Origin of the sequence: Dactylosporangium sp. CA-092794 (assembly GCF_050948465.1) — a bacterium.
GTDB lineage: Bacteria > Actinomycetota > Actinomycetes > Mycobacteriales > Micromonosporaceae > Dactylosporangium.
Window position 1 is genome coordinate 2750704 of the sequence record NZ_CP192044.1, and the last position, 57671, is coordinate 2808374.

At 73.7% G+C, this 57671-nt stretch carries 44 protein-coding genes (2 of these 44 only partly in view); 32 read left to right on the forward strand and 12 right to left on the reverse strand.

What is annotated here, in order from left to right; translation table 11 throughout:
* The 6 genes from ACQPXD_RS12020 to murJ all read left to right on the forward strand — a co-directional run.
* On the forward strand, window positions 1-129 hold the final stretch of the coding sequence (locus tag ACQPXD_RS12020) for a roadblock/LC7 domain-containing protein (RefSeq protein WP_432837718.1). It extends 279 nt beyond the left edge of the window; only the last 129 of its 408 coding nucleotides appear in the window; its start codon lies off the left edge, out of view; the stop codon is at window positions 127-129.
* A 30-nt stretch (window positions 130-159) separates the two neighbouring features.
* Window positions 160-525, forward strand: a complete 366-nt coding sequence (locus tag ACQPXD_RS12025) for a DUF742 domain-containing protein (protein ID WP_432837719.1) — start codon at window positions 160-162, stop codon at window positions 523-525.
* Window positions 506-1105, forward strand: coding sequence for a GTP-binding protein (locus tag ACQPXD_RS12030; RefSeq protein WP_432837721.1), 600 nt, complete (start codon window positions 506-508; stop codon window positions 1103-1105). The genes ACQPXD_RS12025 and ACQPXD_RS12030 overlap by 20 nt, the downstream gene beginning before the upstream one ends.
* A 73-nt stretch (window positions 1106-1178) precedes the next feature.
* Complete coding sequence (locus tag ACQPXD_RS12035) at window positions 1179-1583, forward strand: roadblock/LC7 domain-containing protein (RefSeq protein ID WP_432837723.1); 405 nt, start codon at window positions 1179-1181, stop codon at window positions 1581-1583.
* Between the two features lie 45 nt (window positions 1584-1628).
* Window positions 1629-2990 (forward strand): hypothetical protein, encoded by a 1362-nt coding sequence (locus tag ACQPXD_RS12040; RefSeq protein ID WP_432837725.1) that lies wholly within the window; start codon window positions 1629-1631, stop codon window positions 2988-2990.
* Window positions 2991-3045: 55 nt separating this feature from the next.
* Complete coding sequence (gene murJ, locus ACQPXD_RS12045; protein WP_432837726.1) at window positions 3046-4620, forward strand: murein biosynthesis integral membrane protein MurJ; 1575 nt, start codon at window positions 3046-3048, stop codon at window positions 4618-4620.
* A gap of 412 nt (window positions 4621-5032) precedes the next feature.
* On the opposite strand, the gene ACQPXD_RS12050 is transcribed toward murJ, so the two are convergent.
* The 3 genes from ACQPXD_RS12050 to ACQPXD_RS12060 form a co-directional block, all read right to left on the reverse strand.
* Window positions 5033-5377, reverse strand: coding sequence for a cupin domain-containing protein (locus ACQPXD_RS12050; RefSeq protein WP_432837728.1), 345 nt, complete (start codon window positions 5375-5377; stop codon window positions 5033-5035).
* A gap of 135 nt (window positions 5378-5512) precedes the next feature.
* Window positions 5513-6118 carry a TetR family transcriptional regulator gene (locus ACQPXD_RS12055; protein WP_432837730.1) on the reverse strand — a complete coding sequence of 202 codons (606 nt, stop codon included), beginning with the start codon at window positions 6116-6118 and terminating at the stop codon, window positions 5513-5515.
* Window positions 6115-8127: an MFS transporter gene (locus tag ACQPXD_RS12060; protein ID WP_432837732.1), complete on the reverse strand. Its 2013-nt coding sequence runs from the start codon at window positions 8125-8127 to the stop codon at window positions 6115-6117. Before ACQPXD_RS12060 ends, ACQPXD_RS12055 begins: the two co-directional genes overlap by 4 nt.
* A gap of 655 nt (window positions 8128-8782) precedes the next feature.
* On the opposite strand from ACQPXD_RS12060, the gene ACQPXD_RS12065 reads away from it, so the two are divergent.
* The 21 genes from ACQPXD_RS12065 to ACQPXD_RS12165 all read left to right on the forward strand — a co-directional run bounded on the left by ACQPXD_RS12065 (window position 8783) and on the right by ACQPXD_RS12165 (window position 35619).
* Window positions 8783-9250, forward strand: coding sequence for a (2Fe-2S)-binding protein (locus tag ACQPXD_RS12065; protein WP_432837734.1), 468 nt, complete (start codon window positions 8783-8785; stop codon window positions 9248-9250).
* Complete coding sequence (locus ACQPXD_RS12070; protein WP_432837736.1) at window positions 9247-12648, forward strand: molybdopterin cofactor-binding domain-containing protein; 3402 nt, start codon at window positions 9247-9249, stop codon at window positions 12646-12648. The genes ACQPXD_RS12065 and ACQPXD_RS12070 overlap by 4 nt, the downstream gene beginning before the upstream one ends.
* Window positions 12649-12723: 75 nt before the next feature.
* A complete protein-coding gene (locus tag ACQPXD_RS12075) occupies window positions 12724-13683 on the forward strand; it encodes a PDR/VanB family oxidoreductase (protein WP_432837738.1) in 960 nt (319 codons plus the stop codon).
* A gap of 17 nt (window positions 13684-13700) precedes the next feature.
* Entirely contained in the window at window positions 13701-14897 is a 1197-nt protein-coding gene (locus ACQPXD_RS12080; RefSeq protein WP_432837740.1) for a Rieske 2Fe-2S domain-containing protein, read from the forward strand.
* Window positions 14894-15712, forward strand: a complete 819-nt coding sequence (locus tag ACQPXD_RS12085; RefSeq protein ID WP_432837742.1) for an alpha/beta fold hydrolase — start codon at window positions 14894-14896, stop codon at window positions 15710-15712. The genes ACQPXD_RS12080 and ACQPXD_RS12085 overlap by 4 nt, the downstream gene beginning before the upstream one ends.
* Window positions 15713-15724: 12 nt before the next feature.
* Window positions 15725-15868, forward strand: a complete 144-nt coding sequence (locus ACQPXD_RS12090) for a hypothetical protein (RefSeq protein ID WP_432837744.1) — start codon at window positions 15725-15727, stop codon at window positions 15866-15868.
* Window positions 15865-17193, forward strand: coding sequence for a M20 family metallopeptidase (locus ACQPXD_RS12095; protein ID WP_432837746.1), 1329 nt, complete (start codon window positions 15865-15867; stop codon window positions 17191-17193). The genes ACQPXD_RS12090 and ACQPXD_RS12095 overlap by 4 nt, the downstream gene beginning before the upstream one ends.
* On the forward strand, window positions 17190-18149 hold the full coding sequence (locus tag ACQPXD_RS12100) for a hypothetical protein (RefSeq protein ID WP_432837748.1): 960 nt from the start codon (window positions 17190-17192) through the stop codon (window positions 18147-18149). The genes ACQPXD_RS12095 and ACQPXD_RS12100 overlap by 4 nt, the downstream gene beginning before the upstream one ends.
* Window positions 18146-19003, forward strand: a complete 858-nt coding sequence (locus ACQPXD_RS12105; protein WP_432837749.1) for an alpha/beta fold hydrolase — start codon at window positions 18146-18148, stop codon at window positions 19001-19003. The genes ACQPXD_RS12100 and ACQPXD_RS12105 overlap by 4 nt, the downstream gene beginning before the upstream one ends.
* Window positions 19000-20019, forward strand: coding sequence for an LLM class flavin-dependent oxidoreductase (locus ACQPXD_RS12110; protein WP_432837751.1), 1020 nt, complete (start codon window positions 19000-19002; stop codon window positions 20017-20019). The genes ACQPXD_RS12105 and ACQPXD_RS12110 overlap by 4 nt, the downstream gene beginning before the upstream one ends.
* Window positions 20016-21362, forward strand: a complete 1347-nt coding sequence (locus tag ACQPXD_RS12115) for an MmgE/PrpD family protein (RefSeq protein WP_432837753.1) — start codon at window positions 20016-20018, stop codon at window positions 21360-21362. Before ACQPXD_RS12110 ends, ACQPXD_RS12115 begins: the two co-directional genes overlap by 4 nt.
* A gap of 48 nt (window positions 21363-21410) precedes the next feature.
* Window positions 21411-22106 (forward strand): TetR/AcrR family transcriptional regulator, encoded by a 696-nt coding sequence (locus ACQPXD_RS12120; RefSeq protein ID WP_432837755.1) that lies wholly within the window; start codon window positions 21411-21413, stop codon window positions 22104-22106.
* 235 nt (window positions 22107-22341) lie between these two features.
* Window positions 22342-23940 (forward strand): sugar ABC transporter ATP-binding protein, encoded by a 1599-nt coding sequence (locus tag ACQPXD_RS12125; RefSeq protein WP_432837757.1) that lies wholly within the window; start codon window positions 22342-22344, stop codon window positions 23938-23940.
* Window positions 23937-24971, forward strand: a complete 1035-nt coding sequence (locus tag ACQPXD_RS12130) for an ABC transporter permease (RefSeq protein WP_432837759.1) — start codon at window positions 23937-23939, stop codon at window positions 24969-24971. Before ACQPXD_RS12125 ends, ACQPXD_RS12130 begins: the two co-directional genes overlap by 4 nt.
* Window positions 24972-25000: 29 nt before the next feature.
* A complete protein-coding gene (locus ACQPXD_RS12135) occupies window positions 25001-25975 on the forward strand; it encodes a substrate-binding domain-containing protein (protein ID WP_432837761.1) in 975 nt (324 codons plus the stop codon).
* 64 nt (window positions 25976-26039) lie between these two features.
* Window positions 26040-26606, forward strand: coding sequence for a redoxin family protein (locus ACQPXD_RS12140; RefSeq protein WP_432837763.1), 567 nt, complete (start codon window positions 26040-26042; stop codon window positions 26604-26606).
* Window positions 26607-26608: 2 nt separating this feature from the next.
* Complete coding sequence (locus tag ACQPXD_RS12145; protein ID WP_432837765.1) at window positions 26609-27427, forward strand: cytochrome c biogenesis CcdA family protein; 819 nt, start codon at window positions 26609-26611, stop codon at window positions 27425-27427.
* 78 nt (window positions 27428-27505) lie between these two features.
* Window positions 27506-28309: a transglutaminase domain-containing protein gene (locus ACQPXD_RS12150; protein ID WP_432837767.1), complete on the forward strand. Its 804-nt coding sequence runs from the start codon at window positions 27506-27508 to the stop codon at window positions 28307-28309.
* Window positions 28310-28508: 199 nt separating this feature from the next.
* The gene (locus ACQPXD_RS12155; protein WP_432843812.1) at window positions 28509-28712 is read left to right on the forward strand and encodes a cold-shock protein; all 204 of its coding nucleotides are present in this window, start codon (window positions 28509-28511) and stop codon (window positions 28710-28712) included.
* A 134-nt stretch (window positions 28713-28846) separates the two neighbouring features.
* The gene (locus ACQPXD_RS12160) at window positions 28847-32368 is read left to right on the forward strand and encodes a CHAT domain-containing protein (protein ID WP_432837769.1); all 3522 of its coding nucleotides are present in this window, start codon (window positions 28847-28849) and stop codon (window positions 32366-32368) included.
* Window positions 32369-32433: 65 nt separating this feature from the next.
* Window positions 32434-35619, forward strand: coding sequence for a CHAT domain-containing protein (locus ACQPXD_RS12165; protein WP_432837771.1), 3186 nt, complete (start codon window positions 32434-32436; stop codon window positions 35617-35619).
* A 24-nt stretch (window positions 35620-35643) separates the two neighbouring features.
* Here the strand turns inward: ACQPXD_RS12165 and ACQPXD_RS12170 are convergent, their stop codons facing one another.
* Window positions 35644-36015, reverse strand: coding sequence for a hypothetical protein (locus ACQPXD_RS12170; RefSeq protein WP_432837773.1), 372 nt, complete (start codon window positions 36013-36015; stop codon window positions 35644-35646).
* Window positions 36016-36280: 265 nt separating this feature from the next.
* Here ACQPXD_RS12170 and ACQPXD_RS12175 point away from each other — a divergent pair, with 265 nt between their 5' ends.
* From ACQPXD_RS12175 to ACQPXD_RS12190, 4 genes are all read left to right on the forward strand, one after another.
* The gene (locus tag ACQPXD_RS12175) at window positions 36281-40777 is read left to right on the forward strand and encodes a hypothetical protein (protein ID WP_432843814.1); all 4497 of its coding nucleotides are present in this window, start codon (window positions 36281-36283) and stop codon (window positions 40775-40777) included.
* A gap of 139 nt (window positions 40778-40916) precedes the next feature.
* On the forward strand, window positions 40917-41798 hold the full coding sequence (locus ACQPXD_RS12180; protein WP_432837775.1) for a purine phosphorylase: 882 nt from the start codon (window positions 40917-40919) through the stop codon (window positions 41796-41798).
* A 14-nt stretch (window positions 41799-41812) separates the two neighbouring features.
* The gene (gene fxsT / locus ACQPXD_RS12185; RefSeq protein WP_432837776.1) at window positions 41813-44176 is read left to right on the forward strand and encodes an FxSxx-COOH system tetratricopeptide repeat protein; all 2364 of its coding nucleotides are present in this window, start codon (window positions 41813-41815) and stop codon (window positions 44174-44176) included.
* 64 nt (window positions 44177-44240) lie between these two features.
* Window positions 44241-44915, forward strand: coding sequence for a TetR/AcrR family transcriptional regulator (locus ACQPXD_RS12190; RefSeq protein WP_432837778.1), 675 nt, complete (start codon window positions 44241-44243; stop codon window positions 44913-44915).
* A gap of 84 nt (window positions 44916-44999) precedes the next feature.
* Here the strand turns inward: ACQPXD_RS12190 and ACQPXD_RS12195 are convergent, their stop codons facing one another.
* Window positions 45000-46136: a ricin-type beta-trefoil lectin domain protein gene (locus ACQPXD_RS12195; RefSeq protein WP_432837780.1), complete on the reverse strand. Its 1137-nt coding sequence runs from the start codon at window positions 46134-46136 to the stop codon at window positions 45000-45002.
* Between the two features lie 299 nt (window positions 46137-46435).
* Here ACQPXD_RS12195 and ACQPXD_RS12200 point away from each other — a divergent pair, with 299 nt between their 5' ends.
* Window positions 46436-48799 carry a ricin-type beta-trefoil lectin domain protein gene (locus ACQPXD_RS12200; protein WP_432837782.1) on the forward strand — a complete coding sequence of 788 codons (2364 nt, stop codon included), beginning with the start codon at window positions 46436-46438 and terminating at the stop codon, window positions 48797-48799.
* A 43-nt stretch (window positions 48800-48842) separates the two neighbouring features.
* Here the strand turns inward: ACQPXD_RS12200 and ACQPXD_RS12205 are convergent, their stop codons facing one another.
* The 7 genes in view from ACQPXD_RS12205 to ACQPXD_RS12235 are tightly spaced (at most 13 nt apart) and all read right to left on the reverse strand, a layout consistent with a single transcriptional unit that may run on beyond the window.
* A complete protein-coding gene (locus tag ACQPXD_RS12205; RefSeq protein WP_432837784.1) occupies window positions 48843-49538 on the reverse strand; it encodes an FHA domain-containing protein in 696 nt (231 codons plus the stop codon).
* 13 nt (window positions 49539-49551) lie between these two features.
* On the reverse strand, window positions 49552-50838 hold the full coding sequence (locus ACQPXD_RS12210) for a VWA domain-containing protein (protein WP_432837786.1): 1287 nt from the start codon (window positions 50836-50838) through the stop codon (window positions 49552-49554).
* Entirely contained in the window at window positions 50835-51851 is a 1017-nt protein-coding gene (locus ACQPXD_RS12215; protein WP_432837788.1) for a protein phosphatase 2C domain-containing protein, read from the reverse strand. Before ACQPXD_RS12215 ends, ACQPXD_RS12210 begins: the two co-directional genes overlap by 4 nt.
* Window positions 51851-54280 carry a tetratricopeptide repeat protein gene (locus ACQPXD_RS12220; RefSeq protein ID WP_432837790.1) on the reverse strand — a complete coding sequence of 810 codons (2430 nt, stop codon included), beginning with the start codon at window positions 54278-54280 and terminating at the stop codon, window positions 51851-51853. The genes ACQPXD_RS12215 and ACQPXD_RS12220 overlap by 1 nt, the downstream gene beginning before the upstream one ends.
* Entirely contained in the window at window positions 54277-55479 is a 1203-nt protein-coding gene (locus ACQPXD_RS12225) for a hypothetical protein (protein WP_432837792.1), read from the reverse strand. Before ACQPXD_RS12225 ends, ACQPXD_RS12220 begins: the two co-directional genes overlap by 4 nt.
* 11 nt (window positions 55480-55490) lie before the next feature.
* On the reverse strand, window positions 55491-56465 hold the full coding sequence (locus ACQPXD_RS12230) for a glutamate ABC transporter substrate-binding protein (RefSeq protein ID WP_432837793.1): 975 nt from the start codon (window positions 56463-56465) through the stop codon (window positions 55491-55493).
* Window positions 56462-57671, reverse strand: the 3' portion of a protein-coding gene (locus ACQPXD_RS12235) for a hypothetical protein (protein ID WP_432837795.1). 389 nt of this gene lie beyond the right edge of the window; 1210 of the gene's 1599 nt are visible here — the last part of the coding sequence; its start codon lies off the right edge, out of view — the gene reads right to left on this strand; the stop codon is at window positions 56462-56464. The genes ACQPXD_RS12230 and ACQPXD_RS12235 overlap by 4 nt, the downstream gene beginning before the upstream one ends.

A 57671-nucleotide genomic window follows, 5' to 3' on the forward strand; every position in this document is an offset into this window, starting at 1 on the left:
GGTTCGGCACTCGTGGTGCTGGCGGCCCGCAACACCGACGTCGGCCACGTCGGATACGAGATGACGCTGTTGGTCGACCGCGTCGGCAAGGCGCTCATGCCCGAGCCGAGGAATACCGTCGCGCGGTAGCGCGAGTCAACGTGAGGTGGTGGACAAGCCATGGCGCAGCGAGGCGACGATCCGCGTGGTGCGCTGGTGCGTCCCTACGCGGTCACACGCGGCCGGACCGAGCCAACTCGCGACATCGCGATCGAAGCGGTGATGCTGACCTCCGAGCGCGGGGTCGGTGAGTCGCCGTACTCGGGACGGGATCGCCACCGCATCGCCGTCTTGTGCGGCAACCGCCCCCATTCCCTGGCTGAGATCGCCGCGCATATGCGACTGCCGCTCGGGGTGGCGCGCGTGCTCGTGGCCGACATGGTCACCGACGGGCTGCTGGAGCTCCACGAACCGGTGGACGCAACGGACACGGATGAGCGCATCAATGTGCTGGAAAGGGTACTCATTGGACTTCGCGCGCTCTAAGGGCAAGAACGTCACGTCCGCGAAGATCGTCATCGCCGGCGGCTTCGGCGTCGGCAAGACCACGTTCGTCGGCGCGATCTCGGAAATCACGCCGCTCACGACCGAGGCCATGATGACGGCGGCCGGTGTCGGCGTCGACGACGCGTCCAAAGTCCCGGGCAAGGAAACGACGACCGTCGCCATGGACTTCGGCCGGATCACCATCGCCGACGACCTCATCCTGTACCTCTTCGGCACACCGGGGCAGACGCGCTTCTGGTTCATGTGGGACGAGTTGATGCGCGGAGCGCTCGCCGCCGTCGTCATCGTGGACACCCGGCGAGTCCAGGACGCCTTCGCCGCACTCGACTTCTTCGAGAACCGCAACGTGCCCTACCTGGTGGCGGTGAACTGCTTCGACGGTGCACCGAACTACGACATCGACGAGATCCGCGATGCGCTCACGATCGCCGAGGAGGTGCCGATCGTGCTGACCGACGCGCGGCAACGCGAGTTGGTGAAGGGGACGCTCATTTCGGTCGTGGAGTACACGCTGACCCAGCTCCGTGCCGTTCGTTCCGAGGCACGTGCGGGCGCATGAACGACCTGGCGCCGCGGGACGCGACGAGATTCCGGCGCACCAACAACTCGCAGGTTGGCAAGGAGCAGGAGGCATGACATCTATGCAGGATCTCGGTTGGCTGCTGGCCAACTTCGCGGACCGGGTGCCGGGGGTCGCCCACGCGGTCGCCGTGTCGGCGGACGGTCTGCTGTTGGCTGCTTCTCGTGACCTGCCCCGCGACCGCGGCGACCAGCTCGCCGCCATCGCCTCCGGACTGGTGAGCCTGACCCAGGGCGCGTCCCGTTGCTTCGAGGGCGGGGCCGTGCTGCAGACCGTGATCGAGATGGACCACGGCTTCCTGTTCCTCATGTCGATCTCCGACGGCTCGTCCTTCGCGGTCCTCGCCGCGCGCGCGTGCGACGTCGGCCAGGTCGGCTACGAGATGGCGCTGCTGGTCGACCGGGTGGGCGACGCACTGACCCCGCAGTCACGATCGGCCGCTACGATGCTTGGCTGAAGCCGTACCGTTTCGGGCCGCTGCTGGCCGTCGGCTGGATGCGAGATGAGATCTGTGCGTGAGGATCTTCGGCGGCGCGGGAAGACCATCGCCGTAGTCGTCGCGGCGCTGTTGTGCGCGACCGCTGCCGCCGCGCCCGGCGTGCATGCCGAGCCCCAGCCGGCCCAGGGCGGGCCGGTCATTCCCCGGAGCGTCGAGTTGCCGTATCTCTGGCAGGCGACGGTCGATATGGCGCCGCCCGGCCCGGCCACGGTGCTGTTCGGCGGCGACAGTTGGGGGCTGGGCAGCGATCCCTTCGAGGAGGATGGCGGCAAGCTCGCCGTTGCCGGCCGCAACGGCGCCTACCGCATGCTCCGCTATCCGGACGAGGGGATTCGCGCCGGGCAGGATGTGCGGCTGTCGCCGGATGGCAACCTCGTCGCGCAGAGCGTGCTGACCGGCGGCCCGGCTGGGTGGCTGGTGGTCACCGACCTGCGCACCGGCCGCGGCCGGGGCTATGGCGTCGGGCCGTCGGCCTGCTGCTTTGAGGTCGCGGCGTGGCGGCCGGACAGCGGCGCTGTCCTGGTGTTGCACCGTACCGGCAGCGTCGTGCTGGGAGGTGTCGGCCAGACCGAGGGCCCGCCGGCGCAGTACGTCCTGGTCGACCTGGCCGGCGGCGCGCTGGTGCCGGTCGACGACGTCTTCGTGCGAGACCCCGTCGCCTCGGCGTGGGTGGCGGCGTTCGCGCCGGACGGTCGCGGGTTCGTCGCGACGCGGCCGGCTGCCGGCGGCGGCACCGAGCTGCGCGGCTACGACGCCGCCGGTCAGCGGCTGTGGAGCCGCGACCTCGGCGACCGGCGGCGGCTGGCCGGCGCGGGCGCCTACACGCCGGACGGTTCGGCCGTGGCGCTGCTGAGCGTCGACGGCTGCGCCGACACGAAGGAGTGCGACCACGACCAGCTCGCCGCCCGGCGATGGCAGGTCTCCTACGTGGACGCCGCCACCGGCGCGGACCGTGAAGGGCCGGCGCTGCCGGCGGTGACCGGTCCAGCGGTACGAGCGCTCGGCTGGCACGGCGACACCCTCGTCGTCGTGCAGTACGAGCTCGAGGACGACATCCGGCAGGAGCCGGACGACACGGGCTGGGCGGAGACCCGGCACGTCCGTGTGCTGGCGCTGCGGCCGGACGGCACCGCGGGCGTCGTGCTGGACCCGCCGGCCGGCGTCAGCTCCATCGACATCGCGCAGGACCTGCTCGGCGACGGCCGGTTCGGCGGCCCGGTACCAGCGCCCGCGGCGCTGCCCGCCCGCTGGTCGGTGGTCGCCCAGGGGGCGCTGTTCCTGCTGGTGCCGGTGCTGCTGGCGACCGCCGCCGCCGTCGTGATCCTGCGGGCGATCCGCCGGCGCCGCACCGCCACCCGGGCATAGTTGAGAAAGGGGCGACGTGGCAGGCGAATCTTCCGTGGGGCGCGTCGGTTGGCGCATGGCCATCGCGACGCTTGCGTCACGTGCGGCTGGGTTCCTCCGCGTCGTGGTGCTGGCCGCCGCACTCGGGCTGGGCACCCGGTTGCTGGACACCTACAACGTGGCGAACACGCTGCCGAACGCGGTCTACGAGTTGGTGGTCGGCGGAGCCATGGCCAGCGTGGTGGTGCCCCTGTTGACGCGGGCGGCGCTGACCCAACCGGACAACGGGGTGGTGTACGCGCAGCGGCTGCTGTCGCTGATGGTCTACGGGCTGGGCGTGGTCACCGTCGTCGCGCTGGTGGCGGCGCCGTGGCTGGTCGATCTGTACGCGCCCAGCTTCACCGCCGAGCAGCGGGACCTGGCGGTCGTGTTCAGCCGGTACTTCCTGCCGCAGATCCTGTTCTACGGCGTCAGCGCCACCGCCGGCGCGGTGCTCAACATCCGCGGCCGGTTCACCGCACCGATGTGGGCGCCGCTGTGCAACAGCTTGGTAGTGATCGGGGTCGGGTTCATCTACATCGCCATCGGTGGCAGTACCGGCATCGCCGGCCTGACGGCTGGGCGGCTGACGCTGCTGGCTGCCGGTACCAGCGCGGGTGTCTTCGCGCAGATGGTGCTCGTGGTGTGGGCCCTGGCCCGTAGCGGCTTCCCGGTGCGGCTGCACCTGGATCCGCGGGGAATCGCGATCCGCCGGATCGGTCGCCTCGGCGGGTGGGTCCTGCTGTCGGTCCTGGCGGCTCAGGCGTTGCTCGCGGCGGCTACCCGGTCAGCGTCGTTGAGCGGGCCGGGCGGCGTCACCGCGTATCAGAACGCCTATGCGGTATTTCAGGTGCCGTTCGCGGTCATCGCCGTCACGGTGATGACCGCCACGTTGCCACGGCTGAGCCGTAGCGCGGCCCGCCTGGACCATGAGCGGATCATCGGTGACCTGTCCCTGGCCGTACGGGTCGCGATCGTGGCCATGGCCCCGATCGCGGTGGCCATGACGGTGCTCGGCAAGCAGATCGCCGCACTGCTGTTCGGCCATGGTCACAGCGTGGCATCGACGGTGCACCTGTTGGGCCTCGTCGTGGCGGCGTTCGGGTTGGCACTGGTGCCGTTCACCGGCTACATGGTGTTGCAGCGAGGGTTCTACGCCCTGCAGGACACCAAGACTCCAGCATTGATCACCGCCGGTGTCAGCGCTATGGGGGTCGCCGGTTGTGTGGCGGCCGGATGGCTGCTGCCCTCCGCCTACATCGTGATCGGCATCCCGATCGCCTATGCCGCCGCTTACACCGTCGGTCTTGTCGCCACGGCTGTGGTACTGCGCCGTCGCCTGGGTCGGATCGACGGACGCCGGCTCATGCGTACCCACCTCCGCGTTCTCGTCGCGGCGGCCGTCGGCGCCGCTGGTGCGGCGTTGGCGGTCCGGACGCTGGCACCGATCGTCGCCCCCGGTTGGACCGGGTCAATGATCACGGTTTCGGTGGGCGGCTTGGCCGGCGCGGCCGGTTACCTCGCCGCCGGGCGGCTCCTGCACCTCGCGGAACTGCGGCACCTCGTCACCACGGCGATGGCCGGCCTCCGCCGGCCGGGCCTCAAATGGTGAGGGATCTCGGTCGCGGCAGCCAGAATCTGCTCGCGCCGGTCTACCGGTCGCGCTCTTCGCTGGATGCTCGGCGTCACTCCATCCCCTGCGTCCCGTAACGGCGGCCCACCGGCCCATCCTCTCAGGACCGATCGGCGCGACGGACACGCGCCTGAGCCTCCGACTGCGCGGCCGTATGTCTCCGTGATCATGATGCCCGTGGTGCCCGCGTTACGGGTTTTCCATGATCCCGGAACCTTTCGGTACACGGGGGTACATCACCACTCCACGATCATGAAAAACCCTTGGTGTCGACGCCCGGGTTCGCATGATCACGGAGACTTCCGGTCGCTGCGCCGAAGATGGCCAGTATCGTCCGGCGGGTGGTGAGGATCCAGGCCACCGCGATGCGGCGCGGTCACGATTCCTCGGCTCACTCTTGCCGGACAATGTCGACCGAGATCTCCACGGCCGGGATCGTTCCCCGGTTCTCGAGCCAGTGATACGTGTTGCGATCCTCGGGCCAGCCCAATCCGGGCCCATACTCCGTGGCGACGCCGTCTCGATGGTCCGTGATCGTTCCCTGCAGGACGTAGACGGTGCCCGGCCGGCCCTTGTGGTCGTGGATCGGGCCGAAGACGCCGCCCGGCGCGATGGTCACCATGCGCATGCGAAGCTGGCGCCCTTCCATGCCCTCGATCTCGCCGGTGAGGTCGACCGTTGCCAGGAGCTCCACCGTGACACCGCTGGCCGCAGGGGCCGCCTGTTCGTCGCTCATCGCCCTCTCCTTTGCGCACGTCAAAGCCCCTCGAGGCAGAGGATAAGCCAGCCCCTTTCCATCCCGAGGGATCTCGCTGCCGAAGGTCCGGGGTGGCGCGGTGAGAAGAGCTCCCGATGAGGCCGGCCTGACGCGTCACCGGTCGATGAGGTCCTGGATGATCGTGCCGAATCGGCGGATGACCTCGTCCGGCGCCGCGGCGGCCGCGGGGGTGTTGAAGATCCGGGTGGTGGCGGCGAGCCCGGTCAGTGCCGCGACGACCAGCTCCGCTCGGAGCCGGGCGTCGGTGTCGCCGCCGAGGCGTTCGGTGAGGGGGTCGAGATAGCCGGCGGTGAATTGCTGGCGCACGCTGTCCGGGTCGGGTGCGGAGAGCCGGAGATTCAGTGCGCGGGCGAGCGGTTCGATGGCGCCGCGGCGTGACCGGATGAGGAGTTCCTCGACCAGGCGCGCGCCAAGTTCGGATCGCGGTACGTCGGGCAGCGGCGGCGGTGCGATCTTCGCGGACAGGAGGAACAGTTCGCGCTTGCTCCCGCCGCACTTCATGACCATCGCGGGGGACAGGTCGGCGCGCACGGCGATGTCGCGGATGGTGACCTGGTCGTAGCCGTGCTCTGCGAACAGCTCCGCGGCGGCGGCGAGAATGGCCTGCCGGGACCTGCCGGGCGCCGGCTCGTCGGCGGCCGCCGGGCGGGTGGCCGGCGCGAGCGTCGCCGCTGCCTGCGTTTTGTGCCTGCCGGTCATGCCGCCTCGGTGGCCTTCCGTCGTGCCGGTGCGGGGTGGGCGGATCCGTGGTCGCGGCCGGTCCGCAGTCGCACGTCTACGACGCGCTCGGCACCCCAGACCGTGACGGCTCGTGCCTCGGTGGTCGCCCATGGTGTTACCACGGTGAGCACATATCGTCCGCTCGACGGTAGCGGCATCTCATACCGCCCGTCCACGACCGTTTGGGCCGCCTTCACGAGTTCCCCGGTCAGCCGGGTCAGCGCCACGGTGGCGCCCGCGATCGGGCCTTGCGTATCACTGATCTCGCCGGCCAGCGTGAGCCGGCCGCTCAGGATGATCGGCTCGATGTCTTGGCCGGCGTGCAGCGTGGCAAGCCGTGACTGCGGCGCCCAGCCTTCGGCGGCCGTGACGACGAGGTAACGGCCCGCGCCCGGGATCGCGAGCGAGAAGAACCCGGCCGAGTCGGCCTGGCTCCAGTCGACCTGCTGGCCCGACGTCGTGAGCAAGGTGACCACCGCGTTGCGGATGGCGTGCCCGTCGCAGGTGAGCACCTGGCCGCGCACGACGGCTTCGGGCCCGCGCTCCGAGGCGGCCGGCCGTTCGAGGGTTTGCTCCCGCATCCGGAACAGCGGCACTGTGAGTAGTCCGCCGGCCAGCGACGCCCCGGCCGCGATCCAGAACATCGTGGTGAAAGCGCCGAAGCTGGGGAACACGTCGCCCCCGACCCGGATCACCACGGTGGTGGTGATGGCGGCCAGGGCGGCGCTCGAGGTCGATGTGCCGACGGAGCGCAGCAGCGTGTTGAGTCCGTTCGCGGACGCGGTCTCGGTCGCCGGGACGGAGCGCATGATCAGGCTCGGCATCGCGGCGAAGGTCATCGACGTGCCGACCGCGACCAGCATCGAGCCGACGACGATCTGCCAGATCTCATGGCTCAGAAAGACGCGGGCAGCATAGGCGGCGGCCATGGCCGACGCGCCGGTCAGCAGGGTCGCCTGCGGGCCGAAACGCCGGGTGACCGACGCCGACGCGGGCGCCATCGCGCCGAAGACGAGCGAGCTCGGTGCCATCCACAGCCCGGTGTGCAGGATGTCCAGGCCCAGACCGTATCCGGTCTTCGCCGGCTGCTGCAGCAGCTGGGTCGTGCCGAGCATGTTGGCGAACATCGCGAATCCGGTCAGCACGGAGGCGATGTTGACCAGGAGCACCGCCGGTCGCGCGGCGACCCGCAGGTCGACGAGCGGGCTGCGCACGCGCAGTTCGAGGGGCAGCCAGGCCGCCAGCAGCATCAGGCCCACCGCGACCAGCACGATGGTCCGGTAGGACAGCCAGCCCCAGTGCGCGCCCTTGGAGAGGACGAGCAGCAGGGCCGTCACCGCGGCCGAGAGCAGCACGGCCCCCAGATAGTCGAATGATCCGGGGGTACGCACCGGTGACTCCGAGACGATCAGCGCCACCGCCACAAACAGCGCCGTGCCGGCGGCGGCGCTGACCCAGAACACCGCGTGCCAGTCGAGGTGCTCGACGATCAGGCCGGCCAGCGGCAGCCCGGCTCCGGCGCCGATGGCGAGGGTCGCGCTCATCAGGGACACGCCGAATGCCAGCCGCTCCGGCGGGAGTTCGTCGCGCATGATGGCGATCCCGATCGGGATGAGCGCGACGCCGACGCCCTGCAGCGCGCGGCCGGCGATGATGAGCGGCAGGGTCTGGCTGAACGCGCCGAGCACGGAACCGGCGGTCAGGACGGCCAGCGCCACCAGCATCATGCGCTTCTTGCCGAACATGTCGGCGAGCCGCGACAGCGTCGGCGTGGCGACCGCCCCGGCCACCAGCGTCGCGGTCACCAACCAGGAGGCGTTGTCGGCGGTCGTGTGCAGCAGCCGCGGGAAGTCCGGCAGCACCGGCAGCACGAGCGTCTGCTGCAGCGACACGACGGTGCCGCACGTCGCCAGGGTGGCGACGACGACCGCGCCGCGGGACTTTTCGGCCGTGCCGCTGCCCGAAATGATGGGGATGGGCCGATCCACGCAGCGCTCCTCATGGCGCGATCTTGGTGAACAGGTGTTCACCGCAAGATGAGTCAACCATTGACGCCCGCTGCTGACCACCCTTTCCCGGCGCGAGGTCCGCCACACACGGGGTGCGGTGACCGCGTCGGCCGCTGCACCCCGTGGTTGCCCGGAGTCAGTAGCCGACCGTGAAGCGGGTGCGGCGGTGGGCCGGCTTCTCGATCTCGTCGACAAGGTGATCGCGAAATCCGCGCCGCCGGAGCAGAGGCCGACCCGCAGCCGCCGCGCTCCGCACGCACCCCGGCACCGGCCAGCGACCGGAAGTCTCCGTGATCATGCGTAACCCGGCGTCGACACCAAGGGTTTTTCATGATCACGGAGTGCTGATGTACCCCCGTGTACCACAAGTCTCCGGGATCATGGCACACCCGGTGTGCGGTCACCGCGGGCATCATGATCACGGAGACATACGTCCGGCCCGGCCGGGCGGATCGGAGTTTGTGCCCGGCGGGTGCGACATCCGCACCGTCGCCCAGCCGGGCCGCCCCGGCGCGCCTAGTCCGGCGGTGAAACCGCAGGTGAAGCGGGGTTCCGGTCGATTCTCGTACGATGTACTGTACAGGGTGCTTTCTTGCGTCGAAGGCGGCGGCGGAGTGAAAGGCGAGGTGCCCCGGTGCAACTGTCGGTGAACGGTGAGGCGCGGGAGGTCGACTGCGGTCCGGCCGATTCGCTGCTGGGCGTCCTGCGCGACGGCCTGGGTCTGACCGCGGCGAAACTGGCCTGCGGCCGCGGCGAGTGCGGTGCCTGCACCGTGTTGATCGACGGCCGGCCGCGGATGAGCTGTATCACGCCCGTGGGCGTCGCCGGTGCGGTGACGACGCTGGAGGGCCTGGTGGAGGAGAGCGCGGATCTGCGCGCGGAGTTCGCCGAGCGCGGAGCCTTCCAGTGCGGGTTCTGCACGCCGGGTCACGTGGTGCACGCGACGGCGCTGCTGCGCGGCGAACTTCCGGCGGACGAGCAAGGGCGGCGTGCCGTGGTGCGGCACAGCCTCAACGGCAACGTGTGCCGCTGCACCGGCTACCAGGCGATCGTCGAAGCCGTCTGCGCGATCGCGGTGCGGCGCGCCGAGGCGCGCGCATGAGCGTGGGGCGGCCGGTCCGCGCGATCGACTGGGACGATCGCAGCGCGGGCCGGGTGCGCTACACCGGCGACCTGCGCGCGCCCGAGCACCTGTTCGGGGCGATCCTGCGCTCCCCGCACCCGCACGCGCGGATCCTGGCGGTCGACACCAGCCGGGCCGAGCGGATGCCCGGCGTCCGGGCGGTGATCACCATGGCCGACTTCCCGGCGGGCATCCGGTACGTCCACCGCGGCGGCGCGCTGTCCGACCGCCCGCCGCTGGCCGACGGGGTGGTCCGCTACGTCGGGCAGGAGGTGGCCGCGGTCGCCGCCGACACCCTCGCCCAGGCGCAGGCGGCCTGCCGGGCCATCCGGGTCCGCTACCGGGTGCTGGGCGCCCCGCTGACACCGGCCGAGGCGGTCGCCGCGCGGGCGGTGGCGCTGCACGAGCGCGCCTCCGGCGAACGCAACGTCTCGATGCGCTGGAACTCGTCCTGGGGGAACGTGGCCGCCGGGCTGGCCGCCGCCACGGTGTCGGTGACGGGCCGGTTCGTGTATCCGAGCGTGGCGCACGTCTGCATGGAACCGAACACCACGCTGGCGGCGTGGGACGAGGGGAGCCGGCGGGTCGAGCTGTGGACCTCGACGCAGGCGCCGTGGTTCATCGCCAAGGAGGTCTCGCACCTGCTCGGCATCCCGCACGACGACGTGGTGTGCCGCGAGGTCGCCGTCGGCGGCGGGTTCGGGTCGAAGTCGAAGGCCTCGGAGCACGAGATCGTCGCCGCCGCGCTGTCGCGCAAGGCCCGCCGGCCCGTGCTGGTGACGCTGAGCCGGGCCGAGGAGTTCGGGGCGAACAAGCCCCGGCACCGGTTCGAGACCACACTGACCACGCACGCCGACGCCACCGGCCGGCTGACCCTGTTCGACGCGCGGATCCTGGTCGACAACGGTGCCTATAACCATATGGGTACGTCGGTCATGCGGGTCGGCGTGATCACGCTGGGATCGCTGTACCGCCCGGACGGAGCGCGCTTCGACGCGCGTCTGGTCGACACCGCCACGCAGCCCGGTGGCCAGTTCCGCGGCTACGGCACCCCGCAGGTGTCGCTGGCCGCCGAGAGCCAGGTCGACGAGATCGCCGAGAAGCTCGGCATGGACCCGATCGACCTGCGGCTGCGCAACGTGGCCGATCCGTACACGACCACCTTGTGCGGGTACCAGATCACCACCTCGAGGCTGGCGGACTGCCTGATCGCGGTCCGGGACGGGCTGGACTGGCCGACCCGCGAGCAGCGCCGGCTCCCCGGCCGCGGCTGGGGTGTGGCGGCCGGCGTGCACGGCAGCGGTGCGTACGCCTACGAACAGGCCACCCGCAGCGACGCCGGCATTGACGTCTTCGAGGACGGGCGCGTGCGGGTCCGGTTCGGCGGCGCGGACGCCGGCACCGGGCAGCGCACCATCCTGGCGCAGATCGCCGCCGGCGAGCTCGGCGTCGGCCTCGACCGGGTCGAGGTGCAGTCGATGGACAGCGACGAGACACCGTTCGAGCTGGGTGCGTGGTCCTCGCGCGGTACCCATATGACCGGCATGTCGGTCGGTCAGGCGGCGCGCGAGATGGCCGGCATCCTCAAGGGCCTGGCCGCCGCCAAGCTCGGGCACGCCGAGGTCAGCCTCGCGCGGGGCGCCGCGCACGCCGGCGGGGAGTCGATCGGGCTCGGGGACCTGGTCCGGCTCGGCGACGCGGCCGCCGGCGGGATGCTCAGCCACGAGACCACCTACCTGCTGGAGGGCACCGAGCCGATCACGCCCGGCGTCGACACGGCGAACCTGTCACCCACCTACGCGTTCGCCGCCCACGGCGCACAGGTCGACGTGGACGTGCGCACCGGCAAGGTGACGGTCAGCGACTACGTCGCCGCCCACGATGTCGGCCGGGCGATCAACCCCATGATGGTCGAGGGCCAGATCGTGGGCGGCGCGGCGATGGGCCTGGGTGCCGCGCTGGGGGAGGAGCTGATCCGCGAGGGCGGACGGGCGGTCAACCCGGCCTATGTCAACTACGCGCTGCCCCGGGCGGCGGATCTGCCCTCGGTGCGGGCGGTCATCGTCGAGGGGTACGACGGAGCCGGACCCTACGGCGCGAAGAGCGTCGGCGAAATGTCGATCATCCCGCCGGGCGCCGCGGTGGCCAACGCCGTCTACGACGCCGTGGGCGTGCGCATCCGTGAACTGCCCATCACCCCGGACAAGGTCCTGATCGCACTGGCCGCCCAGAGCGGCCGGCGGCGCCGGTACCGCCTGTGGCGACGCCCCTCGACCTGGTGGATCACCGCGATCCGGATGCTCTACCCGGCCGGGCTGCACTGGACGCTGCACCGCCTCGGCACCCGCCTCGGCCGGCCGGCCGGACCCGGCCCCGAGGTCTCCGCCGCCCCGGCACTGCACACGCCGGGCACGGTGGCCGAGGCGAGCCGGCTGGCCCGCGAAGGCGCGCTGCTCATGGGCGGGGCCACCGACGTGCTGACCGAGGCCCGCCTGCATCCGCGGCCACCGGCCGCGATCGTGGCCGTCGGCGGCATCGCCGGGGTGCGCGACATCGTCGAGGAGCCCGGCGGGGCGTTGCGCATCGGGGCCGCGGTGACCCTCAGCGAGCTCGCCGAGGCCCTGACCGGGCGGGACGAGCTGCGGGCGGTGGTGCAGGCCATCGACAGCATCGCGTCACCGCAGATCCGTAACGCCGCCACGGTGGCCGGCAACCTCGTGCAGGCCAAACGCTGCTGGTTCTTCCGCAACGACTTCGCCTGCTACAAGCGCAGCGGCCCGGCCAACCCCTGCTACGCCGTGCTCGGCGACCATCGGTTCCAGCACGCCGCCGTCGGCGGGCACCGCTGCCAGGCCGTGACGCCGTCCGATCTCGGCACCGTGCTGCACGCCTTCGACGCCACCGTGCTCATCGCCCGCGCCGACACCCGGCGCGAGGTCGCGATCGGCGAGTTCTACCGCGGCCCGGGGGAGACCGTGCTGCGCCCGGGCGACGTGGTCACGGCGATCCGGATACCCGCCGACGCCCGCCGGCGCATCGGGGTGTTCGAGAAGCTCGCGCTGACCGGCGGCGACTTCGCCATCGTCTCGGCCACGGTGTCGGCGCTGCCGGCCGGCCCCGGCGACGCGGACGCGGGCGGACCGGCCCGGACCGCGTGGCGTGACGTGCGGCTCGTCCTCGGCGCGCTCGCTCCCCGCCCGTTGCGGCTGGCGCGCGTCGAGGCCGCGCTGCGGCCGGATCTCGACGCCGACGGGGTACGCGCCCTGCTCGACGCGGAGCTGGACCGGATCGCGCACCCGCTGCCGCGCAACGAGTGGAAGCTCGACGCCGCCGTGGGCCTCGTGCAGACCGCGTGCGAGCGGCTGGCCCGGCAGTAGCGCGGGCCGCGCACCGGAGGCGTTGACTTCTTACATCGCACCGTACATAGTACGAGTATTGCGATGGGAGGTGCGATGGCCGGCGATGAAGCTGACGGGGTACTCGATCTCATGGTCGAGCAGTTGCGTGTCGAGTCCGACGGCGTGCTGTCGGTGGTGCTCGTCGATCCCGCCGGCGGCCTGCTGCCGGTGTGGGCGCCCGGGGCGCACATCGATCTCGGTGTGCCGCACGGTGATCCGGGCATGATCGTGCGGCAGTACTCGCTGTGCGGCGATCCCGCCGACCGGTTCCGCTACACCGTCGCGGTGCTGCGCGAGCCCGCCTCGCGCGGCGGTTCCGGCTATGTGCACGAGGTCCTGCGCCCCGGCGACCTGGTCGAGGTGGGCGGCCCCCGCAACCACTTCACGCTCGCGCCCGCCGGGCGCTACCGGTTCATCGCGGGCGGCATCGGCATCACCCCGATCCTGCCGATGCTCGCCGAGGCCGAGGCGCGCGGCGTGCCGTGGACGCTCACCTACGGCGGCCGCCGCCGGGCCTCGATGGCCTTCCTCGACCGGCTCACCGCCTACGGCGACCGGATCAGCGTCGTGCCGCAGGACGAGCGGGGCCACCCCGACCTGGCCGCGCTGCTCGGGACGCCCGAGCCGGGCACCGCCGTCTACTGCTGCGGCCCGGCCGGCCTGCTCGACGCCGTGCAGGCCGCCTGCGGCGCGTGGCCGGCCGGCGCGGTCCACCTCGAGCGGTTCATGCCCAAGTCGGTCGACACCGGCCCCGACCGGGCCTTCGACGTGGTCTGCGCGCGCAGCGGCGGCCAGTTCACCGTCGCACCCGGACAGTCCATTCTCGACCGCCTGGAGACGCTCGGCGTGGACGTGCCCAACGCCTGCCGTACGGGAGTGTGCGGCAGCTGCGAGACCAAGATCCTCGACGGCGCGCCGGAGCACCGCGACTCGGTGCTCGCCCCCGACGCCGACGCGACGCTCATGGTGTGCGTGTCGCGATCGGCCACCGACCGTCTGGTGCTGGACCTGTGACTGGAGGAGCCGAACCCGTGACCGCTCAACCGATGCCCGCGGAGGCCCGGCGCCGCCCGGCCACCCGCCGCGACCCCCAGCCCCCGGCCGCCGCGCAGGCCGGCAACGACTGGTCGTCCTGGCCCGTCTACGAGGCGGCCGAGCTGGGTTTCCGCAACTACTGGTATCCGGTGCAGTGGGCCGACCGGATCGGCACCAAGCCGGTGCCCGTGACGCTGTGCGGCGAGCGCCTCGTGCTGATCCGTGACGGGGAGGAGATCCACGCCCTGCACGACCGCTGCCCGCACCGCGGTGTGCCGCTGTCGCTCGGCCGCCGGCAGTACCCCGGAACCATCAGCTGTCCCTACCACGGCTGGACCTATCGCCTCGACAGCGGCCAGATGTGCGCCGCGCTCACCGACGGCCCCGGCTCGCCGATCAACAACCGGGTCTCCGTGCGCACCTATCCGGTGCGGCAGCGCTTCGGGCTCGTCTTCGTCTACCTCGGCGACGGCGACCCGCACCCGCTCGAGCAGGATCTGCCCGACGAACTGGTGAACAACGCGTTCGTCATGGGCGGCCGCAGCGACATCCGGTCCGGCAACTGGCGCTTCGCCGCCGAGAACGGCTTCGACGAGGGGCACGCCAAGTACCTGCACAACACCGCCCTGTGGCGGATGTTCAAGGTCATGCCGGCCTGGAACGTGACCCGCATCGTCGAGGACGGCCCGTGGCTCATCCGGGTGCAGGACGAGGTGCACTGGGAGGCCGACTTCCCCGGCGTCGGCACGTGGACCAACAAACGCTGGTGGCGGCGGTTGCCGCTGCCCGACGCGCCCGGCAACACCGGCGACGCCAACCCGGTCATCGCGGCGATGGACCTGCCCGGCTTCGTGTCCATCCGCCTGCCCGGCCTGCTGCGGGTCGCCTACCCGCACTTCATCCACTACGAATGGTACGTCCCCGTGGACGCCGATTCGGTCCGCTACGTGCAGCTCATGGTCCGGTTCGAAGAGGGCGTCAAGGCGACCTGGTTCAAGGCGAAGTACCTCGCCGCCATCCGCTGGCTCTTCCACGGCCAGTTCACCGCCCAGGACGCCTGGATGGTCGACGTCATGGACGCGCCGCCGGAGAAGCTGTACCGGCCGGACCTGTCGCTCACCGCGTGGCGGCGCCTGGTCGAACGGGTCGCGCCGGCCGTGCAGCGCAACCCGCCCAGCAAGGACGGCCGGTGACCGTCCGGCCCGAACTGGCCACTGTGGACGGTGTGCCGATCGCCTACCGGGTGCTCGGCAGCGGCCCGCCGGCCGTGCTGCTGCACGGCGGCGGTCCCGGCTGCACCGCCGCGCTGGACTTCGGCCCCGTCCTCGACCGGCTCGCCGCGCACCGGCGGCTGATCCTCGTCGACCTGCCGCAGTACGGCGACTCCGGCGCGCCGGCCGCGGACGGTCCGGCGTTCGGCTTCCACGCCCGCTACGTGCGCGGCCTGCTGCGGCAGCTCGGCGTGGAGCACGCCGACTTCGTCTGCCAGTCGCTCGGGGGCAGCGTCGCGATGCGCCTGGCCGCCGACCGTCCGGGACTCGTGCGGCGGCTCGTCGTCACCGGCAGCCAGCCGACGGCGGACCCGGCCGGGGGAGATCCCGCTCTCGGCCGGAGCGTCCGGCAGCGGTACTACGGTGCGGGCGGCCCGAGCCGGGACAAGATGCGCCGGCTCCTGGCCGAGCTGGAATGGTTCGACCCGGACTTGCTGCCGGAGTCCACCGTGGACGGTCGCTATGCCGCCAGCACCACCGCGCACGGCCTCGCCCTCGGCCTCGACTTCGCCGCCCGCGGATTGCCCGAGGACCTGGGTCCGGCACTGGCCACAGTGGATGCCCCGGTACTGCTGGTGTGGGGTGCGGCCGACCCGTTCGCCGGGCCCGCGTATGCCCTCGCCCTCGCCGACCGGCTGCCGCGCGCCGACGTCGCCGTCCTCACCCGCGCCTCCCACCACCCGCAGGAGGAGCGGCCCGCCGACTACGCCCGCCTCGCGCTGGCGTTCCTGCACTGACCGGAGATTCTCATGTCCAAGAAATGGGCCGTCGCCGCGCTCGTCGCCGGCGCCGTGCTGGCCGCCCCGCTGGTGCCCGCGGTGCGCCGCGGCTTCAACGCGTTGCTGCTGCGCACCACCGGCACCGTCGTGCGCACCGAGCGACCGCGCCGATGACCGGCACCGACCCGTCCGGCGAGCAGCGCCGGGAGTGGATCGAGCGGGCCTGGGCGCAGCTCGACGACGCGCGCCTCATCGAGCTGGTCGCCGGCATGGTCGGCATCCCGAGCCCCACCGGCGAGGAGGGCGACCTCGCGCGGTGGCTGGCCGAGCGGCTGCGCGAGGCCGGTCTCGAGGGCCGCTACCAGCCGATCGACGCCACCCAGGGCAACGCCGCCGGCCGGCTGCGCGGCGACGGCAGCGGCGCCGACCTGCTGCTGTACGCGCCCATCGACACGCTCACGGTCGGCACCGCCGAGGAGGACGTGCCGTGGATCGGCGACGCGCTGCGTCCCGACATGCGCCCCGAGGCGATCGTGGACGGCGACTACGTGCTCGGCCTGGGCGCCAGCAACCCCAAGGGCCACGGCGCCTGCGTCATCGCCGCCGCCGAGGCGATCCGCAAGGCCGCCGTCCCGCTGCGGGGCGAGCTGTTCGTCGGGCTCGGCGCCGGCGGCATGCCGACCAACAAACGCACCGTGCCGCGGGCGCAGCGGTACAACGCCGGCCAGGGCAACGGCGTGTCGTTCCTGCTCGAACAGGGGCTGCACCCACACTTCGCGCTCATCGCCAAACCCGGTTGGGCGGTCAGCCACGACGAGGTCGGCCTGTGCTGGTTCGAGGTCCGTGTGCGCGGCACCTTCAGCTATGTCGGCAGCCGGCACCGCATGAGCTACCGCAACCCGATCGTGCACGCCGCCACCGTCGTGCAGGCCCTGGAGCGCTGGTTTCCGCAGTACACCGCCCGGCACACCGAGGAGACCGTCGCGCCGCAGGGCAACATCGGCGCCATCGAGGGCGGCTGGCCGCGCATGCCGTCGGTGTCGCCCGCGCTCTGCCGGCTGCGTGTCGACCTGCGCACCCGCCCGGCGGTGACGCCGGCGCAGGTGCGCGCCGAGTTCCGCGCCGCCATCGAGGCCATCGCCGCCGAGCACCCCGAGCTCGACCTCGACTGGGACATGGTGCTGTCGATTCCCGGCACCGCCACCCCGGCCGACAGCTGGATCGTCCGGGCCGCCGTGGAGGCGTGGCAGGCCATCGAGGACCGGCCGCACGTGCCGATCGCGCACAACAGCGGCGCCACCGACGCCAACATCCTGCGCGGGCGCGGCGTGCCCACGGCCCGCATCGGCATGGACCGCATCGGCCCCGGCGCGCCGCTGCCGCTGGACTTCCCGTCCGGCATGAACGTCGTCGACGTGCGCGAGATGCGCCGGCTCGCCCGCCACCTCATCCACACCGCGGTCAACACCTGCACCCGAACGAGGGAGGAGCTGGCGTGAGCGACATCGTGCTCGGCATCGGCGCGTCGCACAGCACCCTGATGAACACCCACTGGGCCGAGGTCGACGACCAGCCCGGCGCGCACCGCTTCCGCGACGGGCTGCACGCCGCCCGTGACGCGCTCGCCGCCGCCCGGCCCGACGCGGTCGTGGTCATCGGCTCCAACCATTTCCGCGGCTTCTTCCTCGACCTCATGCCGGCCTTCACGATCGGTGTCGGCGAGGTCGTCGGCGCGGGGGAGAGCGGCACCCCCGGCGGGCGCCTGCCGGTCGACACGGCGCTGGCCCGCCGCATCGTCGACCAGCTCGTGGACGACGGCTTCGACCCGGCGTTCTCCCTGCGGCTGACCGTCGACCACGGCATCACGCACAGCCTGCAGCACCTGCTGCCCGCCCTGGACGTGCCGATCGTGCCGGTGGTGGTGAACATGTTCGCGCCACCCCTGCCGACGCTGCGCCGCTGCGACGCCCTCGGCACCGCGATCGGCGCCGCCATCCGCGGCGACGGCCGGGGCAAGCGGGTCGCCGTCATCGCCTCCGGCGGGCTGTCCCACCGGCTGCCGTGGCCCAAGTGGTTCGACGCGCTCAGCGACGACGACCGCTTCCTCGTCGAGGCATGGCTCAACGGCCGGGACTCGTGGGCGCAGTACGAGGTGCGCCGCCGGCAGATCATCCGGGCCGCCGAAGCGGACATCAACCCCGGCTTCGACGAAGAGCTGCTCGGCCGGCTGGCCGCGGGCGACCTCGGCGACCTGCTCGACCGCACCAGCGCCGAGATCGACGCCGTGGCCGGCAACGGCGCCCAGGAGATCCGCGCGTGGATCGCCATGGCCGCCGCGCTGCGCCCGTTCACCGGCCGCACCCTCGCCTACGCCGCGGTCCCGCAGTGGCTCACCGGCATGGGCGTCGCCCTCGCCGAACCCGCCGTACCCGTGAAGCCCAAGGAGCAGCCATGAGCATCTGGACCGACCTGACCCTGCGCACCGGGCTGGATTTCCGGCACACGTTCGTCGACGCCGGCGGGGTGCGCACCCGGGCCGTGCAGTGCGGGCGGGGCGAGGCCGTCGTCTTCCTGCACGGCACCAGCGGCCACCTGGAGGCGTTCAGCCGGAACCTGCCCGCGTTCGCGCCGTACTTCGCCTGCCACGCCGTGGACATGCTCGGTCACGGCTACACCGACGGTATCGACGCGCCCTACCGCATCCCCCGCTACGTCGAGCACCTGCTCGACTACCTGGACGCGAGCGGCATCGAGCGGGCCCACTTCGTCGGCGAGTCGCTCGGCGGATGGGTCGCGGGGCGGCTCGCCGCCGACCACCCCGACCGCGTCGGCCGGCTCGTCCTGGTCGCGCCCGGCGGCACCGTCGCCAATCCCGCCGTGATGGAGCGCATCAGGACCAGCACCCGCCGCGCCGTGGAGACCGACGACATCACGTTCACCCGGGAACGCCTGGAGCTGCTCATGTACGACCGGGCCAACGTCAGCGACGAGCTGGTCCAGGTCCGTCACGCCATCTACCACCGCCCGGAGTTCGTCAAGGCGCTGCCGCACCTGCTCTGCCTGCAGGAGCTGGACAACCGCACCGAGGACCTGCTGACGCCCGAGCAGATGGCCCGCATCGCCGCGCCGGCCCTCATCGTGTGGGGCGCGCAGAACCCGTTCGGCGACGTCCCCGAGGCGCGGCGCATGCACGAGAGCATCCCCGGCTCACGCCTGGAGATCTACGGCGAGTGCGGGCACTGGCCGCAGCACGAGCACGCGGAGCAGTTCAACCGGATGAGCCTGGACTTCCTCGGCGCCGCCGCGTGAGCCTGAAGGTCGGCATCCGTATCCCGCCCTGCGAGCCGCTGAGCGCGCTGGCCGCCGCCGCCCGCCGGGCCGAGGACCTCGGCTTCGACCACGTCTGGTTCCCCGACTCGCAGGTGCTGTGGCGCGACGTGTTCGGCACGCTCGCCGCGGCCGCGCTGCGCACCGACCGGATCGGGCTCGGCACCGCGGTGACCAACCTGGTCACCCGCCACCCCACGGTCGTGGCCTCCGCCGCGCGCACCATCGCCGAGCTGGCACCCGGCCGGTTCCGCCTCGGCGTCGGGGTCGGCAACAGCTCCGTGCAGCCGGTCGGGCTCGCCCCGAGCACCCAGGCCGAGCTGCGCGAACGGCTCGGCACAGTGCGCACGCTGCTGGCCGGGGAGGAGGCCGGCTTCGGCACCGCCCGCTCCCGGCTGCGCGACCCGGGCGACGGCATACCGATCCACCTGGCCGCCAGCGGCCCGCGGAACCTGCGGCTGGCCGGCGAGCTCGCCGACGGGGTGATGCTGCTCAGCGGCGTCGCGCCGGTGACCCTGGCGAGCAGCCTCGCCGCGGTGCGCGAGGGCGCCGAGCGGGCCGGCCGGGATCCGGCCGCCCTCGAGCTGACCGTCGCGGCGCACGCCCACGTCACCGACGACGTCGAGCGTGACGCCCGCCGGCTCAAACCGATCTGCGCCGGTATCGCCCAGCACGGCGGTCGCCCGTTCCTCGCCCTCGCCGGCATCGAGATCGAGGTGCCGGCGCGCGTGCCGCAGGTCTACCCCGACCTCGTGCACGCCGAGGACTGGGACCGCGCCGTGGCCGTCTGCGACGCGTGGGTGAGCGACGCCGACGCCGTCCGGTTCGCCGAGACGTTCTGCCTCTTCGGCAGCGCCGAGCACATCCTCGGCCGTCTCGCGCAGGCCCGCGCGGCCGGCGCCACCGCCGTCTTCCTGCAGCACGTCGGCTCCTACGACCTGCCGTACGAGCTGATGGAGGCCATCGCCGGCGACGTCCTGCCGAAGCTGCCGGCATGACGGTGCTCGACGCGCTGACCGAGCGCGGGCTGCGGGCCGCGGCCGGCGACCGCCACGCCCGCGACACGGCGGCCTTGCACCTGCTGGACACGGTCGGCTGCATCGCGGGGGCGGCCGGCCACCCGACTGCCACCAGGCTGGGCGGCCTGCCACCCGCGGCCGGCCCGCACCGTACCCTCGGCGGCCACCACAGCCTCGGCCGCGCCGTGCTGGTCGAGGCCACGCTCGCCCACCTCGACGAGTTCGACGCCCTGCACCCGGCGGCCGCGGTCGCCCCGGCCGCCGTCGTCGTGCCCACGGCGCTGCTCGTCGCGGCCGACGTGGACGCGCCCGGCGAACGGCTGCTGGCCGCCGTCCTGGCCGGCTACGAGACCGTCGTCGAGGCCGCGCTGCGCTTCGGCGGCGCCGCGCTCTACGCCAGCGGCTGGTGGCCGACGGCCGTGTTCGGACCGCTCGGCGCCGCCGCCGCCACGGCGGTGCTGCTCGACCTGTCACCGGCCCGGCACCGCGAGGCCCTGTCGCTGGCCGCCGCCGGGCTCGGCGGGTTGCTCTCCGCCGACCGGCTCGGCGACGCCCACTACCTGCTCACCGGCCAGGCCGCGGCCCGTGGTGCCGAGGCCGCCTACCTGGCCCGGGCCGGCGCCGGCGGCAGCCCGGCGCTGCTCGACGCGCCGGCCGCCGCCGCCCTGGGCCGCGCGCCGGCCGCCCCGTCCCCGGCCGGCCCGTCCCCGGCCGGCCCGTCCCCGGCCGCCCCGTCCCCGGCCGCCCCGTCCCCGGCCGGCCCGCACCTGCTCGGCACGGCCCTCAAGGCCTACCCGTGCGCGAGACCGCTCCACGCGGCGCTCGACGCCCTGCGGCAGCTCGCCGGGGACGGCGTCGACCTGGCCGCGGCCCGGGAGGTCCGCGTCGCGCTGCCGCCCCCGCTGCTGCGGTTCGTCACCGCCGACCCGGCGCCGCCGGGCCCGGCCGAGGCCGCCGCGAGCGCCGCGGTCGCCGTGGCGGCGCTGCTGCGCGGGAGGGCCGATGATCCGGCCGCCTACCGCGACGGCGGCCCGCCCACCGGGCCGCCGGTGAGCCTCGCCGGCGACGAGACGCTCCTGACGGCGTTTCCCGCGCACTGGGGCGCCGAGGTCACCGTGTCCACGGTGGACGGTGCGGTGCTGCGCCGGCGGGTGCTGGACGCCCCGGGCGATCCGGCCCGGCCGCTGGACGCCACGGCGGTGCGGGCGAAGTTCGACCGGCAGGTCCCCCGCGCCGCCCGGCTCGCCGAGGCCTGTCTCGGCATCGCCGCCGCGGCCTCGGTCCGTCCGCTGCGCCGCCTGCTGGCCGGGGTGCTCCGGTGACCGGCCGGGATGGTCGTACGTAGTACGACTAATGGTACGGTGGGGTCCGTGGTCAACGGCAAGGCGCGCAAGGGCGGACGGGGTCTGAAGGCGATCGATCCACAGGACATCGTCGCGGCGGCCCTGCGCATCTGTGACGAGCAGGGCCTGGATCACCTCACCGTGCGGGGCCTGGCCACCGAGCTCGGCATCGGCACGATGACGCTCTACAGCTACTTCCGCGGCAAGGACGAGATCCTCGACGCGATCGCCGACCACGTGCTGGGCGAGATGGTCGTGCCGCCGGCCGACCCGGCCGACCCGGCCGCGGTGCTGCGCACCGTCGGCTACGCCTTCCTCGACCTCATGCAGGCCCACCCGAGCGTCGTGCAGCTCTTCGGCACCCGGGTCACCACCTCCCAGCACTCGCTCAAGGGCGGCATGGAGGCGGTGCTCACCCGCCTCGTCGACGCCGGCATCCGCGACGACCTCGCCGTGCGCTGCTACGGGTTCCTGATCACCTACGCCCTCGGCTTCGCCCACTACCAGTACCCGCGCACGTGGGGCCGCGGGGACAGCGACGAGGCGGCCGAACTGCGCCGCCAGCGCCGGCACTTCTACGCCTCGATGCCGGCCGGGGAGTTCCCCACGATGGTCGAGCTGTCGGAGCGGCTGGTCAGCCTGCCCAGCGACGAGCAGTTCGAGTTCGGGCTGTCCATGTTCGTCAACAGCGTGCTGGCGGAGCTCAAGCTGCCGCAGCGGTAGGCCGGCCCCGGGTCGCGGCCGTCCGCCCAGATCGACCGGAATGCCGTTGGGCATGCCGGGATCATGCGCGCCTCTTGACATCGTTCGTTGCACGATACAAAGTACGAGTTAATTAACCGCTGCGTCATGCCGCCTCGGCAAACGGGCGTACGCGCAGGTCATCCCATGTTCGCGGAGATCGGCCACGGCCGGCTGCCCGCACCTTCTCGCACCGCGAAACACGAAGGAGTCCGCGATGCAGCAGTCCAGCCCTGAAGCGGCGCCGCCGGAGCCGGCGGCCGAGGCGATCGTGCGGCTGGACGCGGTCGGCAAGACGTTCGGCGCCTTCCAGGCCCTGCGCGCCGTCGACCTGGCCCTCTATCCGGGCGAGGTGCACGGCCTCATCGGCGCCAACGGTGCCGGCAAGTCCACCATCAACAAGATCGTCAGCGGCATTCACACCCCGACCACCGGCACCGTCGTGGTCGACGGCCGGCCCGTCACGCTCACCGACCCCAGACATGCCGGCCGCCTCGGCATCGGCATCGCGCACCAGGAGATCGAGCTGTGGCCGGCGCTCAGCGTCGCCGACAACATCACGGCCGGGCGGATCCCCGGCCGCGGCCTGCCCGGTCTGCGCATCCGCGACCGCCACGCGGCGCACCGCACCGCCCGTGAGGTCCTTGCCCGCCTCGGCGCCGACCTCGACCCGGGCCTGCCGGCGGGTGGCCTCGACCTCGCCGAGAAGAAGCTGCTGCAGATCGGCCGCGCCCTGCTCGGCGACCCCCGGCTGCTCATCCTCGACGAGCCCACCGCCGCCCTGGAACTGCGCCAGTCCCAGCGGGTCGTCGCCCTCATCGAGCGGCTCGCCGCGCAGGGCCTCGCGGTGCTGTTCGTCAGCCACAAACTCGACGAGGTCGTGACGACCGCACACCGCGTCACCGCCCTGCGCGACGGCACCGTGGTGGCCCGTATCGAGCGCGGGCAGCCGCAGCTCAACGTGCACCACCTCGCCGAGCTCGTCGCCGGACGGGTCATCGAGGGCGTCGGGCGCTCCGCCGGGCGGCGGCCTTCGGACGAGGTCGTGGTCCGGGCCGACGCGGTCGCCGCGCCCGGCGTCGAACCCACCGACGCCGCCCTGCGCCGCGGCGAACTGGTCACCTTCGCCGGCGTCCTCGGCTCCGGTGCCGCCTCGTTCGCCCGGGCGCTCGCCCGCACCACCACCGGCGGCGGCGGCCGGATCACCGTCACCGCGGAAGGCCGCCGGGCCCGCACCGCCGTGCTGCGCGGTGGCCGGGCCGCCGCCGCGGCGCTCGGCATCGGCTTCGTGCCCGAGGAACGCAAGCGCGACGGCATCCTGCCGCTGCTGACCATCGAGCAGAACATCGCGGTCGCCTCCATCGGCGCCCTGTCCCGCTTCGGCCGGCTGGACCGGCGCAAGATGCGCGCGACCGCGGAGTACTACATCCAGCGCCTCGACATCCGCCCCGCCGACCCGCGCTACCTCGCCGGGCAGCTCTCCGGAGGCAACCAGCAGAAGATCCTGCTCGCCCGCTGGCTCGCCGCCGGCGCCCAGGTGCTCGTCGTGGAGGAACCCACCCACGGCATCGACGCCGGCGCCAAGGTCCAGATCAGCCGCGAGCTGCGCCGGTTCGCCGACGAACGCGGCTGCGTGGCCATCGTCGCGCTGGAGAGCGAGGAGTTCGCCCAGATCACGGACCGCTACCTGGTCTTCCGCCGCCACCGCATCGTCGCCGACCTACCCGCACCCGTCGAACACGCCGAAGTGTGGGCGGCCAGCCTGGGCGACCAGGTGCCGGCCGCCGTCTCCCACGACGAAGGAGCCCAGCGATGACCGTGGAACAGGCCGGCCCGGCCACCCTCGCACCGGGGGAGCCGGCCCAGCCGCCGCCCGGCGGCACCATACCGAAGCGCCGGCGCTTCCGGTTCGGCCCCGAGGAACTGTTCGTCCCGGGGGTGCTCGTCGCCCTGGTGATCCTGCTGTCGGTGAACACCGACGTCTTCCTCACCCGCAACAACCTGCTCAACGTCGCCACCTCGATGGCGCTGCTGGCGATCGTCACCTTCGGGCAGACCTACGTCGTCGGCGCCGGCGGCTTCGACCTGTCCATCGGCTCGCAGGTCGCCCTGCACGGCGCGGTCGCCGCCATCGTCATGGCCGGCACCGGCAGCATCCTCGCCGGCATCCTCGCCGGCCTCGCCGCCGGCCTCGTCTTCGGGCTGGTCAACGGGTTGCTCGTGATCACCCTCAAGGCGCACCCGTTCATGATCACGCTCGGCACGCTGGTCATCGGCAAGGGCCTCGCGCTCATCATCACCCACGCCGAGTCCGTCGGCGGCCTGCCGGCCTCCATCGCCGGCTTCGGCCTGAACCGCCCCCTCGGCCTGCCCTGGATGGTCTGGCTCATGATCGGCTGTTTCGTCGTGGCCGCCTTCGGTCTCGCCGTGTCGCCGTTCGGTCTGCGGGTCCTCGCCACCGGCGGCAACCGCGAGGCGGCCCGCCTCGCCGGCATCCGGGTCGACCGCGTCGTGGTCAGCGTCTTTGTCATCTCCGCGCTGTTCGCCGCGGTCGCCGGCATCGCCACGACCGCCCGGCTGCAGTCGGCCCAGCCCACCGTCGGCGCCCAGTTGGAGCTGTTCTCCGTCGCCGCGGTCGTGCTCGGCGGCAGTGCCCTGCACGGCGGCGACGCCTCCATGGCCCGCAGCCTCATGGGCGTCGCACTCATCGCCGTCATCCAGAACGGGCTCAACCTGCTCAGCGTCGGCGACGCCTGGCAGCAGGTGGCCATCGGCGTCGTCTTCATCGTCGCCATGTCGGCCGCGCTGCTGCGCGGTGTGTCGCTGCCGCGTCGCCGGCGCGCCTGACCTCCCCCAAAATCACCGAGGAGTTCCGTATGCATCGTTCCCGCGTCCGGCTCGCCGCCGGCGTCGCCGGTCTCGTAGTCGTCGCCTTATCGCTTGCCGCCTGTGGCAGCAGCGGCGACACCGGCGGCGGCTCCGGCCACAAACGCAAGATCGGCGTCAGCTTCGCGGCACCGACCATCGCCCTCTACGCCTCCATGCAGAAGGGCATCAAGGCCGAGGCCGACGCCCGCGGCATCGACGTCATCTTCACCGATGCCGGCGGCGACGCGGTCAAGCAGGCCAACGACATCAACGACCTCATCGCCAAGAACGTCGACGGCATCCTCGTCTCGCCCATCGACGGCAAGGCCGTCGTCGCGCCGCTGCAGCAGGCCAAGGCGGCCGGCATCCCGGTGATGACCGTCGCCCGTGACGTCTCCGACACCAGCCTGCGCCGCGCGTTCGTCGGCAACGACTGGGGCAGTTCCGGCAAGCAGATCGCCGAGTGGACCTGCAAGAACGTGGGTACCGGCAAGATCGCCATGATCAAGGGGCCGTCCTCCGCGCCGTACGTCAAGGAGATGGCCGACGCCTACAAGGCGGTCGTCGGCTCGGCCTCCTGCCCGAACATGTCCGTCGCCCACGAGGTCAACGTCACCCAGCTCACCGCCGAGGAAGGTCTGCGGGCCACCAAGGACGCGCTGTCCGCGGTACCGGACGTGAAGGTCGTCTACGTCAACCTCGACGACTTCCTCAACGGCACACTGCAGGCCATCAACGAGGCCGGCAAGAAGGGGCAGATCACCGTCACCGGCTTCGACGGCATCCCGGCCACGCTCGACCTGGTCAAGTCCGGTCAGGTCGGTTTCGAGATCGCCCTGCGGCCCACCAACTGGGGCAAGACCGCGCTCACCTCGATGCTCGACGCGCTGGACGGGAAGACCGTGCCGAGCATGGTGACGATCGAGACGACCCCGTTCGACAAGACCAGTACCGACAAGATCACCACGGACTTCCTCGCCTGACGGCTGAACCCTGCGACGGCCGCGGCCCGTACCGGTGGGCGGATGCTCATCGAGGAGGGCACGCATGCGCGTCAGACCGGTCGTGTTTCCACTCCTCGCCGCCGTGGCCGTGCTGCTGGCCGGCTGCGGCGGCGGGGCCGTTGCGGGCGTCCCCCCGGTGGCGGCCGGGTCCGCCGCCGCACCGTCGACGCCCGCCGCCGCACCCTTGACGCCCGTGGTCGTCCCCGACGCCCTGAAGTTCACCGGCACCACCCTCGACGGCAAGCCCTTCGACGCGACGAAGCTCGCCGGCCGCCCGGTCGTCCTGTGGTTCTGGGCGCCGTGGTGCGCCGTCTGCTTCGGCCAGGCATCGACCGTCGGTGACCTGGCCCGGCAGTACGACGGCAAGGTCGCCATGGTCGGCATCGCCGGGCTGGATCAGAGCACCGGCGCCATGAACGAGTTCGTCGCGGAGGGCGAGGTCGGCAACGTCACGCACCTCGACGACAAGGCCGGCGTCGTCTGGCGAAAGTTCGGGATCAAGGAGCAGAGCGTGTTCGTGATGATCGACCGGACCGGCAAGGTGATGCAGAACGGCTACCAGGACACGGTCACGCTCGGCAAGTGGGTCGCCTACCTCGACGAGCACTGAGCATGGTGCTCCTGGCGCTCGCGGCCGGCGTCCTGGCCGCCGTGAACCCGTGCGGCTTCGCGCTGCTGCCGGCGTACCTCTCGTTGCTCGTCCTGGATGAGGGCGTGTCCCGGCGCCGTGCGGTCGGCCGGGCGCTGCTGCTGACCCTCGCGATGACGGCCGGGTTCGTCGGCGTGTTCGGGCTCGTCGGCATCGTCCTGACCCCCGCGGTGAGCTGGCTGCCGGCCCGGCTGCCCTGGTTCACCATCGGCTTCGGGCTGCTGCTCGTGGCGCTCGGCGGCTGGCTGGCGGCCGGCCGGCACCTGCCCGCCCTGCCGTGGCGCCCGGCCCGCGCCCCGGCCCTGACCCGCTCGCTGCCGTCGATGGTGCTGTTCGGCGCCGCCTACGCGCTCGCGTCGCTGAGCTGCACCATCGGCCCGTTCCTGGCCATCGTGGCGTCGAGCCTGGAGTCCTCGGCGATCACGCTGTTCCTCGCGTACGCCGCCGGAATGGGCCTGGTCGTCGGCGCCGCCGCCCTGGCCGTGGCCCTGCTGCGCGCCTCGCTGCTCACCCGGGTGCGCCGGGCCGGCCCGGCACTCTCCCGCACCGCCGGCGCCCTGGTGCTCCTCGCCGGCGCGTACGTGGCCTACTACGGCTGGTACGAGGTACGGCTGGCGGCGGACGGGCCACGCGCGTTGCGGGATCCGGTGGTACGTGCGGCCGGCACCGTCCAGCAGTGGCTGGCCGGCGGCCTGGACACCGCGGGCGTGGCGGCGGTGTCGGTCGTGTTCGCCGCGCTGCTCGTGGCCGGCCTCGCGGTGGGCCGCCGCCGCGCCGGCTGACCGCGGCCGCACGGTGCACGGCGCGGAGATTGTGGGACGGCGTATCGATCGGAAACGTCGCGCGGCGACAATGGCCGCATGTGGGCACCGGGCGTGGCGGCGACGCTGGTCTACGACATCGCTGCTCCGGCGGTGATCGCGCTGCAGATCGCGGCGGCGGGGCGGCCCGACGGCGAAGTGCTGGCGGCGACGCTCGACGACAAGGCGATCGGCATCGCCGAGGTGGCCGGCTCCGGCGGGCCGCTGGGCGGGCGGACGCACATGGTGACGTGCGGCAGTGGGCGGCTGGTCGTCACGTACACCAGGAATGGCCCGAGCCCCGCGACGCGGGCCGCCCGGCCGACGGAATTCGACCGGATCGTGGCGATGCGCCCCAGCCGGTACTGCCCGTCGGACCGGCTCGGCGGCTATGCCGCCCGCTACCGCGACGCCGATGACCTGGCGACCGTGCGGGCCATCGTCGGTGACGTCCACCGGTCGCTGGTGTACGACGCGACAGCGACGAGCCCGACGACCGACGCGGTCGACACCCTGCTGTCCGGGCGTGGGGTCTGCCGCGACTACGCCCACCTCACCGCGGCCCTGTGCCGTGCCGTTGACATACCGGCACGCGTCGCCGCCGTGTATGCGCCCGGCCTCGACCCGATGGACTTTCACCTGGTCGTGGAGACCGCGCTGGCTGACGAATGGCTCGTGTGGGATGCCACCCGGCTCGCACCGCGCCAGTCCTTGGTCCGGGTGGCGACCGGTCGCGACGCGGCGGACGTGGCGTTCGGCACAGTGCTGTCGGGAACGGCGGAACTGGTCGACCTGGCCATCACCGCGGTCGCCGACGGCGACCTGCCGACGGATCGCCACGAAGCACCGGTCGGGCTCGCATAGGTCGCGGCACCGTCTGGCTTCACGACAAGTGACCGATCGCATTCATTCTGTGATCGTCGTGGTCGAGTGGCAGATCGTCGGAGGGTGGAGGAACACCTTCGGTAGCGAGGTTCGTGCCCGGAGCAGGTATGGTTCGCCGGAACGGAAGTTCATCGCCGACGATTGGCGAGGGACTGGCTTCCGCTATCAGGAGGAAAGTGTGGCCAGCGGTACTGTCAAGTGGTTCAACTCTGAAAAGGGCTTCGGCTTCATCCAGCAGGATGACGGCGGCGCCGACGTCTTCGTCCACTACTCCGCCATCGCCAGCACTGGTTACCGCGAGCTCGCGGAAGGCCAGAAGGTGGAGTACGAGGTGACCCAGGGCCAGAAGGGTCCTCAGGCGGAGAACGTCCGCGGTCGCTGACTCGGTCCTGACCAGGCCCGAGTGCCGTCGGAGCGCCGCATGCCCAGCGTGCGGCGCTCCATGGCCTGTGTTGTGGGCCAGGGCGATCGCTTCGCCCCTGGCTCAGGCCGACCGCGTGTGGTGAGATCGGGCGGATGGGTGCCGCCGACGACCTGCTGCGCGAGCTGACGCGGCGCACAGATGACGCCCTGCTCGACGACGACACCGTCCGGCTCTGTGCACAACTGCAGGCGGAGCTCGACGGCGCCGCGATCGCCCGCGACGGCTCGCTCCGCGACGACCGGGAGGCGCTGCGGGCGGTCGCGCTCACCTGGTGGCACCGCCTGCGCAACAACGCCGCGGCGCCGGAGACCGGGCTGATCGTCGGGCTGCTGGCGGCGTCGTCGAGCGCCGAGGACCCGGCGTTGCCGGCGACCGCCCGCGCGATCCTCGGGCAGTACGCCGACCGTCCCGAGGTCGCGTTCGCCGCGCCGATCCGCCACGCCCGCCTCGCCGTCGAGCTGCTGGCGCGGGCGCTCGACGCTGACGACCGCCCGATGCTCGACACCGCCGTCGAGGCGCTGCGCCAGGCCGTGGCGGACCTCCCGGCCGGCCACTACCGGGCGAGCGCGGAAGGCAACCTGGGCACGGCGTTGCGCGAGCGGTACGCCCGCGATCACGACGACCGGGACTTCGATGCGGCCCTCGCGGCCCACCACAACGCCATCGAGGCGACGCCCGAGGACGACCCGGCGCTGCCCGGCCGGATGACGATGCTCGGCCACGCGTGGCAGGAGCGCTACGAGTGGCTCGGTGACCTCGCCGCCCTCGACCGCGCCGTCGCCACCAATCGCGCCGCGCTGACGCTGGCCGCCGGTGCACACCCGAACGGCCGGGCGATCATCCTGGCCTACGCGAGCACCCTGCGCGAGCGCGCGACGGTCGCCGGTGACGCCGACCGGCTCGAGGAGGCCATCGACCTCCTCGAGCGCGTCGCCGGTGGCGCCGGCCCGGACGCCGAGACCGCCGCGATCCTGTCCTCCGTCGCCAGCGCCGCGATCAGCCGCTACCAGCTGACCGGGTCCCTCGGCGACGTGACCAAGGCGGTCGGCGCGCTCCGCCGGGCCGTCGCGTTGGCCGGCGGCTCCCCGGCGGCGGCGGTCTACCACGGCAACCTCGGCTCCGCGCTGCTGACCCGATACGTCGCCGCCGGCGACCCGGACGATCTCGACGCCGCCGAGCGGCACCTCGTCACCGCCATCGCCGGGCAGCCGCCCGATCCGGAGGTCGAGCTGCGGCGCGGGACGCTCGCGCTCGTCGGGCTCCGCCGGTTCGAGCGGACCGGCGACGCGGCGTTGCTCGCCGACGCGATCACCACGGTCCGCGAGGTGTTCGACCGCCTGCCCGAGACGCACCCGGACCGGGCCGGCGTGCTCGCCAACCTCGCGATCCTGCTGTACACCCGGTTCGAGCGGCTCGGCGAGCCGGCCGACCTCGACGCCGCCGTCGAGCAGGCGGACCGGGCCGTGCGGACGACGCCGGAAGGGCATCCGCACCGGCCCGGGCGGGTCGCGAACCTCGCATCGATCCTGCGGGCCCGGTTCTTCGATCGGGGCACCGGTGCGGACCTGGACGAAGCGGTGCGCATCCTGCGGCCGATCGCCGAAGGCCGCGGGGCGGAAGCGGCCGCGTGCGGCGCCTCCCTCGGCACCTCGCTGCTGCTGCGCTTCGACTTCAGCGACGACACCGCCGACCTCGACGAGGCCGTCCGCATCCTGGCCGGAGTCGTCGACGGCGGGTCGGTCGAGCGGCCCGACTGGGCCGGCTACGCCTCGGAGTACGGCCGGGCGCTCATCGCCCGCCACCGCGCCGGCGCCGACCCGGACGGCGGCGATCTGGCCCTGGCCGCCACGCTGCTGGAGCGGGCGGCGGCGCAGCTGCCGGGCGGCCATCCGCTGCGGGCGCCGTGCCTGGTCAACCTCGCGCTGGCCCACCGCACCGCCTACCGGGAGACCCACGAGGACGCCGCCGTCGAGCGGGCCCTGGCCAGCTATGCGCTGGCCGGTGCCGAGCCCGGCGGCGCGGCCCGGGTGCGCTACCAGGCCGCGGTGAGCGGCGGACAGCTGGCGATGGAAGCCGGCCGCGGGCAGGACGCCCTGGCGGCGTACGAGCATGCCGTCGCACTGCTGCCCCGCATGGCCTGGCAGGGTCTCCAGCGCGGCCAGCAGGAGCGCATCCTGGCGGCCGAGGCCGGGGTGACCGCGGACGCCGCGGCGGTCGCGATCCGGCTCGGCCGCCTCGACCGGGCCCTGGAGCTGCTGGAGCAGGGCCGCGGGGTCCTGTGGGGCCAGCAGGCGCCCGCCCACGACGACCTCGCGAAGCTGCGCGCCGCGTCCCCCGATCGCGCCGAGGCGCTCCTGCGGGTGCTGGCCGCCCTCGACACGGCGAGCGCCGGCCTGCGCGACACGACGCGTCCCGGACCCGTGGCACCGGCGCGCGAGCAGGCCGCCGACCATCGGGTGCGCCTCAACGCCGAGCTCGACCGGCTGCTGGGGGAGATCCGCGCGGACCCTCGCTTCGCCCGGTTCTGGCTCGCCCCGGCCGCGGACCGCCTGCGTTCGGCGGCCGCCGAGGGGCCGGTCGTCGTGCCGCTGGTCAGCCAGTACGGCGCCCACGCGCTCGTCCTGCGCGGGTCCGAGCCGATCCGGCGGGTCGACCTGCCCGCCGTGGAGACCGAAGCGCTGCTCAGCCACTCCCTGCGCTACGCGCGGGTCCTGCTGGCCATGCGAACCGGCGACCCGGCGGCGGCCGGCACCGCGACGCGGCACCTCGACCGGATCCTGGCCTGGCTCTGGCGAACCATCGCCGAGCCGGTGCTGCGGGCGCTCGAGCTGCGGCCGGTCGCGCGGCAGACGGTGCGGCTGTGGTGGTGCCCGAGCGGCCTGCTCGCCTTGCTGCCCCTGCACGCGGCCCAGCGGTTCGACGATGCGACGCTGGCCGACGTCGGCGTCGCCGACCACGTGATCAGCTCCTACACGCCGACCCTGCGCGCGCTCATCGCCACCCGCACGACCGCGCCCCGGCCCGTCACCGCCGCGGTGCTGGTGGCACTGCGGCGTACCCCGAACCAGCCGGACCTGCCGCACGTCACGGCCGAGATCGACGCGGTCCGGGCGGCGCTGCCCGTGCCGGTCGAGGTCATCGACGACGAACGCGCGACGCTGGAGCGGGTGCGCGAGCGGATGCCGGCGTCGCAGTGGCTGCACTTCGCCGGCCACAGCCGCCAGGATCTCGACGCGCCCGGCGACACGTGCCTGCACCTGGCCGACGGCCCGCTGACGGTCGCCGGCATCGGCGCGCTCGACCTGCCCGAGGCGCAGCTGGCGTTCCTCGCCTCGTGCGAGAGCAGTGTCGGCAGCCCGTCGCTGCCGGACGAGGCGCTGCACCTGGCCGGTGCGTTGCTCGTGGCCGGGTTCGGGCACGTGATCAGCACCCGGTGGGCCGTGCCGGACGCGATCGCCGCGCGGCTCACCGGCGCGGTGTACGAGTCCCTGTGCTCGGGTGACGGTCCGCTCGACGTCGGCGTCGCCGCGCAGGCGCTGCACGAAGCGGTCCGGTCGCTGCGCCACGGCCAGCCGTCGGTGGTCTGGGCTCCCTACTGCCACACCGGCCGGTAGCCGTGCGCGGAACGCCATGGACTTCGCGTACCCATCGCCACCGCGCCCGGCGCGCGGCGCCCGCGGTGTCGTTCGAGACGGCTGTGCGGCGCGGCGACACCGCGGCGATCCGCGCATCGGCCCGAGTCGTGCGGCGCGAGCTGGCGACGGTCGCGGGCCGGCGGGATCCGCTGTACCGCGCCGAAGTGCTCCGCAGCCTCGGCGCCATCGACCTGGCGTGGTACGACAACGGGGGAGGCCCCGCGGCCGTCATCCGGGCCTTCGGGCTGCGCACCCGCGCGCTGGACCTGCTGACCGGTGTCGCCCCGGCGATGCGCGGCGACCCGGAGGGCGCCGCGTTCGACCTCGCGCTCGGCGAATGCGAAGCCGACCTCGCGCAGGCGCTGATCTACCGGTACGAGATCGACGATCGCCTGGAGTGGCTCGACCGGGCGGTCACGCTGCTGGAGGCGGCCCGGGACCGCTCGCCCGACCCCGAGCTGCACGACGCCGTCGACGGAAGCCTGGCGGTGTGCCTGGAGAGCCGCAGCCGCCGGACGTCCAGCGTCGCCGATGCGCGGCGGGCCGAGGGCCTCCACCGGAGGGTGCGGGACCGCTCGGGCGCCGACCGCGTCGAGCGGGCGCTGCTCACCTCGAACCTGGCCAACAGCCTGGCCACCGTGTACGAGCTGTCCGGTGATCCGGCGGCCGCCGTTGCCGCCGCGACCGAGGCCCGGGCCGCGGCGGTGGCGATGCCCCGGACCGACCAGCGGACGGCGTCGCTGTGGTCCGCCTACGCCAACATTCTGGGGCTGCGGCTGAGCCAGGACAGCGATCCCGCACTGATCGGCGAGGCCGTCCGGGCCGGCCGGCAGGGCGTGCGGCTGGCCCACGACGGTGACCCGGGCCTCGGCGGCTATCTGCTGAACCTGGTCAATTTGCTGCTCCTGGAGCACGACGCGACCGGAGACCCGGACCCGCTGCACGAGGCCGTCGAGCAGGCCCGGCAGGCGGTGCGGGTCACGCCGCCGGGCTCGCCGGGCGGGGCGCCCGTCCGGTCCGCGCTGGCGAGCGCGCTGCGGACCCGCTACGACAGCGACGGGGACCATGCGACGCTGCGCGAGGCACTGCGGTTCGACCGGCAGGCGGTCGCGGACTCGGCACCCGGTGACGCGGGCCGGCCGTCGTACCTGAACAACCTGGCGATCACGCTGTTCACACTCTACGAGCACGAGCGGGATCCGGGGCTGCTGGAGGAGGCGGAACGCGCGGCCGAGGCGGCCGTCACCGCGGCCGGGGACTCGGGCGCCGACCGGCATCTGCTGCTGCAGACCCTCGCGCGGGTGCTCTTCATCCGGCATCAGCACACCGGGGCGATCGCACCGCTGCATCGGGCGGCGGACCTGGACCGCCGGGCGCTGCGCCTGATCGGTCCCGGCAGCGCCGGCTGGACCGAGACGGCCGGCAACCTCGCCGCCGATCTGATCGCCGTCCATCAGGCGGCCTCGAACGTCGCCGCGTTGACCGAGGCGGCCGGCCTGCTGGAGCGGGCCGTCGCCCACACCGGGCCGGGCACCGCCGGGCCGGCCGGACCGAGCCGCCCCGATCTGGCCCGCAATCTGTTCAACCTGGGCGTTGCCCTGGCCGGGCTCGCGGCGGCGGGGGAGGGCCCGGCAACCGAGGACCGCGTGGCCGCGGTCGCGGCGCTGCGGGCCGCCGCCGCGCTCGCGAGCGCCCCGGCGACGCTGCGCGCCGAGGCCGCCATGGAGTGGGGCCAGGTCGCCGCCGCGGCCGGTGACTGGGCGACCGCGTCCGAGGGCTTCGCCCTGGCGATCGAGCTGCTGCCGCTGGTGTCGCCGCGCCGGCTCAACCGCCGCGACCAGGAGCTGCGTATCGGTGTCTTCGACGGCCTGGCCCGCGACGCCGCCGCGAGTGTCCTCGCCGCGGAGCATCCCGATCCCGCCCGCGCGGTCGAGCTCCTGGACCGAGGGCGCGGCGTGCTGCTCGCCCCGATCCTCGAGGAGACGGACGATCTCGCCCGGGTCCGGTCGGTCGATCCGTCGCTGGCGGAACGGTTCGTCCGGCTGCGGGCCGCGCTGGATGCCGATCCCGTCGGCGTCGGTGGCGGGCGCGCCCGCGAACGGCTCGCCGCGGACCTGGCCGGTGTCATCGCCGAGATCCGGGCCCGGCCGGGCCTGTCCGGCTTCCTCGTGGCACCGGGGATCGACAGCCTGCGGGCCGCCGCGGCGGACGGGCCGGTCGTGCTGCTCAACATCAGCGAGTACCGGTCCGACGCGCTGCTGGTCACCGCCGACACGGTCCGGTCCGTGCCCCTGCCGCTGGTCACACCGGCCCGGACCGCCGAGGTCGTCCGGGCCTACCTCGCCGGCCTCGCGCGTCCGGGCCCGGTGGGGGACTCCCGGCTGCGGGCCGTCTGCGGCTGGCTGTGGGACGCCGTCGCCGAGCCGGTGCTGCGGGCCCTCGACTTCGGCGCCCGCGACGGTGGGTGGCCGCGGCTCTGGTGGTGCCCGGCGGGCGCGCTCGGCATGCTGCCGCTGCATGCCGCGGGGCGGTGGGATCCCCTCGGCGGTGAGGACGACGGTGTGCTGGATCGCGTCGTCTCCTCCTATACCGCGACCGTGCGCACGCTGGCGGCGGTCCGGTCGCGGGCGAGCGGCGATCCCGGGCGTCCACTGCTCGTGGCGTTGTCCAGTGGTACCCCGGGCGCGCCGGACCTGCCGCACGTCGAGCGGGAGATCGAGGCGGTACGACGGGCCGCCCCGACACCACCGGCGATGTTCCTCGGTCCGCAGGCCCGCCGGGCCGCCGTGCTGGCGGCGCTCGGGCGCCACGCCTGGCTGCACTTCGCCGGGCACAGCAGCCGCGACGCCGACGATCCCGGCCGGGGCCGGCTGCGGCTGTCCGACGGCGACCTGACCGCGACCGAGATCGCGGCGCTGCGGCTGACCGGCGCCCAGTTCGCCTACGTCTCCTCGTGCGACGGAGCCGCGGCCGGGCCCAGCCTGCCCGACGAACCGCTGCATCTGGCGCTGGCGCTGCAACTGTCCGGCTTCCGGCACGTCGTGGCGGCGTCCCGGCCGGTCGGCGACCGCAGCGCCGCGGACATCGCCGCCGCCTTCTACCGGGGACTCACGGCCGGTGAACGCTTCGAACCGGCCGGAGCGGCGGAGGCGTTGCACGACGCCGTCCGGGCGCTGCGACGCACCCACCCTCCGGCGGTGTGGGCTCCGTACCTGCATGCGGGGCCCTGACGCGCCGGCCGGAGCGCCGCCGGGTCAGGCCGCGGACATGTCGAGCCCGAGCAGGTCGCAGTGCGGCTGGTCACCGAACGGGTTGCGTTCGACCCGTCCGCAAAGCTTCTGCGGACATCTGAATTCGCGGTCGCGCGCGGGCTCGTCCCAGTCGTCGTCGGCAGCGGCCTGGCCGTCGCCGCCGCGGAGGGTCATGTCGTCCTCGGCCTCGGCGCGCTGCTCGACGTCGGCCCAGAGATCGTTCCAGGCGGCCAGGTCGGGAGATCCGCCGCGGCTCTGCTGGGCCAGCCCGCGCCACCGGCGCTCGAAGCCGTGCCGGTTGGATGCCAGCCGCAGCGTGTGGAACCCCAGACACAGCCGATCCCACGATCCCGGGTCGCCGAATCCGTCCGCCACCGGCCCTCCTCCGCGGACCGGCGCCGGACGCACCGTTCCGACCCACTACTCTAGGTCATCGCCGAACCACCGCTCATCCTGTGAGGGGCGCATGGAGGTCGTGTTCCGCACCGCAGACGTCACGCCCGGCGAGGAACCGGCGATCGAGGCCACACTGCGCCGGATCGACATCGGCCAGGGCCTCGGACAGTGGCAGACCCCCGTCGACGCGATCGAGATAACCCGGCGGCTTTCCGGCGCCGGTGGCGCGGTGGTCCTGGAGGCGATGCTGCGCCGGGGCCGGGAACGGGTCGCGCGGGTCGTCAAGATCGGGCCGGCCCACCCGATGCACGTCGAATGGCAGGCGTACGTCAGGCACATCGCACCACGCCTGACGGAACTGCTCGCCGGCATCGAGGCCACCACGCCCGGCGCCCGCGATCCAGGCCAGGCGCTCCCCGGCGAAAGTGACGCGGTGGTCTACAACCACGTCCGGCAGCATGCCGCCGCCGAGCACGTCGTCACCCTCGAGGATGTCGTCGCGCGGGCCTGCACCGCCGAGAGCGACACCGCGGCCGATCGGGCCGCCGACCTGATCGGCACGCTGTTCGACAAGGCGCGGCCCGTCTTCTACGACAGCGCGCGCCCGTCGGACGATGCCACGTCGCTGGACAGCCTCACCCCGGCGCTCGGCCCCGATCTGGTGGTGGAGATCGATCGCGCCGGAGCCGGGTCCGCGAGCCTCGGCCCGCCCGCGGGCGCCGCCGGAGTCCGGTTTCCCCGGCAGCTCGTGGACGCGGGATTACGGGCGGATCCGCCGGCCGGGTTCGCACCCGGCACCGTCATCGTCGTCAACAACCTCGCACCACGCCCGGGCGATCCGCTGGGCGGGCAGCGCGACGGCGCGCGCGTCGCGATCCGGGTCCGCGCCGGCAGCGAGCAGTACGTCGACCTCGCCGCACTGGCCGGCGGACGCGAGTTCACCGTCAGCGGCCCGATCGTCGGCCTGCGGGCCGCCGAGGCCCGGCGCCGCATCGCCGCCGCGCTCGGCCCCGACGCGACGGAGCCGTTGCTGTCCGGACTGTTCGGCCTCCTGCCGCAGGTGGTCCGCGAGCAGCTGCCCGGCCGCGTGTACTCGCTCGTCCACGGCGACCTCAACGGCGGCAACGTGCTGGTCGCGAACGGACGGCCGTACCTCATCGACTACGCGATGACCGAGCCGGACCGGCCGCTGCTGACCGACTTCGCCTGGCTGGAGATCAACCTGTTGCGCCGTGCGATCGGCGCCCGGCTCACCATGGCCGAGCTGCTGACGCTGCAGCGGACGCTCGCGCTGGCGACGCTGTGCCTGGACTCGGCCGGCGACGCCGACGCGACCGTCGCCCGGCTCGGCCCGTCTTCGCCGCGGCTTCGGCCGGCCTTTCGCATCCTGGCCCGGCTGCGGCGCGAGGCACTGCGATCCTGGCCGCCCGGTGCCACGCCGTTCGCGCCGGAATACCACCGGTTTCTGCTGCTCGCCGCGCACCGGACGTTCAAGTGGCCCGACGCGATGCAGACGGCGGCGTCCTGGCGCGCCTCGGTGGCCGCCGGAGCGGTCGCGGCCGAGTGGCTCGGCGACCGGCCGCTGGAGCCCTGGGACCGTGAGCAGGCCGGCGAAACCTTGTCGGCCGCGCTGCGACTCATCACCGCCCCGGAGCGGTCCGCGCCGCTCGTGGCGCTGGCCGCGATGGAAGCCGGGCGCCCGGCCGACGCGCTCGGGCCGGCGACCGCGGCCCTGGCCGGTGCGCTCCTGGCCAGGTTTCCGCCGGTGCGGCCCCCGGACGGCCCGCTCATCCGGCTCGGCGGCCGGGCGGCGGCGCCGGAGGAGCCGGTACCCGACGCGGTCACCTTCCTCGCGGACCGTCCGGCGGTACTGCTCGTCGGCGAGTCCGGTTCGGGCAAGTCGACGACGCTTCGGGCCCTCTGCGGTCACCTGGCCGCCACCGGCCGGCGCATTCCGGTGCTCCTGAACGCCGCCGCGATGATCGGCCCGGCCCCGCGATCGCCGGCCGACGTCATCGCGGACCACACCGGCGTTTCCTTCTCCGGGACGCTGCTGACCGCCGGTGCGGTACACCTCGCGGTGGACGGCTGGCACGAGCTCGGCGCCGCCGATCGCCGGTCGGCCGGGGCGTGGCTCGCCGAGCTGCGCCGTCGCCACCCGCGAACCGCTGTCGTCGTCGGCCTGCGCCCGTCCGACCTGCCCGGGCCGGCCGGGTTCGAGACGTTGATGCTGGCCGAACCCCGGCTGGAGCAGGCGGTCGCCTACCTCGTGACGGCCGCCGCCCAGCGGGAGACGACCGTGGAACGCGCCGCCCAGCTGGCGCGCGAACTGGTCGACGGCCCCGGCGACCGGCCGGTTCGCGACCTCGTTCGCACGCCGCTGTTCCTGTCGCTGCTCGGCCGCCGCCTTCCCGCCGCTGCCGTGCCCGCCAACGTCGCCGACCTCCTGCGCGACCACTTCGCCGCGATCGGGCTCGACCCCGACGAGGAGCGCTATGCCGTCGCGGTCGCCGCGGCGAGCGTCGACGCGGTGGACCCCGGCTCCTACCTGCCCGCCGAGCTGGCGGCCCGCGATGCCGCGCTGCGCACGCGCCTCGCCGATGCCGCGGTGCTCACACCGGAGCTCGCTTTCACGTTCCCGGTGTACCGGGACTACTTCGCCGCCCTGAGCCTCGCCGACGGTACCGTCCCGCCGGCGGACCGCGCGATCCAGGTGCGCTGGCAGGAGCCGCTGCGGCTGTACGCCTCGATGGCCGCGAACGGTGAACCGGCCGTCGCCGCGCTGGACGGCCTGGACCCCGTCGCCGTCGCCCGCGTCCTGGCCACGGCCCGCGACGCCGACCGGCGCCGCGATGCGTTCGTGGCGGAGATGGAGGCCACGCTGCGCTCGGCGGCCGCCGGCGCGGTCGAGCAGGCCCGGGCGGTCGATGCCCTGTCGGCGCTGGGCGGGCCCGGATCGCGCGCGCTGGCCGCCGTCGCGGCGGACCCGCTGGCCGGCGCGAGTGCGCGGATAGCTTGCCTGATCGCGCCGAGGCGGCTGGACCACCTCGGCCGATCCGGGCGGGCCCGGTGGATCGCCGCGCTGCACCGGGCGTTGACCGGCGACGGCACGCCGGCCGAAGTACGGGCGGCGGCGCTGCTCGCCGCGGCAGGCGCCGCCGAGCTGGTGCTGCTCGCCGCCGCGGCGCTGACCGGCGACACCGACTGGCGGGTGGTCGCCGCCGCGCACCGCACCCTGACCCGGGGCCGGGCCCTGCTGACCGCGGAGCAACAGCGGGCGTACACCGACGCCGTCGCGCGCCGGCTGACGGCGGTCGAGTCGGAGCTGACCACGACCGCGGTGGCGCGCGCCGCCGAGGGGCTCCAGGCCGAGCGGCTGGACCTGCTCGCCCGCCTCCCCGCGCCGCAGCTGCTCGGAGCCCTGCTGGAACGCCGCTTCGCGGTGGACATCGACGACGTCGTGCGCGGCCGCCTTGACGAGCTGCGCGGCAGCGCACCTCCGGCGGAACCGGCGCTGCGGGCGGCCTGGCAGGCGCTGACCGGGCCCGATCCGGTCTCGCCGGACGTCGTCACCGGCGATGACCGGCTCCTCGCGGCCGCCGCCGCGCACCGCCTGCTGGACGGTGCACCGCAGGACGTCGCCCGGCTGCTCGCCGCGCTGCCGGCCGTGGGCGACCGGGATCTGCCGCTGTTCGGCGCCACGCTGCGGCGGGTCGCCGAGATCCGGCCCGAGGCCTGGCCGGGCGGCGCGATCCGGTACGCCGCGGCCCGGGCGGAGGCCATGGATCTCGCCGAACGGCTCGCCGTCGCCGCCGAGGCGGTCAGGCCTCGCGAGGGCGTCGCCGCGCTGACCCGGGCCGTGAGCGCCGCGGATCCGCTCCGCGGACTGCGGCTCGCCGAGCGCCTGCACCGATCGCTGATCGACCTCGGTGACGAAAGCCGGTTCGCCTGGCCGTGGTCGACCACGATGGCCTGGTCGCGCGCCGCCGTCCCCGACTGGCTGCCCTTGCTCGGCGGTACCGCGGCAGACCGGTCGCTGGCCGTCACCTACCTCGCCTCGGCCGGGTTCCACCTCAGCGGCGCCCGCCCGCGCGACCTGCCCTGGATCACCAACGAGGTGCGGTCCCGGCTCCTCGAGCTCGGCCCGGAGCCCGGCATCACCTGGCCGTACGCCGACTTCATCCGGGCCGCCGCCACCGCCTGCCTCTGGGACGTGCTGCCCACCGTCGTCGGCCTGCTGGGACCGGTCACGACCGGCGAAGCGGCGCGGCCGGGCACGTCCGGCGGGAGCGGCCGGCACGAGACGACCGCGCGGGCCGAGATGCTCACCGCCGCGGGGTACCTCGCCCGCCGCTACGCCGACACGCACGGGCGTGCCCCGATCGTCGAGGCGGTCCATCGCACGATCCGGGACTTCCGGCCGGACCACCCGAGCGAGCTCCGGGCCCGGCTGATCGGGCTGGCCTACCTGGGCTCCTACGGGGAACTGCTCGACGGCCTCGCGTCGGATCCGCTGCTGCTGCCCGCCGCCCGGAACGCTCTGTGCTCCTGGCCGGCCGGCCCGTACACCCCGCCCGAGCTGGCCGGCCAACCGGCCGTGGCGGCCCGGATCACCGCGCGGCTCGCGTCTCCCGGTCTGCCGGCCGAGGCCAGGTCGGCCCTGCTGGAGCTCCAATTCGCCCTCGCGGCCGCCGCCGGTGTGCTCGCCCGGGTGCGCGATCCCAGGGCCGCGCCGGGGTGAGCCGGGCTCGGCCCGATCGGCGTCGCACCGGCGGAGCCCGGCGGCGGCGTACCCTGGACAGCGGCGTTGCTGGGTGCGCGACTGGGACGGGGCATTCCGGATGACGAGACCGGCCGGGGCTGTCCGGCGACTGCTGATCATGACGGCGATCGACATCGAGTACACCGCGGTGCGCCGGCATCTCATCGACCCGGAGCCGCACCGGCACGCCAGCGGGACCGTCTTCGAGACCGGCCTGCTGACCGGCTCGCCGTGGCAGGTTTCGATCGGACTCACCGGCCCGGGCAACATCGGCGCCGGTGTGCTCACGGAGCGGGCCATCGCGATGTTCTCCCCGTCGGCGGTGCTGTTCGTCGGTATCGCGGGTGCGCTGCAGAGCTGGGTCGCGCTGGGCGACGTCGTCGTCGGCACCAGGGTGTTCGCCTACCACGGCGGCCGCGACGACCGCGACGGGTTCCAGCCGCGGCCACGCAGCTGGGAGGCCGCCCACGGGCTGGAACAGCTGGCCCGCCACGTGGCCCGCGGCGAGGTGCGGCCGGACGGCGACACCCGGCCGCCGCCCGCGGTGCACTTCCAGCCGATCGCGGCCGGCGAGGTCCTGCTCAACTCGCCGTCCTCGCCGCTGACCCGGCAGCTGCGCGGCCAGTACAACGACGCGGTGGCCATCGAGATGGAGAGCGCCGGCGCCTCTTCGGCCGCGCACCTCAACGGCGGCCTGCCAATGCTGACCGTCCGGGGCATCAGCGACTCGATCCACGGCGTGAAGGAGGACGCGGTCGCCGCCGGCTGGTCGGTCGTCGCCGCCGAACGGGCCGCGTCCTTCGCGGCCCATCTCGTCCGGCGGCTCGAGCCCGGCGACGTCGACGACCGCGCGCCGGTCCGCCCGTCCGGCACAGACCGCCCGGAGCCTGGCGCGACGACCGCCGGGCCGGCGCAGATTCAGGTCAACTCCGCCAGCGGCGGTACCGTCTTCGCGGTGCAGGGCGGCGACCAGACCGTCCACGGCGGTCCGCGACAGTAGCGCGGGACATGTCGGTGGAGCCCACCGCTGGCGGGTCGTCCGAGCAGCGCAACGTGGCCGAGCAGCGCGGCCGGGTGCACGCGGTGCAGCACGGCGACCAGGTGAACGTCGAGCATGTGCACCTCACCCTGGCGGCGGAACGCGCACAGCGACCCGTCTCGGTCGTGCCGCCGCTGGGCCGCCGCGATCCACGCCGGCCGGTGCGGGGCCGCGACGGGCTGGTCGCGTCGTTGTCGTCGGCGCTGCGAGGTCCCGGCGGGGCCGGCCGCGTGCGGGTGTTGCACGGGCTGGCGGGCAGCGGCAAGACCACGATCGCGCTGGAGCTCGCGCATCGGGCCGTCGGCGACGGTCTCGATGTCTGGTGGGTCGACGGCACCGCCGAGCACAGCATCGCGGGCGGCATGCTCGCGATCGCCCGGCAGATCGGTGTGCCGTCGGCGGCCCTGCGCCACGGCGATGCCGCCGACCGGCTGTGGCGTGCTCTGCGCGAGCGGACCGCGCCCTGGCTGCTGGTGCTCGACAACGTCGACCGGCCCGAACTGCTGGCCGGTGGCGGCGATCTCGCCGACGGCACCGGATGGCTGCGGCCGGTGCCGGACGGCCCCGGCATGGTGCTCGTGACCAGCCGCGACGGTGACCCGCAGGCCTGGGGCTCCTGGTGCGCGCTCGAACCGGTCGGCATGCTGCCGGCGGCCGCCGCGGCGCGAGTGCTGAGCGACTACGCCGGAGACGCCGGCTCGCCCGGCGCCGCATCGGCGCTCGCCGGCCGGCTCGGCCGGCTGCCGCTCGCGTTGCGCATGGCCGGGGCATATCTGGCCGACACCGCCGCCGTACCGTGGCCGGAGCCGGACGCGATCACCACCTTCGACGGCTACCTGAGCGCGTTCGACGCCGATCCGGCCGGCGCCACGCCGGGGACGGCCGCCGACGCGCACCGGCAGATCATCGGCCGGGCCTGGGAGCTGTCACTGGATCTGCTCGCCGAGCGGGGGCTGCCCCAGGCCCGGCCATTGTTGCGGGTGCTGTCGTACTTCGCCGACGCCCCGGTGCCGTACGCGCTGCTGCTGGACCCGGCCGCGCTGGCTCGTGCCTCGATGTTCGAAGGCCTGAGCGCCTCGTCGCTCTGGGGACTGCTGCGCAGCCTGGCCGCGCTGAGCCTGGTCGAGCTGTCCGCCCGCCGAGACGGTGACGACCGCCCCGATCCGATGCTCGCCGCCGCGCGGGTCCATCCGCTGGTCCGTCACACCAGCCGGCAGCACGATGGGCCGGATTCGGCCGACGCCGGCCCGATCGCGGTCGCCCTCGTCGCCCGGGCCGTCCGCAGCGGCGTGCTGAGCGCCCCGCACGACCCGGCGGCATGGCCGCGCTGGGAAGCGGTCACCGTGCACACGCTGCACCTGGCGTCGGCGCTGCCGGGCGGCGCGGCCGGCCCGGACGCCGAGGCCGTGCTGGAGGGCGCGATCGGCGCGGTGCGACACCTGCGCGCCCGCGGCCGGTTCGAGGCGGCGGAGCACGAGTACCGGCGGCTGGACGGTATCGCGGCTCGCGTGCTGCCGGACGGGCATCCGCAGCTGGCCCAGATCCGCCACGAGCTGGCGTTCACGCTGTACTACCGCGGCTCGTTCGCCGAGGCGGAACAGCAGTTCCAGGCCGCACTGGCCATGCGCCGCGACGGCCTCGGCCCGGACCACCCCGACACGCTGCTGACCCGGCAGGCGCTCGGCCGGGTCGCGCGGAGCCTGGGCCGCTACCCCGAGGCCGAGTCGCGGCTGCGTTCGGTGTACGAGACGCAGCGCGCCCTGCTGGGTGCGGACCACCCGGACACGCTGACCTCGCAGCACCAGCTCGCCCGGGCACTGCTCAGCCGCGGCGAGATCGCCCGATCGAGGGCGGAGTTCCAGCGGGTGCTGTGGCGGCGGCGCCGAGTGCTGGGGCCGTCGCACCCGGACACCCTGATGACGCGCCATCAGCTGGCCAAGGTCGCATACCGCGAGGGCCGGTACGACGCCGCCGAACGGATGGACCGGACCGTCGGCCGGCTCCGACTGCAGATCCTGGGTGAGCATCATCCGGACACCCTGCACTCCCGCCACGGCCGCGCCCTCGCGCTCGCGGCGCAGGGCCGGCCCGAGGCGGCGGAAGCCGAGCTGCGGGACATTCTCGAGCTGCGGCGGCAGGTGTTCGGCGCTCGGCACCCGGAGACGCTGACCACCCAGCATCATCTCGCCGGCGTGCTGGCAACGCTCGGCCGGGCGGCGCCGGCCGTCGCCGAATATCGGCAGGTCCTGCGGGCCCGGCAGGACCTGCTCGGCGACGACCACCCGGACACGCTGCGCACCGCCGCGCTGCTGCACGATCTGGAGGACCGAGGGGCGTGACCCGTGTGTCGAATCCGGAGCGGGTCGTTACTACGGGTCCAGCCGGCCGTGCCAGGATCGGTCAATGGCCGAGAAACGATCCCGCACGCGGGCCACCTATCACCACGGAGACCTGCGAGCAGCCCTGGTCGCGGCCGGAGTCACCCTTGCCCGCGACGGCGGCCCGCAAGCGGTGGTCCTGCGGGAGGTGGCCAGGGTCGTCGGCGTCGCGCCCAACTCCGCCTACGGGCACTTCACGACCCTGACCGCGCTGAAGCGGGCGGTGGCACAGCGGGCACGCGGCGACATGGCCGAAGCCATGAGCGCCCACCTCGACGCCGTGGCCCCGGCCACACCGGAGGATCCGCAGGAGGGGGCGAGGACGTACCTCCGCGAAGTCGGCCGGGCCTACGTTCGCTATGCGCTGACCGAGCCGGGCCTGTTCCGCACCGCGATGGGCGGTGACCCGGTCGGGATCCGGGTGCCGGGGGTGCCCGACGACACGCCGGAACTGGACGGCGACGATCGACCGAAGCCGAGCGCGCTCTTGTTGCGCGCGCTCGACCGGATGGTCGAAGCGGGTTGCCTGCGTCCGGAGGACACGGGCAGAGCGGTGATGGCGAGCTGGGCGACCGTGCACGGGTTGTCGATCATGTTGCTCGACCTGCTGCCGCAGTTGACCGCCGAACAGCAGGACGCGGCCATCGGCGACGCCCTCGACGTCCTCGTCGCGGGCTTGACCGCGCCGAACCTGACCTGACGGTAGCCGCGCTGTTCTCGCCCTCCCCGACGGCACGCCAGGTCGCAAACCCCGACGTGCCGTGAGGCGGGTTGTCCGGAGCGGTCAGCCGGTGCGCGTCCACCGCTGGTTCCCGCCGCCGTTGCAGGTCCACAGCGTCAGCGCGGTGCCGTTGGCGGTGCCGTGGCCGAAGGCGTCGAGGCACTTGCCGGACTGGACGCCGACGATCGTGCCGTCGGACCGCAGGGTCCACTGCTGGTTGTCCCCGCCGTTGCAGTCGTAGATCTGCACCGTGGTCCCGTCGGCGGTGCCCCGTGCATAGGCGTCGAGGCACTTGCTGCCGTACACCTTCAGCTCCTTGGCCGGCGTCGGGGTCCAGCTCTGGTTGCTCCCGCCGTTGCAGTCCCACAGGGTCACGGCCGTCTCGTTGGCCTGGCTGAGCCTCGGCACGTCGACGCAGCGGCCGGACTCCTGGCCCCGGACCGGGTTCGGCCCGACGGTCACCGGGGCGGCGACCCAGCCCGCGGCGAGGACCGACTGGATGCCGGCGGCGAAGTTCGCCGCCATCTTGCGGTAGCCGTTGTCGTTGGGGTGGATGCCGTCGCCGTCGAGGTCGGCGGTGGACACGTTGCCCATGTCGACGAAGGCGACGTGCTTGCCCGCGTTGCGCCGCGCCTGCACCAGGCCCGGGATCTGGCTGTTGTAGTTGGCGATCTGCGCCTGGATGCCGGAGTTGGCGTTGGGCACGATCGAGGCGACCAGGACCGTGGTCTCCGGGGCGGCCGCCAGGATCTGGTCGACGAGCGACGCCAGCCGGGCGGGCGCGGACGGGAACTGGTAACCCTGCAGCACGTCGTTGGTGCCCAGGTGCAGGGTCACCACATTGGGGCGGTACGTGGTGAGCCGTTCGGTCGCGATGGCCGCGATCTGGTCGATCCGCCAGCCCCGGTGGCCCTCGTTGTCCGGGTCGGGCAGCGTGCCGGAGTCCTCGCCGCCGACGAAGTCCAGGCTGTACCCGGCGCCGGTGAGCGAGTTCCAGAGATCGCCGCGGAACCCGGAACCGGTGGAGCTCTTCTCGCCCCAGGTGATCGAGTCGCCCAACGGCAGGACCCGCAGCGGTGGGGCGGCGGCCGCCTGGGCGCGGAGGGCTCCGGCCGGCGCGGCATCGGCCGGCGTGCCGGCGGCAACGGGGCCGGCGACCCCGGCCAGCAGGGCGACGAGCGTGGTAACTGTTCGTTTCACGGCGAGCTCCTCCGAGGTGGCGGCCTGCGGTGTCGCTCTCGATGACATTGAAACATTTCAATCAAGAGTTGTTTCACGCTAGCACCGTCGATGCCCGCGGAGCCAGCGTTCGGTCCATACGAACATCGCGGGATGCCGCGCGAAGCGCGCGGCCGCCCGCGGGCACCCGCCGGGCCCCGGGACATCGACCGGCATGTCAGGTCTTGACAGAACCTCGGCGCAGCCGGGAAGCTGCGAGGCAATCGCCGCAGTGTCGCCAGGCCCCACCTTGGTCCGCCAACCTAAGGAGTGGCACCCGCATGCGCGTCGTGTCCATGGCCCTCGCCCTCACCGCCGCCACCGCCGGCGTGCTGACCGCCTCGGCGCCCGCCGCCGCCGCGACGACGAACGTCGCCATCGACGGCGGCATCGCCGGGCGCACGTTCGACGGCGTCGGCGCGATCAGCGGTGGCGGCGGCAACTCCCGCCTGCTGATCGACTACCCGGAGCCGCAGCGCTCGCAGATCCTCGACTACCTGTTCAAGCCGGGCTATGGCGCCGCGGTGCAGTTGCTGAAGCTCGAGATCGGCGGCGACGCCAACTCCACCGACGGCTCCGAGCCCAGCCACCAGCACGCGCGCGGAGACGTCAACTGCGCCGCGGGCTACGAGTTCTGGCTCGGCGAGCAGGCCGTGGCCCGCAACCCGAACATCCGCGTCGTCGCCCTGCCGTGGGCCGCGCCCGGCTGGATCGGCGGCGGGAACTTCTGGTCGCCGGACATGATCGACTACGACATCTCGTGGCTCAACTGCGCCAAGGGGCACGGCATCACCGTGCACTACCTCGGCGGCTGGAACGAGCGCGGGCACGACAGCGGCTGGTACAAGAACCTGCGCACGGCCCTGAACAACGCCGGCTACGGCGCCGTGCAGATCGTCGGCGACGACAGCGGCTGGGGCATGGCCGACGAGTTCGCCGGGGACCCGGCGCTCAAGAGCGCGGTCGGGGTCCTGGGGAACCACTACGTGTGCGGCTACCTGTCGCCGGCGGACTCGTGCGGTACCACCGCCAACGCCCGAAGCAGCGGAAAGCCTTTGTGGGCCGCGGAGTTCGGCTCCCAGGACGACATGACCGGCGTGGTGCCCTTCATCCGCACGCTCAACCGCGGCTACCTCGACGCCGAGATCTCCGGCTACCTGAACTGGCCGCTCGTCGCCGCGATCACGCCGAACCTGCCCTACGCCACCGTCGGCCTCATGGACGCCGGCTCGCCGTGGTCCGGCGCCTACCGCGTCGGCAAGAACCTCTGGGCCACCGCGCACTACACGCAGTTCACCCAGCCGGGCTGGAAATACCTCAACGGCTCGGCCGGCGGCTACCTCGGCGGCAACCGGGCCAACGGCAGCTACGTGACGCTCAAATCGCCGAACAACACCGACTACACCACCGTCTACGAGACCAGCGGTACCACGTCGACCCAGACCGTGAACGTGACCGTCTCGGGTGGACTCGGCACCGGCACCGTCCGCGTCTGGGCGACCGACATGGGCTCCGACAACCCCGCCGACTGGTTCGTGCGCCAGGCCGACATCAACCCCTCCGGCGGCGGCTACAGCCTCACCATGCAGCCGAACCGGATCTACACCGTGACCACCACCAGCGGGCAGGCCAAGGGTACCGCCGCGAGCCCCGCGACGCACGGCCTCGCGCTGCCGTACTCCGACACCTTCGACGGCTACGCGGTGCGCGGGCAGCCCCGCTACACCGAGGACATGCAGGGCTCGTTCGAGACCCGGCCCTGCGCCGCCGGCCACAGTGGACAGTGCCTGCAGCAGGTCGCCCCGCAGCGGCCGATCAACTGGCAGGACGACTCCGACGCGTACACGCTCATCGGCGACCCGGCGTGGACCAACTACACCGTCAGCCTCGACGTGAACATGCAGCAGGCCGGCACCGTGACCCTGCTCGGACGGGCCGGCCTCCAGCTGCGCCCGCAGAACCGGCAGCCCGCGTACCAGCTGCGGGTGGCGAACACCGGCGCCTGGTCGATCGTCAAGCACACCAGCGCCAACGCCGACACGACCCTCGCCACCGGCACCCGCCCGGCGCCCGGCCTCAACAGCTGGCACAACCTGCGGCTCGGCTTCTCCGGCGCCCAGATCACCGCCACGCTGGACGGCACGACGCTGGCCACGGTCACCGACTACTCCTACGGCAGCGGCCAGGCCGGCGTCGGTGTGCAGGGCTACCAGACCGACCAGTTCGACAACCTGTCCGTCACCGCCAACGCCGGCCCGGTGCTCAGCGTGCTGCGCGGCGCCGAGTCCGGCCGCTGCGCCGACGTCCCCGCGCTGTCCCAGACCAACGGCACCCAGCTCGCGCTGTGGGATTGCAACGGCGGCGCCAACCAGTCCTTCACCCTGACGGCGTCGAAGCAGCTGCAGGTGTACGGCACCAAGTGCCTCGACGTCAACGGCGCCGCCACCACCGACGGGGCCGTCGTGCAGATCTGGGACTGCAACGGCGGGACGAACCAGCAGTGGAACGTCAACGCCGACGGCACCGTGGTCGGTGTCGGCTCCGGCAAGTGCCTCGACGCCACCGCGCACGGCACCGCCAACGGCACCCTGCTGGAGATCTGGACCTGCAACGGCGGCGACAACCAGAAGTGGTCCCGCTCGTGAACGGACCGTCCGTAGACGGTCCTCGGTGGACCGCCGGCCGAGGCTAGGGGGTGATCGTCAACGTGGTCCAGGCGCCGACGTGGATCTGGTCGCCCTCCTTGACCGGGGCCGGCGTGTTGGGCTTGATCGGGTCGGTGCCGTCGTTGAGGTAGGTGCCGTTGGCCGAGCCGAGGTCGACGACGGTCCACGCACCCTCGGACGTAGACATCAGCACCGCGTGCGCGTGCGAGACGCCGACGTCCTCGGGCGGGCCGGTGAGGTCGATGTCCGGCTCGATGCCCCGTGAGCGGCTGCGACGGCCGATGAGCAGGTGCTGGCCGTCGGCGAGGGCGAAGCGGCGCTCCGGGCAGAAGACCGGGAAGGCGACGCGGTCCGCGTCGGGAGCGTCGATGGCGGCCATCCGGTCGTGGTACGCCCGGTCCGCTGACACGACGACGCGCAGCGTGCCGCCCGGTGGGGGCGCCGGCACCGGCGCCGGCTGGTGCGCCGGCGGGCTCTGGGCCGGGGGAGTCTGCGCCTCGAAGTCGAAGCCGTCGACCTCGCAGAAGCGGCCGCTGCGCGGCGTCCCGCAGTCCGGGCACACCTCGCCCGTGGCCGCTGCCGCGGGCGCCGGTGGTGCGCCGCCCGGTGCCGGGACCGCCGCGGCGGGCGCCGGCAGCACGGGGGCGTTGATCGGCGCGCCGCACTCGTCGCAGTAGTCGGTTGCGACGGAACTGTGGCCCCGTGGACAGGTTGCCATCGTGTGCGCCTCCTCAGGTGCCCTTGACGCGGATGGTCTTCACCGACCGGACGTTGGCCAGCTCGGCATCGACGCCGGCCACCTTCTGCTTGAGCCGGACCGTGCCGCTGGGCGCGTCGATGACCTCGACCACCTTGCCGAGCAGCTTGGCGGTGTCGCTGTGGCCGGACTCCTCGGCGAGCTGCACCGCGCGGCCCAGCTTCGCGGTGGCGGTCTCGACGTCACCGGCGTCGCGGGCGGCGAGGCCCTGCTGGATCGCGTCGGCGAGCTCGGCCTGGCCGGTGTAGTGCGCGACCCGGCCGTTGATCTGGGTCGACAGGGCCGTCTCGTCGGTCCAGTTGGCCAGGACCAGGGACTGGCTGAGCAGCTGGTCGCCGGTGACCAGGCTGACCCGGCCGGCGAGCATCTCCTCGCCGACGGCGTTGGCCGGCACCTCGATGGACACGTGGTACTCGCGGTGCTCCGCGCCCCACGAACCGGTCGGGTAGTCCCCGATCCGGGCGCTCACGTCGGTGCGGCGACCGGTCAGGTCCTCCACGTGCGGGAAGACCTGCTTGACGAACCGGACCGTCGCGCCGGCCGGCGTCCACAGCCGAAGCGTGGCCTCGGCGACGGACTTGCCCATCGCCGCCTCGGTCATCGCCCGGAAGTCGGCGACCAGCTCGCCGGGGTCGGGCAGGCCGTCGGCGCTGCCGAGCAGCGCGGAGGCGACGGTGCGCAGCTCCGAGCCGCTCCAGTCGGCGCCGACGCCGCGGGTGTCGCAGACGAACCGGCCCTGGCAGGCGCGCAGCACCATGGCGAGCTGCTCGGCCGTCTCGTGCTGGTTCTGCCCGTCGGTCAGCATGATCGCGTGCTTGACCTCGGCCGTACTCGGCGCGAAGAGGTGGTTGGCCATGGTGAGCCAGGTGCCGATCGCGGTGCCACCGCTGGCCTGGAGCCGGTGCACCGCGTTCTTGGCCTGCCCGCGGGTCTGCCGGTCGGCCGGCACCAGCCTGAGCGTCGACGGGTAGACCATGTCCGCGTTGCCGCGGCCGGCCACGATCGCGAACGCGACGCCGTCGCGCAGCGCGTCGATCGCCGCCGCGGTGGCCTTCTTGGCCTCCTGCATCTTCGTGGCCGGGCTGTTCATCGACCCCGAGCAGTCGATCATGATGACCTGCGCGGCGCTGGGCGGTCTGCCGGCCGCGGCCAGGCCGGTGCCGGCGGCGGTCACATCGAGTACCGCGTCGACGACGGTGCCGCCGGCGGGCAGGTAGCGGTTCTGGTGGACCTCGACGGTGAATGCGGGTTGGTCGGTCATGATTTCGATCCTCCGGTGACGGGATACGGCGCCAGCGCCACGGTGACGTTGTCCTGGCCGCCCTCGTCGAGCGCGAGCCGCGTCAGGTACTGCGCGCCGGCCAGCGGCGGTCCCTTGGCGGCGGCGACGGCGGCAGCCAGGTCGGTGACGACGGGGCGGTACCGGAACAGCCCGTCGCTGCAGACCAGCACCCGTCCGGGCGCCTCGGGAGCGATCGTGCGCAGGTGTGGATCCGTGTCGGTGGCGTCGGAGCCGAGCCAGCGCACGAGCGATGCGGCGTGCGGGTTTCCGTCGATCGCCTCACCGCTGACGCCCCGGGCGGCGAGGGAGTTTCGCAGCGAGTCGTCGACGGTCAGCAGGAGCGGTTCGCCCTCGCCGTCGGGCAGCCAGTAGGCGCGGCTGTCGCCGACCCAGCCGATGGTGATCGCGTCGGCGGTGACCACCGCGCTGACGAAGGTGCAGCTGGGCGGGTTGGGCCCCGGATGAGGTCCGGCCACCACCGTCGCGGCGGCCTGGGCGGCGCGGGTCGCCGCGATGATCGAGGCGTCGCGGTCGTCGCCGTCGGCGAGGCCGTCGAGCAGCGCCGCCATCGCGGCGTCGGCGGCCGCATGGGAGGCGGTGTCGGGCCGGCTGGACGACGAGACGCCGTCGCACACCACGACGGCGACCGCGCCGTCGAGGACACCGATCGCGACGGCGTCCTCGTTTCGGTGGTGGCGGCTGCCGATGTCGGTGACGGCGGCGACCACGCCGAGGTCGAGCTCGGTGTGGTCGCGCGCGGTCGGCCGGCGCTGCCCGCACTCCTCGCAGAAGCCGTCGGAGCCGAAGGTGCGGCCCTGGCAGGCGGGGCAGGCGGCGGCGATCTCGGTCGCGGTCAGCCACCGGACCGAGGCGTCGCGCGGCCTGTCCCGCGCCGCGGACGCGGGCGCGCCCAGGTCGTGGCCGCACGCCTCGCAGAAGTGATCGCCCGGCCGTACCGGCTCGCCGCACTCCGGGCAGCGGGTCGGCGCCATCAGAACGCCGTCCGGGGGCGTACCGCGTTGGCCTGGTCGACGAGGGCGTAGCGGGCGATCGGGTCCGACTCGTCCGCGGCGAGGGACCGGTAGGCCTGTTCGAGGCCGAACCGTACCTCCCGTTCGGTGAAGGCCTGGCCGAGCAGCCGGCCGGTGGCGGCGACGGCCGGCGCGGGGCGCGCCGCGGCGCCCGGACTCTTGTCGACGCCGAGCCAGTCCAGCGCCGCGTGGAACATCTCGACGGCGAGCTTCGCCCGTCGCTGCTTGTCGAGCTTCAGCTTTTCGAGGCGGTTCGAGGAGTCGAGGAAGTCGCCGGGGGTGAGCGGGCCGCTCTCGGTGTGCAGCGCCGCGCGCACCGCGGCGATCTGCGCGGCGACATGGTGGGTGGAGATGTCGGGCACCTCGTCGAGCACCGCGACCGCTCCGGCCCGGTCGCCGGCGGCGAGCCGCATCCTGGCGACGCCGAACGCGGCGCTGACGAAGTTGTGATCGACCCGCCAGACCCGCTGGTAGCGCCAATCGGCCCAGGCGCGGTCGCCGGCCAGCTCGTTGGCGGCGGCCAGGGCGAGCTGCGCGGCCGGCTCGCCGGGCAACGCGTCGAAGACTCTGTCGAAGGCGTCCGCTGCCCGCTTCGGTACGCCGGCGGCGAGGGCGATCAGCCCCTCGGACCAGTCGCGGCGCCAGTCGCCGCCGGCCGGCACACCCCGCAGTTCGTGTTCGGCGCCGGCCAGGTCACCGGCCTCGACCAGGGCCCTGATCAGCTGCAGCGTGACCTCGACGGTGCGGGCCGGCGCGGCGCGCAGCGCGGCGATGGTCGCCCGGACGTCGGTGGTGTTGAGCGTGGCGAGCAGGCCGGCCGCCGGGTCGGTCGGGTCGACCAGCGGCAGCGGCAGCGCGACCGCCACGGCCGCGCCGGTGAGCGGCTCCGTCCCGCCGGCGGTGCCGAAGGCGCGGCGCTCCGGGGTGAACTGCGCCGAGTTCTCCGGCCGCGGCGCGCCGTCCGCGGCGGAGAGGATCTCGCGCAGTACACCGCGGGTCTGGTCGGCCATCTCGCCGGCCGAGGAGAACCGGCGGGTCCGGTCCGGGTCGGTCGCCCGGCGCAGCAGCCGGTAGTAGGACTCCTGCCCGCGCAGCAGCTCGACGTCGTCGGGGGTGGGCAGGCTGTGGGCGTACTTGCCGGAGAATCCGCTGAAGTCGAAGCTCAGCACCGCGAGCGTCCGGCCGACCGTGTAGATGTCCGAGCCGATCGACGCGCCGGCCTGGGCCAGCTCGGGCGCCTGGTAGCCGGGCGTGCCCCACAGCGGCGAGACCTGGTCGTCGATGCGGCGGACCGCACCGAGGTCGATGAGCTTGAGCCGCTCCTCCGTGTGGATCACGTTGTCCGGCTTGAAGTCGCAGAAGAGCAGGCCGCGATCGTGGATGTAGCCGATCGCGTTGAGGACCTCGATGCCGTAGGAGAGCACGTGCGGAAGCGTCAGCGGCACCCGCCGGCCGTCGGGGCCGAGATTCTCCAGGGCGAGGTCCTTGAGGGACTTGCCGCCCACGTACTCCATGACGATGTACCCGATCATCTCGCCGGTCTTGCTGTCGGGGTGCTCGGCGATGTCATGGATCTTGACGATGTTGGGGTGGTCGATCTCGACCAGGAACCGCCGCTCGGCCATGGCCGCCTCGAGCGCGTCCTGGTCGCCGGTGTTGATGAGGCCCTTGAGCACGACCCAGCGGTCGGCGCCGGACTCGCTGATGTTGCGGTCGCGGGCCAGGTAGATCCAGCCGAGCCCGCCGTGGGCGAGGGCGCCGAGGATCTCGTACCGGCCGGCGACGCGCTCACCGGGCTGCAGGTGGGGCGTGAACGAGTACGGCGTCCGGTCGCGCGGGCAGAAGCCTTCGGTGCGACCCGGCTGCCCGTCGCGGCCGCGGCCCACCGGCTCGCCGCAGGCGCTGCAGAAGCGCTGCGACTCGGGCACGCTGGCGTTGCTCTTGATGGCGGTCGCCGGGTCGCGCAGCGGCACCGGCGGCATGGCGACATAACCCGCGCCGAGGCGCCCGCGGCTGCTGCCGGACCCGCTCCGGCGGCCCGCGGTCGAGACGCCGGTGGAATGACCGCCGAGCCCACCAGAGGTCTGGGCGGCGCCGGTCACCGGGGCGGGGTCGGGCCGGGCGGCGGCGGTGCGGGCGGGGTCCGGCCGAGCGGCCGCGGTGCGGTCAGGGTCGGGCCGGGCAGCGGCGGTGCGGTCAGGGTCCGGCCGGGCGGCCGCGGTGCGGGCGGGGTCGGGCCCGGAGGACCGGGCCGGCCTGGTCGCGGGCGACGGGGCGACCGGCGGCTGGCCGGAGACCCCGCTCGGCCGGGCCGCCTGCTTGTGGCCGCACTCGTCGCAGTAGCCGTCGGCCGCGTACGTGCCGGTGCATCCGGGCCTGGTACACCTCATACCTGCTCCTCCAACAGCGTGTTCAGGGTCTGCTGGTAGGCCACCATCGCGCGGGTGGCACCCCGCAGGTCGCACGGCGCGGTGAACAGCAGCGCGTGCGCATCGTCGTAGCGGGTGCTGAGCTCGCCGTGTTCGCCGAGCCCCTTGCTCGCGGCCTTCGCCCGGTAGGCGTCGAGCCGGCCGCGCAGCTCGTCGCGGCGCGCGATCAGCCCGTTGGCGTTGTCGCGCAGCTCGGCGGCGCGCTGCTTGGCCCGCGCCGCGGCCTGTTCGGCCGCGGCGAGGCCGTCGGCGAGCCGGCCCCAGCCGGCGCCCCGGCCGAGCTGGTCGAGCCCTTCGGCGGTCGCGTGCAGGGCGGCACCGGAGGAGGGCGGGGCCGGCAGGCCGGGCGCCAGAATCTTCTCGGTGACCCGCGCGAACGTGTCCGCGGTCTCCCGCTCGGCGGCGACCACCTCGTCGGCGAGGCGGCGCAGCGCCTCGACCCGCTGCGGATAGGACTCCCGCAGCCGCGCCATGTCGGCGAGCCGCCGGCGGACCACGTCGACGCCGGCGGCGACGTCGCTCAGCGCCCGGTCGGCCTGGGCGGCGAACCGGCCGCCGGGGGCCGCGGAGATCGGGTCCGCGAGCAAGGCCTGGTGCACGTCGGCGAAGCGCGCGGCGGCCTCCTTCACGTCGGACGGCACGCCGAGCCCGGCGGCCAGGGCCGTCGCGGCGTCCAGCGCCTCGCCGACCGGCCCCAGCCGGCTCGCCACCGCCGTCCAGGCCGCGTCGACCTCGGAGAGGAACGCGGCCGCCGCGGCGCAGCGCCGCTCGAGCTGCTGCGCCAGGTCCCACAGCCGGATCCAGGTCGCCGGCGGCGAGCTGCCGTCGGCCGGCATGCCGGCGCCGTTGAGGCCGATGGCCGGCGCCTGGAGGAGGATGCCCAGCTCGGTCCACTGCGGATCGCCGGGCCGGTTGGCGTTGCGGATGGCCCGCGCCTGCTCCAGTGCCTCGTTGAGCACGGTGAACTGCGCCCACAGCAGATCGACCTCGCTGCTCAGCGTCTGCCACCTGGTCGCGGTGGCCCCGGTGAGGCCGCCGCCACGCAGGAAGCCCAGCGCCGGGCTGCTGTCGAGGGCGTACATCGCGGCGGCGATCCGGTCGTAGCCGGCGCCGAGACCGGCGAGCAACTGGTCGGCCGCGTCGCGACTGATCGACGGCACGTCCACCCGCATCAGTCCCGGTAGCCGGCCGGCGGCGGGCTCGGGGCGGCCGCCTGCAGCTCTTTGGTGTAGATCGCCTGCCACGTGCCGTCGGAACGGATGCGCTCCAGGGTGCGGTTGACGAACCGCAGCAGGTCGTTGGCGTTCTTGTTGACCGCGATGCCGTACGGCTCGTCGGTGAACTTGTCGCCGACCAGCTTCACGTTGGGGTCCTGAGCGGCGAGGCCCTGCAGGATCGTGTCGTCGGTGGAGATGGCCGCGACCTGTCCCTGCTGCAGCAGCACCAGGCAGTCGGTCCAGTCCGGCACCGAGACCGGGATCGGCTTGGACGCCGCGGTGGCGATGTTGCGGATCGAGGTGCTGCCGTCGGCCGCGCAGACGGTCTTGCCGCCCAGGTCGGCGATGCCCGTCGCGGTGGAGTCCTTGGGCACGAGCACCCGCTGACCGGCCTCGAAGTACACGCTGGAGAAGTCGACCTGCTGCAGCCGCTCGCAGGTGATGGTCATCGTCTCGGCGACCAGGTCGACCTGATTGTTCTGGATCGCCGGGATCCGCTGCGCGGAGCTGATCGCGACGAACTGGATCGCGTTGCGGTCGCCGAAGAGGTCGAACGCGACCTCGCGGAGGATGTCGATGTCGAATCCGACGATCTGCCCGCTGGCCGGGTCGCGGTAGCCGAACAGGTAGGTGTTCTGGTCGACGCCCACGACCAGCCGGCCCCGCGACCTGATCGCCGAGACGGCCGGCCCGGTCGCCGGGTTGCCCGATCCGGGACGCAGGCTGGAGTGGCGCACGTCGCAGTTGTTCGGCGCGCCGGCGGCGGCGCTCGGGATCTCCGCCGGGTTCTTGACCCCGACGGGCTGGGCCGGGGCGAAGCTCGGGGCCGGCGTCGTGGCGTGGTCGGCCGCGCCGGCGCAGGCGCCGAGCAGGGACAGCAGGACCGCACCGGCCAGGGCCTGGGCGGCCCGCATCCGCGTTGTCGTCATCGGTACTCCGCGATCCGCTGCTGGTAGCCGACGCCGATCCCGGCGAGCAGCACGATGGTCAGGAAGACGCCGCCGCCGGTCTGGCCGCCGAACGCGCCGGCCGCCTCGGCGCCGCGTTTGTCCGATACCGCGCTCGTCGCACGGATCGCCTGGGCCAGCCCGCCGTCGAGCCGGTTGAAGATCGTCGCGGCGCTGTCGGGCTCGCCGCCGATGGCGAGCTTCACCGCACCCGGGAAGTCACCGCCGTCGTCGGCCGCGCGCAGCTTCTTGTGCACCGCGAGCCAGGCATTGACGTCGGATATCGCGGTGTCGACCGACGCGCGCACCGAGCCGTCGGTGGCGGCCGCCCGGGCCCGGTCGAGCAGACCGGATTTGCCGTCGCCGTTGACCAGCGCGCCGAGTTGTGCCACGTAGTCCTCCTCGAAGGAGGCTCCGCTGCCGCGCGCCACCAGGGTCAGCGCCTCGTCGCCGCGGGCGGTCAGCGCGGCGATGCGCGCCGTGGCCAGCAGCTCCACCTGCCGCGAGCCGTTGCGGTTGGCCGCGCCGATGTGCGCGGCGACCACCGCCCAGCCGACGCCGTTCCACAGGACCATGACGACGGCGACGAGCGTCGCGGCGAGCAGGCCGGCGTTGAAGGTCCGGTGCGTCTGCCGGCTCAATCGCGCCTGCGCCCGGATCAGCCCCACGACGAGGCCGATGCCCAGCAGTAGCGCCAGCCACGGCAGGGACGCGGCGTCGCCGCGCTCGTCCTTCAGGGCGGTCGTCTCGCGGTCGTACAGCCGCTGGGCCGCCGGCAGCAGTTGCCCGCGCATCAGGCCCGACGCCTCGCGCAGGTAGGCCGACCCGACCGGATAGCCCTGCCGGTTGTAGCTGCGGGCCGTCTCGACCAGGCCGGTGTAGACCGGCAGCTGCGCCGAAATCTGCTGGATTGCCCCCTTGTCGCTGGCACCCCCGTTGGCCACGGCGGCGAGCGCGGCGGTCGCGGCGGAGACGTCCGACTGGTAGCGGTCGCGGAGCTCGGCCGGCTCGACCCCGCTGGACAGGAACGCGATGGCGGCGGTGGCGTCGGCGTCGGAGAGCGCCCGGTAGAGCTCCTGCGCCTGCACGGCGAGCTCGCCGGTGCCGGTGCGCGCGCCGCCGGCGGCGGACGAACGCTGTGCCGAACCGATCACCCAGGCGATGCCGGCCACGAGGCCGACCAGCAGC

Excerpts from the sequence above, each read along its gene's own strand:
- ACQPXD_RS12130 (WP_432837759.1), top strand. The coding sequence starts at position 23,937 with ATGACCGTGGAACAGGCCGGCCCGGCCACCCTCGCACCGGGGGAGCCG.
- ACQPXD_RS12115 (WP_432837753.1), top strand. The coding sequence starts at position 20,016 with ATGACGGTGCTCGACGCGCTGACCGAGCGCGGGCTGCGGGCCGCGGCC.
- murJ (WP_432837726.1), top strand. The coding sequence starts at position 3,046 with ATGGCCATCGCGACGCTTGCGTCACGTGCGGCTGGGTTCCTCCGCGTC.
- ACQPXD_RS12175 (WP_432843814.1), top strand. The coding sequence starts at position 36,281 with ATGCTGCGCCGGGGCCGGGAACGGGTCGCGCGGGTCGTCAAGATCGGG.
- ACQPXD_RS12200 (WP_432837782.1), top strand. The coding sequence starts at position 46,436 with ATGCGCGTCGTGTCCATGGCCCTCGCCCTCACCGCCGCCACCGCCGGC.
- ACQPXD_RS12215 (WP_432837788.1), bottom strand. The coding sequence starts at position 51,851 with ATGGCGCCGACCCGCTGCCCGGAGTGCGGCGAGCCGGTACGGCCGGGC.
- ACQPXD_RS12205 (WP_432837784.1), bottom strand. The coding sequence starts at position 49,538 with ATGGCAACCTGTCCACGGGGCCACAGTTCCGTCGCAACCGACTACTGC.
- ACQPXD_RS12220 (WP_432837790.1), bottom strand. The coding sequence starts at position 54,280 with ATGAGGTGTACCAGGCCCGGATGCACCGGCACGTACGCGGCCGACGGC.
- ACQPXD_RS12230 (WP_432837793.1), bottom strand. The coding sequence starts at position 56,465 with ATGACGACAACGCGGATGCGGGCCGCCCAGGCCCTGGCCGGTGCGGTC.
- ACQPXD_RS12090 (WP_432837744.1), top strand. The coding sequence starts at position 15,725 with ATGTCCAAGAAATGGGCCGTCGCCGCGCTCGTCGCCGGCGCCGTGCTG.
- ACQPXD_RS12095 (WP_432837746.1), top strand. The coding sequence starts at position 15,865 with ATGACCGGCACCGACCCGTCCGGCGAGCAGCGCCGGGAGTGGATCGAG.
- ACQPXD_RS12135 (WP_432837761.1), top strand. The coding sequence starts at position 25,001 with ATGCATCGTTCCCGCGTCCGGCTCGCCGCCGGCGTCGCCGGTCTCGTA.
- ACQPXD_RS12075 (WP_432837738.1), top strand. The coding sequence starts at position 12,724 with ATGGCCGGCGATGAAGCTGACGGGGTACTCGATCTCATGGTCGAGCAG.
- ACQPXD_RS12040 (WP_432837725.1), top strand. The coding sequence starts at position 1,629 with ATGAGATCTGTGCGTGAGGATCTTCGGCGGCGCGGGAAGACCATCGCC.
- ACQPXD_RS12145 (WP_432837765.1), top strand. The coding sequence starts at position 26,609 with ATGGTGCTCCTGGCGCTCGCGGCCGGCGTCCTGGCCGCCGTGAACCCG.
- ACQPXD_RS12125 (WP_432837757.1), top strand. The coding sequence starts at position 22,342 with ATGCAGCAGTCCAGCCCTGAAGCGGCGCCGCCGGAGCCGGCGGCCGAG.
- ACQPXD_RS12035 (WP_432837723.1), top strand. The coding sequence starts at position 1,179 with ATGACATCTATGCAGGATCTCGGTTGGCTGCTGGCCAACTTCGCGGAC.
- ACQPXD_RS12070 (WP_432837736.1), top strand. The coding sequence starts at position 9,247 with ATGAGCGTGGGGCGGCCGGTCCGCGCGATCGACTGGGACGATCGCAGC.
- ACQPXD_RS12210 (WP_432837786.1), bottom strand. The coding sequence starts at position 50,838 with ATGACCGACCAACCCGCATTCACCGTCGAGGTCCACCAGAACCGCTAC.
- ACQPXD_RS12160 (WP_432837769.1), top strand. The coding sequence starts at position 28,847 with ATGGGTGCCGCCGACGACCTGCTGCGCGAGCTGACGCGGCGCACAGAT.
- ACQPXD_RS12025 (WP_432837719.1), top strand. The coding sequence starts at position 160 with ATGGCGCAGCGAGGCGACGATCCGCGTGGTGCGCTGGTGCGTCCCTAC.
- ACQPXD_RS12180 (WP_432837775.1), top strand. The coding sequence starts at position 40,917 with ATGACGGCGATCGACATCGAGTACACCGCGGTGCGCCGGCATCTCATC.
- ACQPXD_RS12190 (WP_432837778.1), top strand. The coding sequence starts at position 44,241 with ATGGCCGAGAAACGATCCCGCACGCGGGCCACCTATCACCACGGAGAC.
- ACQPXD_RS12105 (WP_432837749.1), top strand. The coding sequence starts at position 18,146 with ATGAGCATCTGGACCGACCTGACCCTGCGCACCGGGCTGGATTTCCGG.
- ACQPXD_RS12150 (WP_432837767.1), top strand. The coding sequence starts at position 27,506 with ATGTGGGCACCGGGCGTGGCGGCGACGCTGGTCTACGACATCGCTGCT.
- ACQPXD_RS12140 (WP_432837763.1), top strand. The coding sequence starts at position 26,040 with ATGCGCGTCAGACCGGTCGTGTTTCCACTCCTCGCCGCCGTGGCCGTG.
- ACQPXD_RS12055 (WP_432837730.1), bottom strand. The coding sequence starts at position 6,118 with ATGACCGGCAGGCACAAAACGCAGGCAGCGGCGACGCTCGCGCCGGCC.
- ACQPXD_RS12050 (WP_432837728.1), bottom strand. The coding sequence starts at position 5,377 with ATGAGCGACGAACAGGCGGCCCCTGCGGCCAGCGGTGTCACGGTGGAG.